This is a genomic window from Paenibacillus sp. USDA918EY, from assembly GCF_009870825.1.
GTDB lineage: Bacteria > Bacillota > Bacilli > Paenibacillales > Paenibacillaceae > Paenibacillus_AQ > Paenibacillus_AQ albilobatus.
The window spans coordinates 230,687-287,777 of record NZ_WTWY01000002.1; the positions used below are offsets into that span (position 1 = coordinate 230,687).

At 54.2% G+C, this 57,091-nt stretch carries 55 protein-coding genes, 1 tRNA gene, 2 pseudogenes and 1 riboswitch (2 of these 59 cut by a window edge); of the genes and pseudogenes, 24 read left to right on the forward strand and 34 right to left on the reverse strand.

Going from position 1 to position 57,091, the window contains the following annotated elements:
- Positions 1-87 carry the start of a xanthine phosphoribosyltransferase gene (locus GQY55_RS05320; protein WP_160038935.1) on the reverse strand. 483 nt of this gene lie to the left of the window's left edge, so the window shows 87 of its 570 coding nt (coding positions 1-87); it begins with the start codon at positions 85-87; its stop codon lies off the left edge, out of view.
- Between the two features lie 219 nt (positions 88-306).
- A riboswitch (purine riboswitch) is annotated at positions 307-406 on the reverse strand.
- Between the two features lie 189 nt (positions 407-595).
- Between GQY55_RS05320 and mscL the strand changes: the two genes are divergently transcribed.
- On the forward strand, positions 596-1,081 hold the full coding sequence (mscL, locus tag GQY55_RS05325) for a large-conductance mechanosensitive channel protein MscL (RefSeq protein ID WP_160038937.1): 486 nt from the start codon (positions 596-598) through the stop codon (positions 1,079-1,081).
- A 42-nt stretch (positions 1,082-1,123) separates the two neighbouring features.
- On the opposite strand, the gene GQY55_RS05330 is transcribed toward mscL, so the two are convergent.
- Positions 1,124-1,429, reverse strand: a complete 306-nt coding sequence (locus GQY55_RS05330; RefSeq protein WP_160038939.1) for a hypothetical protein — start codon at positions 1,427-1,429, stop codon at positions 1,124-1,126.
- Between the two features lie 75 nt (positions 1,430-1,504).
- Between GQY55_RS05330 and GQY55_RS05335 the strand changes: the two genes are divergently transcribed.
- Positions 1,505-2,155, forward strand: a complete 651-nt coding sequence (locus tag GQY55_RS05335) for an NUDIX hydrolase (protein ID WP_160038941.1) — start codon at positions 1,505-1,507, stop codon at positions 2,153-2,155.
- Positions 2,156-2,242: 87 nt separating this feature from the next.
- Here the strand turns inward: GQY55_RS05335 and GQY55_RS05340 are convergent, their stop codons facing one another.
- Positions 2,243-3,046, reverse strand: a complete 804-nt coding sequence (locus GQY55_RS05340) for a TrmB family transcriptional regulator (protein WP_160038943.1) — start codon at positions 3,044-3,046, stop codon at positions 2,243-2,245.
- 73 nt (positions 3,047-3,119) lie between these two features.
- Positions 3,120-3,920, reverse strand: coding sequence for a zinc ribbon domain-containing protein (locus GQY55_RS05345; protein ID WP_160038945.1), 801 nt, complete (start codon positions 3,918-3,920; stop codon positions 3,120-3,122).
- Positions 3,921-4,208: 288 nt separating this feature from the next.
- Between GQY55_RS05345 and GQY55_RS05350 the strand changes: the two genes are divergently transcribed.
- Positions 4,209-6,353, forward strand: a complete 2,145-nt coding sequence (locus GQY55_RS05350) for an ATP-dependent helicase (RefSeq protein WP_160038947.1) — start codon at positions 4,209-4,211, stop codon at positions 6,351-6,353.
- Positions 6,354-6,761: 408 nt separating this feature from the next.
- On the forward strand, positions 6,762-7,379 hold the full coding sequence (locus GQY55_RS05355) for a GTP pyrophosphokinase (RefSeq protein WP_160039803.1): 618 nt from the start codon (positions 6,762-6,764) through the stop codon (positions 7,377-7,379).
- Between the two features lie 104 nt (positions 7,380-7,483).
- On the opposite strand, the gene GQY55_RS05360 is transcribed toward GQY55_RS05355, so the two are convergent.
- The 7 genes from GQY55_RS05360 to GQY55_RS05390 all read right to left on the reverse strand — a co-directional run bounded on the left by GQY55_RS05360 (position 7,484) and on the right by GQY55_RS05390 (position 18,369).
- On the reverse strand, positions 7,484-8,314 hold the full coding sequence (locus tag GQY55_RS05360; protein WP_160038948.1) for a M15 family metallopeptidase: 831 nt from the start codon (positions 8,312-8,314) through the stop codon (positions 7,484-7,486).
- Between the two features lie 149 nt (positions 8,315-8,463).
- Entirely contained in the window at positions 8,464-9,204 is a 741-nt protein-coding gene (locus GQY55_RS05365) for a hypothetical protein (RefSeq protein WP_160038950.1), read from the reverse strand.
- A 36-nt stretch (positions 9,205-9,240) separates the two neighbouring features.
- Positions 9,241-12,324 (reverse strand): DEAD/DEAH box helicase, encoded by a 3,084-nt coding sequence (locus GQY55_RS05370; RefSeq protein ID WP_160038952.1) that lies wholly within the window; start codon positions 12,322-12,324, stop codon positions 9,241-9,243.
- Positions 12,325-12,574: 250 nt separating this feature from the next.
- A complete protein-coding gene (locus tag GQY55_RS05375; protein WP_160038954.1) occupies positions 12,575-15,025 on the reverse strand; it encodes a glycoside hydrolase family 31 protein in 2,451 nt (816 codons plus the stop codon).
- A gap of 165 nt (positions 15,026-15,190) precedes the next feature.
- On the reverse strand, positions 15,191-16,477 hold the full coding sequence (locus GQY55_RS05380) for an ABC transporter substrate-binding protein (protein WP_160038956.1): 1,287 nt from the start codon (positions 16,475-16,477) through the stop codon (positions 15,191-15,193).
- Positions 16,478-16,651: 174 nt separating this feature from the next.
- Positions 16,652-17,488, reverse strand: a complete 837-nt coding sequence (locus tag GQY55_RS05385; protein WP_160039805.1) for a carbohydrate ABC transporter permease — start codon at positions 17,486-17,488, stop codon at positions 16,652-16,654.
- Positions 17,488-18,369 carry a carbohydrate ABC transporter permease gene (locus GQY55_RS05390; RefSeq protein WP_160038958.1) on the reverse strand — a complete coding sequence of 294 codons (882 nt, stop codon included), beginning with the start codon at positions 18,367-18,369 and terminating at the stop codon, positions 17,488-17,490. Before GQY55_RS05390 ends, GQY55_RS05385 begins: the two co-directional genes overlap by 1 nt.
- A gap of 151 nt (positions 18,370-18,520) precedes the next feature.
- Between GQY55_RS05390 and GQY55_RS05395 the strand changes: the two genes are divergently transcribed.
- Together GQY55_RS05395 and GQY55_RS05400 are read left to right on the forward strand one after the other, a co-directional pair.
- Entirely contained in the window at positions 18,521-20,329 is a 1,809-nt protein-coding gene (locus tag GQY55_RS05395) for a cache domain-containing sensor histidine kinase (RefSeq protein WP_160039807.1), read from the forward strand.
- Positions 20,326-21,939, forward strand: a complete 1,614-nt coding sequence (locus tag GQY55_RS05400) for a response regulator (RefSeq protein WP_160038960.1) — start codon at positions 20,326-20,328, stop codon at positions 21,937-21,939. Before GQY55_RS05395 ends, GQY55_RS05400 begins: the two co-directional genes overlap by 4 nt.
- Positions 21,940-22,057: 118 nt before the next feature.
- On the opposite strand, the gene GQY55_RS05405 is transcribed toward GQY55_RS05400, so the two are convergent.
- Positions 22,058-22,747, reverse strand: coding sequence for an oxidoreductase (locus GQY55_RS05405; RefSeq protein WP_160039809.1), 690 nt, complete (start codon positions 22,745-22,747; stop codon positions 22,058-22,060).
- Positions 22,748-23,038: 291 nt separating this feature from the next.
- On the opposite strand from GQY55_RS05405, the gene GQY55_RS05410 reads away from it, so the two are divergent.
- The 7 genes from GQY55_RS05410 to GQY55_RS05440 all read left to right on the forward strand — a co-directional run bounded on the left by GQY55_RS05410 (position 23,039) and on the right by GQY55_RS05440 (position 29,486).
- Complete coding sequence (locus tag GQY55_RS05410) at positions 23,039-23,665, forward strand: TetR/AcrR family transcriptional regulator (RefSeq protein WP_160038962.1); 627 nt, start codon at positions 23,039-23,041, stop codon at positions 23,663-23,665.
- A 45-nt stretch (positions 23,666-23,710) separates the two neighbouring features.
- Positions 23,711-25,060, forward strand: coding sequence for an MATE family efflux transporter (locus tag GQY55_RS05415; protein WP_160038964.1), 1,350 nt, complete (start codon positions 23,711-23,713; stop codon positions 25,058-25,060).
- A 258-nt stretch (positions 25,061-25,318) separates the two neighbouring features.
- On the forward strand, positions 25,319-25,723 hold the full coding sequence (locus tag GQY55_RS05420) for a GntR family transcriptional regulator (protein WP_160038966.1): 405 nt from the start codon (positions 25,319-25,321) through the stop codon (positions 25,721-25,723).
- Complete coding sequence (locus tag GQY55_RS05425; protein WP_160038968.1) at positions 25,723-26,436, forward strand: ABC transporter ATP-binding protein; 714 nt, start codon at positions 25,723-25,725, stop codon at positions 26,434-26,436. The genes GQY55_RS05420 and GQY55_RS05425 overlap by 1 nt, the downstream gene beginning before the upstream one ends.
- A complete protein-coding gene (locus GQY55_RS05430) occupies positions 26,436-27,206 on the forward strand; it encodes a hypothetical protein (protein WP_160038970.1) in 771 nt (256 codons plus the stop codon). Before GQY55_RS05425 ends, GQY55_RS05430 begins: the two co-directional genes overlap by 1 nt.
- 11 nt (positions 27,207-27,217) lie before the next feature.
- Positions 27,218-28,192, forward strand: coding sequence for an ABC transporter ATP-binding protein (locus GQY55_RS05435; protein ID WP_306434060.1), 975 nt, complete (start codon positions 27,218-27,220; stop codon positions 28,190-28,192).
- Positions 28,193-28,343: 151 nt separating this feature from the next.
- Entirely contained in the window at positions 28,344-29,486 is a 1,143-nt protein-coding gene (locus GQY55_RS05440) for an ABC transporter permease (protein ID WP_160038972.1), read from the forward strand.
- A 98-nt stretch (positions 29,487-29,584) separates the two neighbouring features.
- Here GQY55_RS05440 and GQY55_RS05445 read toward each other — a convergent pair whose 3' ends face one another.
- From GQY55_RS05445 to GQY55_RS05455, 3 genes are all read right to left on the reverse strand, one after another.
- A complete protein-coding gene (locus tag GQY55_RS05445) occupies positions 29,585-29,887 on the reverse strand; it encodes a hypothetical protein (RefSeq protein ID WP_160038974.1) in 303 nt (100 codons plus the stop codon).
- A 180-nt stretch (positions 29,888-30,067) separates the two neighbouring features.
- Positions 30,068-31,606 carry an HD domain-containing phosphohydrolase gene (locus tag GQY55_RS05450; protein WP_160038976.1) on the reverse strand — a complete coding sequence of 513 codons (1,539 nt, stop codon included), beginning with the start codon at positions 31,604-31,606 and terminating at the stop codon, positions 30,068-30,070.
- 731 nt (positions 31,607-32,337) lie between these two features.
- Positions 32,338-33,327, reverse strand: coding sequence for a polysaccharide deacetylase family protein (locus tag GQY55_RS05455; RefSeq protein WP_160038978.1), 990 nt, complete (start codon positions 33,325-33,327; stop codon positions 32,338-32,340).
- 123 nt (positions 33,328-33,450) lie between these two features.
- Between GQY55_RS05455 and GQY55_RS05460 the strand changes: the two genes are divergently transcribed.
- Complete coding sequence (locus GQY55_RS05460) at positions 33,451-33,789, forward strand: L,D-transpeptidase (RefSeq protein ID WP_160038980.1); 339 nt, start codon at positions 33,451-33,453, stop codon at positions 33,787-33,789.
- A gap of 94 nt (positions 33,790-33,883) precedes the next feature.
- Here GQY55_RS05460 and GQY55_RS05465 read toward each other — a convergent pair whose 3' ends face one another.
- The 3 genes from GQY55_RS05465 to GQY55_RS31895 all read right to left on the reverse strand — a co-directional run bounded on the left by GQY55_RS05465 (position 33,884) and on the right by GQY55_RS31895 (position 35,055).
- Positions 33,884-34,252, reverse strand: a complete 369-nt coding sequence (locus tag GQY55_RS05465; protein ID WP_160038982.1) for a sensory rhodopsin transducer — start codon at positions 34,250-34,252, stop codon at positions 33,884-33,886.
- A gap of 127 nt (positions 34,253-34,379) precedes the next feature.
- Positions 34,380-34,688, reverse strand: a complete 309-nt coding sequence (locus GQY55_RS31890) for a hypothetical protein (protein ID WP_328803724.1) — start codon at positions 34,686-34,688, stop codon at positions 34,380-34,382.
- A gap of 13 nt (positions 34,689-34,701) precedes the next feature.
- The gene (locus GQY55_RS31895; RefSeq protein ID WP_328803725.1) at positions 34,702-35,055 is read right to left on the reverse strand and encodes a glycoside hydrolase family 73 protein; all 354 of its coding nucleotides are present in this window, start codon (positions 35,053-35,055) and stop codon (positions 34,702-34,704) included.
- A 306-nt stretch (positions 35,056-35,361) separates the two neighbouring features.
- Here GQY55_RS31895 and GQY55_RS05475 point away from each other — a divergent pair, with 306 nt between their 5' ends.
- Positions 35,362-35,916: a GNAT family N-acetyltransferase gene (locus GQY55_RS05475; RefSeq protein ID WP_160038984.1), complete on the forward strand. Its 555-nt coding sequence runs from the start codon at positions 35,362-35,364 to the stop codon at positions 35,914-35,916.
- 286 nt (positions 35,917-36,202) lie between these two features.
- Here the strand turns inward: GQY55_RS05475 and GQY55_RS05480 are convergent.
- From GQY55_RS05480 to GQY55_RS05500, 5 genes and pseudogenes are all read right to left on the reverse strand, one after another.
- Positions 36,203-36,475, reverse strand: a pseudogene (locus GQY55_RS05480) (SulP family inorganic anion transporter); the annotation flags it as partial.
- Between the two features lie 630 nt (positions 36,476-37,105).
- Positions 37,106-37,984 (reverse strand): hypothetical protein, encoded by an 879-nt coding sequence (locus tag GQY55_RS05485; protein ID WP_160038986.1) that lies wholly within the window; start codon positions 37,982-37,984, stop codon positions 37,106-37,108.
- A 145-nt stretch (positions 37,985-38,129) separates the two neighbouring features.
- Positions 38,130-38,414, reverse strand: coding sequence for a YolD-like family protein (locus GQY55_RS05490; protein ID WP_236575438.1), 285 nt, complete (start codon positions 38,412-38,414; stop codon positions 38,130-38,132).
- A gap of 112 nt (positions 38,415-38,526) precedes the next feature.
- Positions 38,527-38,675 (reverse strand): annotated as a pseudogene (locus tag GQY55_RS31235) (DUF523 domain-containing protein); the annotation flags it as partial.
- Between the two features lie 209 nt (positions 38,676-38,884).
- The gene (locus tag GQY55_RS05500) at positions 38,885-39,088 is read right to left on the reverse strand and encodes a hypothetical protein (RefSeq protein WP_160038990.1); all 204 of its coding nucleotides are present in this window, start codon (positions 39,086-39,088) and stop codon (positions 38,885-38,887) included.
- Between the two features lie 323 nt (positions 39,089-39,411).
- Between GQY55_RS05500 and GQY55_RS05505 the strand changes: the two genes are divergently transcribed.
- The gene (locus tag GQY55_RS05505) at positions 39,412-40,560 is read left to right on the forward strand and encodes a hypothetical protein (RefSeq protein ID WP_160038992.1); all 1,149 of its coding nucleotides are present in this window, start codon (positions 39,412-39,414) and stop codon (positions 40,558-40,560) included.
- A gap of 82 nt (positions 40,561-40,642) precedes the next feature.
- Here the strand turns inward: GQY55_RS05505 and atpF are convergent, their stop codons facing one another.
- Positions 40,643-41,083 (reverse strand): F0F1 ATP synthase subunit B, encoded by a 441-nt coding sequence (gene atpF, locus GQY55_RS05510; protein ID WP_160038994.1) that lies wholly within the window; start codon positions 41,081-41,083, stop codon positions 40,643-40,645.
- A 151-nt stretch (positions 41,084-41,234) separates the two neighbouring features.
- Entirely contained in the window at positions 41,235-41,474 is a 240-nt protein-coding gene (locus GQY55_RS05515) for a hypothetical protein (protein WP_160038996.1), read from the reverse strand.
- Positions 41,475-41,743: 269 nt separating this feature from the next.
- Between GQY55_RS05515 and GQY55_RS05520 the strand changes: the two genes are divergently transcribed.
- Positions 41,744-43,045, forward strand: coding sequence for an IS1380 family transposase (locus GQY55_RS05520; protein WP_160038997.1), 1,302 nt, complete (start codon positions 41,744-41,746; stop codon positions 43,043-43,045).
- Between the two features lie 752 nt (positions 43,046-43,797).
- On the opposite strand, the gene GQY55_RS05525 is transcribed toward GQY55_RS05520, so the two are convergent.
- Positions 43,798-43,881, reverse strand: coding sequence for a putative holin-like toxin (locus GQY55_RS05525; RefSeq protein ID WP_156124776.1), 84 nt, complete (start codon positions 43,879-43,881; stop codon positions 43,798-43,800).
- 192 nt (positions 43,882-44,073) lie between these two features.
- Positions 44,074-44,511 carry an Rrf2 family transcriptional regulator gene (locus GQY55_RS05530; protein WP_036715734.1) on the reverse strand — a complete coding sequence of 146 codons (438 nt, stop codon included), beginning with the start codon at positions 44,509-44,511 and terminating at the stop codon, positions 44,074-44,076.
- Positions 44,512-44,700: 189 nt separating this feature from the next.
- Between GQY55_RS05530 and GQY55_RS05535 the strand changes: the two genes are divergently transcribed.
- The 4 genes from GQY55_RS05535 to GQY55_RS05550 all read left to right on the forward strand — a co-directional run bounded on the left by GQY55_RS05535 (position 44,701) and on the right by GQY55_RS05550 (position 49,209).
- Positions 44,701-45,510 carry an alpha/beta fold hydrolase gene (locus GQY55_RS05535; protein ID WP_036715737.1) on the forward strand — a complete coding sequence of 270 codons (810 nt, stop codon included), beginning with the start codon at positions 44,701-44,703 and terminating at the stop codon, positions 45,508-45,510.
- Between the two features lie 171 nt (positions 45,511-45,681).
- Complete coding sequence (locus tag GQY55_RS05540; RefSeq protein ID WP_236575439.1) at positions 45,682-46,854, forward strand: IS4 family transposase; 1,173 nt, start codon at positions 45,682-45,684, stop codon at positions 46,852-46,854.
- A gap of 458 nt (positions 46,855-47,312) precedes the next feature.
- On the forward strand, positions 47,313-48,614 hold the full coding sequence (locus GQY55_RS05545; protein ID WP_160038999.1) for an IS1380 family transposase: 1,302 nt from the start codon (positions 47,313-47,315) through the stop codon (positions 48,612-48,614).
- A gap of 202 nt (positions 48,615-48,816) precedes the next feature.
- The gene (locus GQY55_RS05550; protein WP_160039000.1) at positions 48,817-49,209 is read left to right on the forward strand and encodes a YmaF family protein; all 393 of its coding nucleotides are present in this window, start codon (positions 48,817-48,819) and stop codon (positions 49,207-49,209) included.
- 99 nt (positions 49,210-49,308) lie between these two features.
- Here the strand turns inward: GQY55_RS05550 and GQY55_RS31240 are convergent, their stop codons facing one another.
- The 3 genes from GQY55_RS31240 to GQY55_RS05560 form a co-directional block, all read right to left on the reverse strand.
- Positions 49,309-49,425: a YjcZ family sporulation protein gene (locus tag GQY55_RS31240; RefSeq protein ID WP_212977366.1), complete on the reverse strand. Its 117-nt coding sequence runs from the start codon at positions 49,423-49,425 to the stop codon at positions 49,309-49,311.
- 411 nt (positions 49,426-49,836) lie between these two features.
- Positions 49,837-49,908 (reverse strand) — tRNA-Thr (locus tag GQY55_RS05555).
- 97 nt (positions 49,909-50,005) lie between these two features.
- Positions 50,006-50,308: an MTH1187 family thiamine-binding protein gene (locus tag GQY55_RS05560; RefSeq protein WP_160039001.1), complete on the reverse strand. Its 303-nt coding sequence runs from the start codon at positions 50,306-50,308 to the stop codon at positions 50,006-50,008.
- Between the two features lie 504 nt (positions 50,309-50,812).
- Between GQY55_RS05560 and serS the strand changes: the two genes are divergently transcribed.
- Together serS and GQY55_RS05570 are read left to right on the forward strand one after the other, a co-directional pair.
- Positions 50,813-52,126: a serine--tRNA ligase gene (serS, locus tag GQY55_RS05565; RefSeq protein WP_160039002.1), complete on the forward strand. Its 1,314-nt coding sequence runs from the start codon at positions 50,813-50,815 to the stop codon at positions 52,124-52,126.
- 228 nt (positions 52,127-52,354) lie between these two features.
- Positions 52,355-52,876, forward strand: coding sequence for a DUF1572 family protein (locus GQY55_RS05570; protein ID WP_160039003.1), 522 nt, complete (start codon positions 52,355-52,357; stop codon positions 52,874-52,876).
- A 105-nt stretch (positions 52,877-52,981) separates the two neighbouring features.
- On the opposite strand, the gene GQY55_RS05575 is transcribed toward GQY55_RS05570, so the two are convergent.
- Entirely contained in the window at positions 52,982-53,149 is a 168-nt protein-coding gene (locus tag GQY55_RS05575) for a hypothetical protein (protein WP_160039004.1), read from the reverse strand.
- Between the two features lie 300 nt (positions 53,150-53,449).
- Here GQY55_RS05575 and GQY55_RS05580 point away from each other — a divergent pair, with 300 nt between their 5' ends.
- The gene (locus tag GQY55_RS05580; RefSeq protein WP_160039006.1) at positions 53,450-53,923 is read left to right on the forward strand and encodes a hypothetical protein; all 474 of its coding nucleotides are present in this window, start codon (positions 53,450-53,452) and stop codon (positions 53,921-53,923) included.
- A 26-nt stretch (positions 53,924-53,949) separates the two neighbouring features.
- Here GQY55_RS05580 and GQY55_RS05585 read toward each other — a convergent pair whose 3' ends face one another.
- The 3 genes from GQY55_RS05585 to GQY55_RS05595 form a co-directional block, all read right to left on the reverse strand.
- Positions 53,950-55,572: an NAD(P)H-hydrate dehydratase gene (locus tag GQY55_RS05585; protein ID WP_160039008.1), complete on the reverse strand. Its 1,623-nt coding sequence runs from the start codon at positions 55,570-55,572 to the stop codon at positions 53,950-53,952.
- A 169-nt stretch (positions 55,573-55,741) separates the two neighbouring features.
- The gene (locus GQY55_RS05590) at positions 55,742-56,374 is read right to left on the reverse strand and encodes an NAD(P)-dependent oxidoreductase (protein ID WP_160039813.1); all 633 of its coding nucleotides are present in this window, start codon (positions 56,372-56,374) and stop codon (positions 55,742-55,744) included.
- 189 nt (positions 56,375-56,563) lie between these two features.
- Positions 56,564-57,091, reverse strand: partial view of an FAD-dependent oxidoreductase gene (locus tag GQY55_RS05595; RefSeq protein ID WP_160039010.1) — the end only. Its footprint extends 1,155 nt past the window's final position; only the last 528 of its 1,683 coding nucleotides appear in the window; its start codon lies off the right edge, out of view; the stop codon is at positions 56,564-56,566.

Here is a 57,091-nt window from a genome sequence, read left to right on the forward strand (position 1 = left end):
TTGGTGGTTCAGGAACGAATCGACCTTGAGCACTTGATTGCTGAGCACGATCCCCTCATTTAATACTTTTTCCTTCAACAGCTGCATTGTTTTTCTCCCTCCAAATTTCTTAAAGCCTTTTGCAAATACGTCAACGGACGCTCCATGCGGATCGGCCGGGCGTGTCGGCAATCAGGCGAATTTTGCAAAATTCCGACGTTTAAATGACGAAAAAAGCCCGCCTCTTCCGGAAACTGCCATGTCCTGGCAGAACGCGAAACTGTGCGGACTTACGGTAAACAAACGAAAAGACGCCGGACGTTAGCCCGGACCGCTTGTTATTCCCGTAGTCCGATCATTCCGGTGATCGGGTAGAGACATGCAGGCCCATTCCTGCACATATACGAGAAACCTGTGAAAACAGTAAAAATATAGACAATGCATGAAGTATACCGCAAAACCGGGCCAAAAAGAAAGAGGTATTTGATGGAGGACGCGAAAAAACGCAAAAAAACGGCCGATTCTGCTGATTTCGCCGCAAATCTCGTTTATACTTTAGAGGCATGTTCCATACTGAAAGAGTAGATAGATTCGAAGAATCGGGAGGGGAAACGCATTGAAAGGCTTTATAAAAGAATTCAAGGAGTTTGCGGTTCGCGGCAACGTGGTTGACCTCGCGGTCGGCGTCATCATCGGCGGAGCTTTCGGCAAAATCGTCACGTCGATCGTCAACGATATCGTTATGCCGCCGATCGGGCTACTTTTGGGGGGCGTAAATTTCGGCGAACTGATCATTCCGCTGAAGCCAAACCTAACGCTGAACGGAAAACCCATACACACGCTGGCTGAAGCCAAAACAATCGGCGCGCCGGTCATCGCGATCGGCCAGTTCATCAACGTCGTGCTCGATTTCCTGATCGTGGCTTTTTGTATTTTCTTGCTCGTTAAAGGCATCAACTGGCTGAAACGGGAGAAAAAAGAGCAGGAGGAGCCGGAAAAAACGACGAAGGAATGCCCGTATTGCTTATCCGAGATTCCTTTGGCCGCCACCCGCTGCGGGCACTGCACTTCGGTTCTCGACGCCGAGCCGGAGCGCGGGTAGAGCCGTTCCTTCGGCGCCGCCGAATTTTAAAAAACCGCCGGCTTACAGGCCGAGCGGTCTTTGCGGCATCAGCGTGGTGATGACCTTTTTCAAATCCCGGTCTTCGGTATATTTGGCTTCCCCGGTGTCCAGCTCGATGACCCGAATGTGGTCGAACTTCTGGCCGGCCGCCGTGGGCGTAAACAGCAGTTTGTCGGGATCCGCCAGCGCCACGTGGTAATTCATGTCCTTAAACATGTCGATCAGCTGCCCGGTATCCGGCTTTTTGCCTTTGTCGACGAAAAGCAGCCCGCGCAGCCGCTTGGTTTCCTGGCCGCACTTGACTTCAAAACGGACGATGCATTCCATGTCGTTCTCTCCTTTTTTATGCTATCAATGTCATACGTTGATCCACTTATCAGAACCCGGAGGTGGTTTCCAACCATGAGCCAGGAATTATTCGATATTTATGACGAACAGGACCGCAAGATCGGTACCGCGCCCCGGGATGAAGTGCATGCCAAGGGTTATCTTCATCATTCCTTCCACTGCTGGATCGTCAGGGATACGCCGGAAGGGCGCTTCATTTTGTTTCAAAAGCGGCAAAACACCAAGGATACCTTTCCGGGCTGCTTCGACATTACGGCAGCAGGTCATCTTTCCGCGGGGGAAACCGTCGAAGATGCCGTCCGCGAAGTCGAGGAGGAGCTCGGCATTCCCGTCCGGATGGACCAGCTGACCTCCCTCGGGACGATCGATCATTTCGCGACGGGCACGGCCGGCGGCAAGTCGTTCATCGACCGGGAAAAATGCTTCGTTTACGCGCTTCTGCTCAATGTGCCGCTGACCGCGTACCGTTTGCAGGAAGAGGAGGTTGCGGGTCTGTACGAAACCCGGCTGGACGACGCCATTGCGCTGTTCGAAGGCAAAAAGGACTCCATCACTGCTGCAGGCATTGCATCATCCCGCGAAGGGCAATCCGCTCCGGAGATGGTCGCCGCTACGTTAAGCATACATCAATTCGTGCCGCATAAATATGACGATTATCTCCATGTGTTCAAAAAATTAAAAAATCTGCAGCCTCACGCCACCTAAGCGAGCTGCAAACGATGAAGCAAAAGGGCGCCGGGCGGCGTCCTTTTGCTTTTACCTGAATCTATGAACTTCAAGAACGTTTTTCTGTTAGGCGTCCTTCGGATTTTCCGGCCCGACGTATTTGTCGTAAATCCGCTCATACCGCGGACCGTAACGTTCCGACAGCTCTTCGCCGATATCCTGCTCCAGCTCGTAGAGCACCATTTCCTGCGTAAAATGATTCAGCAGCAGCTCCACCATCACCGGATGCTCCGTGACCAGCCCTTGCGTCGTGCTGTCCTCCCCCCGCATGCCCAGCATGCACCAGCGGCGGTCGATGACGAACGAGAACCGGCGCCCCGGCGCGGCCCCGTCCTTCCGCTGCCCGAACGGCATCCATGGAAGGGGGCGGTTGGCCGTCTCCTCGCTCATGCAGGACCAGAGCAGCTTCACGCCGCGTCCTTCAGCTTCCTCCAGGCCGTTCCTGACAAGCGCCGCTTCTTCGCGCCAGACGTCGACGACGATTTCGTGCTCGGCCCGCTCCATCTCGCGATTCAGCATTTCCAGCACATTCCGGTCGCCCTCCACGCTGTAAAACGGTTGTTGATCCGATTCCACCCGCGGCATTCTCGTCTCGATAAAAGCAAGCGACTCCTTGACCTGTCCGGAGATCATCCGCGTCAGCTCTTCGGGCTTCAGCATACTGTAGCGGACCGGCTCCCCGGCGCTTCGGCGCAAAAATCCATGCTGCGCAAGGCGCTGCAGGGCGGCGTATACGTTGGATCTGGAAACGCCGAGCCCTTTTGCCACCTCGTAACCTGAGGAAGGGCCTTTGCCGGCCAACTCCACCATAATTTTTGCTTCCATTTCGGTGAAGTTCAAATTCCGCAGATGCTGTAGCAATTGTTCCATTCTTCTGTCCTCCCAAGCTGCCAAACCCTTACTTTAGTCATTGAATGATTTATATGGTTAACTTTAACCTGCGTTAAATTTGTTCCGCGCCGCAGCGTGGGCACCATTTCGAGCCCTTCGGCAGATCGGCACGGCAAATTTGGCATTTGACCGTATCGCGCTGGGATTGGCCCGCCCCTGCTTCGGCGCTTCCGTCATTGTTTTCTTTCCAGAAGCGAATCCGCTGGTCCAGCTCCATCTGGCGTTCCCGCTCCCGCTCCAGTTCCTCCGCTTGACGGCGTTCCCGCTCATCCGCAAAGATCTCTTCGTCTTCCGGCTCTCTCCAGTCCTTGCCTCCCGGAAAATCGTACAGACGCTCCGACGCAGCGCCGACCTCTTCCCTGTCGAACGCCAGCTCGAATTCAACGTCATCCTCTTCCTTGACGATCGGCTCCCTGTAAATTTTGGTTTCGCCGTAATCTTCGTCTTCGAACGAGGCCGTCTGCGGTTTGCGGCTTTCGCCGCGCGCTTCCACAGGCGCTTCTCCCTTCAGGCTTCTGCCGCAGGCCGGGCAGAAATTGGCATCGAGCGCCACCGTACGGCCGCATTTGCACAGCTTTTCGTTTTTCAGTTCCGCCACCCGGGCCCGAAGCTGTTCGATCTCCTCCTGCAACTCGTCGCAGGCTTTGCAATGCTTAAGCATCTCTTTTTCCGCCAGCGTCATGTCCTCTTCGCTGTAGCCTTCATAAAAAACGCGCCCCATTTCGATAAAATGAAGCTCCATATCTTTTTCGATATCGGCAATTTGGCTGTTCAGCTTACTGATTTCAACCGCTCCCTGGGCCTTTTCCGTCGCACGGTTTGCCCCATCCTTAAGCCTCTGCAAAATTTTCATTGATTTCTCCTCCAGTTTCCAAGTGATCATCCCATGTATTTTAATAGTCGTTTTTATAAATCGCAAAAACCCATTCAACAAAAAAACCTTATGCTACAAAGATACCATGCCTCGCCTATGCTGTGAAATGTACGAAAAGACTCTTCTTTCGCCTTCTCTGCCCGCCGCCGCTCGGGTTATAATGGACTGCATGCGGTTAGGGTGTTTATATCATACCAAATTTATTGTGACACTGCTAAATAAAGCAACCGATGACTCATATTTTTCAGACATAAGGAGGATGCAGCCATGGTAAACACGCAGCTGGCGCCGACAGGCGTTCCAGCCCAAGTGCCGGCATCAGCCGCGCCTCCGCAGGCCAATCCCGCACCTACGCGGACCAGCCGGGAGCTGGTCAAAAATCATGAACCGGATGCCTTCTTCTTCCGCGAGCTGGAGAATAACGGCATCCTGCTGAATGCTCCGCAGATCCAAGCGGTCCGGCACGGCGAAGGCCCGATGCTGATTCTGGCCGGTGCAGGCTGCGGCAAAACGACCGTGCTCGCGGCGCGCACCGCTTATCTGCTTGCGGTTCGCCGCATCCCGGCCTCCGGCATTTTGCTCGTGACGTTCACGAGCAAGGCTGCGAGCGAAATCAAGCAGCGCATCGCCCGGATGCCGGGCGTCAGTCCCGCCGCCGCCCATGCGGTCGAGGCCCGCACGTTTCATTCGTTCGCGCTCCTGATGCTGCGCCGGAACGGATACAAGCAGCAAATCCTGGGCGAATTCGGGACGCAGCACACGATCATGAAAATGATTCTGCGCAGGCTCGACCCCTCGCAAACCTACCAGCCGGAAACGCTGCTTGCCGCTTTGTCCGCATGGAAGATGCAGGGCAAAAGCGCGGACGAGCTTCCGGATCATACGGACGACGAGGCCGCCGTCAGGAAGATTTTGCTGGCCTATGAAGCCTGGAAGCAGGAGAGGAGCTTATGGGATTTCGACGACATCCTGCTGCAGTTTCGGCGGCGATTGGATGACCGCCTGTTTCTGAAGCGGCTGCAGAACCGGTATGCCTGGCTCATGGTCGACGAGTTCCAGGATACGAACGCCATCCAATACGAGCTGGTGCAATATCTTGCCGCAGCGCATCGCAACCTGGCCGTGGTCGGCGATGACGACCAGACCATCTATACGTTTAACGGGGCACGGCAAGAATCTATCTTGGAATTCGACAAGCTGTATCCCGAAAGCAAAATCGTGACGCTCGACATCAATTACCGGAGCGACAGCCGGATTTTGGGACTCGGCGGCGCGATCGTCCGCCATAACCGGATGCGCCGTCCCAAAGAGCTGAAAGCGGCCGGCCCCTCCGGGCGGATGCCGCAATATATCCAGCCGTCGCATCCCGAAGAGGAGGCTGCATGGGTTGTCGATCATATCACGCAGCAGGTGCGAAACGGAAACGCCGCTTACAGGGACATCGCCATTTTGCACCGGACCGCGGGCAGCAGCCGTTCCGTTCTCGAGCAGCTGCTCATGCGCGGCATCCCGTTCGTTCAGTATGGCAGCCAAGCCGTCTTTTACGACCAGCCTTTGATCAAACCGCTGATGGATCATTTGCGGCTCAGCTTGAACCCGCGCAGAATGGAGTCTTTGCCGGGCGCGCTCGGTCCGCTTTATGTGCCGAAAGAAGAAGGGCATGCCTTCATCCTGGCGCAGGAACGGGAAACCCGGAAGAAATACCCTCTCATCCATTTAACCCGTTGGAGCCGGCTTCAGCCGTTTCAGCAGGCCGCCGTCAAAGAGAGGATCAAGCTGATCAAATCGCTCAAAGCGATGAAGCCGGCCTACGCGCTGCAGGAGATGCGCCGACTGTTTTACGATAAATACGTGCAGACGGGCGATCCTCTTGTATATACGCAATATAGGGACATGGTTCTCGATTCGCTGGAGGAACTCGAAAGCGCCGCGGCGCGTTTCGATACGGTCGAACGGTTTGTCGCCTATGCGGACGAGCTTTCCCTGCGCCATGCGCAAATGGAGGCGCTCAAGGACAAAAACGAAGGCGACGCCGTTCAGCTGATGACCATCCACCGGGCAAAAGGGCTTGAGTTTCCGTACGTCTACCTGATCGGAGCAAGCGAAGGCATTCTCCCGCACAGCACGGCTTTAAAAGAAAAGCCGCCGGAGGAAATGAAAGCCGCCCGTCCCGATGAGGCCGAGGAACAAATCTATGAAGCCGCCCTCGAAGAGGAGCGGAGGCTCGCTTACGTCGCCGTGACGCGGGCCAAAGAGCGGCTATATATCAGCTCCCCGGCGTATTACCATAGCAAGCCTGCCGCCCCTTCGCGCTTTTTGCTGGAGGCTTATGGCATCAAACACAGCCGTTCCAAAGAATCGCCTGCCGCTTCTTCGCGCCCTGCCTCCGCTTCCAAGCAGCGGACCCGGTAAGGCATCCTTGAACGGCATACTTATGTACCACGGTTGAGACAAAATTTATATCATTGGGCCCAGGCGCTCTAATGAAATCTCGGCTTTAAAAAAGACCCTTAAGCTCCCTTGCGATCGGGAATGCTTAAGGGTTTCATTTTGTAAATTGCAAAACAAGCCAATTTTTTTACCAAAAGGACATATGACTCTTTTGCCATGGATCCCACTTTTCAGGTAAAATAAGAAGTGTGGAACCGGAAATTCATCCGGTCGAGCAGTACACAAAAAAAGCAGATATAGGAGAACCGACCATTGAAAGAAGAATCGAATCATCAGCTTGCAGTGGGCTCTGTCACCCTGAAGGATTTGGAAAAGCTTGATATCGAGAACAATTTGCTGAACCAGTTCAATGAATGGAAAAGGCTTCCGATGCTTTATAAGCTTGCCCTGGAGGAGCTCCAGAATAAAATCAAACTCATCAAGACGGAGCTGAAGCTTCAAGACGGCTACAGCCCCATTGAGCATATTAAGGTCCGGATCAAGGAACCCAAAAGCATTATCAATAAGCTGGAGCGCAAGGGCATCGATTTTACGCTGAACAATATTTTGACCCACATCCATGATATTGCCGGCATGCGGATCGTTTGCGCTTTTGTACAAGATATTTATCGTCTGCTGGACCATTTTGCCCACCGGGACGATATCCGCATCATCGAGATCAAGGATTACATCGCCAATCCAAAACCTAACGGCTACCAGAGCCTCCATGTCATCGTCGAAGTCCCGCTCATTTTGTTCGAAGGCACGCGCTGGATGAAGGTCGAAATCCAAATGCGCACGCTTGCGATGGATTTCTGGGCCAGCATGGAGCATATCATTTTCTACAAATACGACAAACAAGTGCCAAAACATGTGGTCAGCGAATTGAAGGAAGCCGCCGTGGCCGCCGACAAGCTGGACCATCAAATGCTCCGCTTGCGCGACGAAATCCTGGCTTCCGCCGGAGAGTATTATCCGCAGGAATTGCAGGAGGTTCAGGAGGAGTAGGGCGCATTGCCGAATGCTCATTGGAAAAAAGGACGGATCAGGCCTTAAAGCCTGTCCGTCCTTTTTTAAGATATGAGAAAACTTCCGCTAAGCAAATCCTTTTCTTACAACTTAATATTCGCCTCGTCAAAATACTCTTCCAGCGTCATGCCGCTTTGCGCCACATCTTTTGCGAGATCCGCGCCGATATAGCGGATGTGCCACGGTTCGTACACGTAACCGGTAATGTCGTCGCGTCCTTTCGGATACCGGACTACGAAGCCGTAGTCGGGCGCATGCTCGGCAAGCCATTTTCCTTCCCGGGAATCGCCGAAGTTCTCTTCCAGATCATTGTTGACGCTCGGGCTGGATACGTCGATCGACAAGCCGGTCTGATGCTCGCTTGTTCCGGGGACGGCGCTTACGCTCGAAGCGTAGGCTTCGCCTTTGGTCCGAACGTTGTTTTCGTAAATGGCCTTTTGCCGCTTGTAGGAACGGTACCCCGATACCGCGCGCAGCTCGATGCCGTCCTCTTTCGCCCCGGCAAACAGATTCTCGAGGGCTTCCGCCGCTTCCTTGCGCAAATGGCGTTTCTCGTGCGGTCCGTCAAAGGAAAACGGAACGTTCGGTTCCACGAGATCCGTCGGCTCATACCCGTCCGGCAAGCTTCGCTGCTTGTTGACAATTACCGTCATCGCCTCCGGATTCGTGACCACTTCTTTTCCGTCCACTTCCTTAATCGTCGTCTGCAGCGAGCTCTCGCTGCGCTTCAGCATGACGGGATCTGCCGGAACCTGGTTCTCCTTGTCGCTGTTGCCCGCTCCTTTCAGGGCTTGTCCCTGTTCGCCGCCGGACCCGCCCGTCTTCTGGCAGCCGCTCAGCGCGGCCGTCGAAAGCGCAAGCGCGGTCACCAGCAGGCAAGTCCACAATCCCTTTTTCCACGTATGCTTGCTCATGTCCATTCTCCTAACTCTGCCTCACCAGTTCATTTATGTCCATTGTACTTGATTCTTGTCGATGCGGCAAAAGAAGTCGAATTATGCTGCAAATGGCCATGGGGCTTAGTTGTAGTAACTCGGCAAGCAGGCGGGCAACCCTTTTGGCTTCATCGGGCCGAATCCTTGATGAGGCTTAAGCGCTCCCGCGCTTTTTCGGCCGTTTCGGTCGTGATCCGGCGGACGATCTGCTCCGCGTTTTTCACCCCCGGCAGCAGCGCCGCCCAATCGTCGATCTGCAGCTCTCCCGTAGGTTCGGCCTGCAAACGAACCTTCACATCATGGTATTCCGCGCCCGGCTCATGAAGCTTCCCCTGTTCCGCGGCCTCCGCCAGCCATTCCCCTGCCGACGGGCCGGCTTTCCCTTTTTCCTCCAGCTTGCCTAAAGCTTCGCTGTCGTCGGACTCGGCAGCCGGCGGCACCCGCTCGGCCCAATCCCGGAAAACGTCGTTCAGCAGCCGCTCCTTTGGCAGCCCAAGCAGGGTCAAGCGGAGCATGGGTTCATCCTGAAATTTCCGCTCCGCTTCTTCCCAGACCGCACGGACATGCCCGCATCCGTTCTTGCCGCAGCCGCATTCCGCCCGGTCCCAATCCGGCGCATACCGGGACTTGACGTCCTCCTCAAGCCATAAAGGGGGCCGGCTTCTCAGCAGAGCGTACAGCTCATAGGGATGTCCGGACAGCTCCTTCACAATATCCGCGGCTTCCTCCGCGGAAAACGGCGCAAACGGGATATGCGCCTCGAAGGGTTCGCCCTTTTCGGGCGTTCCCGGAGTCACTGCCGGTGCGATTTTCGCATGAATCCAGCCGGGTACAATATTCAGCTCGAACGGTTTTATGTTTTGGTTCATCGTACCCCTCCCGGTTGCTTTTTGGTACTTTGCGGGTTACATCCAGTCTTCTCCCTGAAGCGTAATCAGTTCCCGAAGCTCGCTGTCGGACATTTCGGTCAGCCACGTTTCCCCGGAGCCGACGACCTGCTCGGACAACGCCTTTTTATGTTCGATCAGCTCATCGATCCGTTCCTCCAGCGTGCCTTGGCAGATCAGCTTGTGCACCTGGACGTTTTTCTGCTGGCCGATGCGGAACACGCGGTCCGTCGCCTGGTTTTCCACCGCGGGATTCCACCATCGGTCGTAATGCAGCACGTGGTTGGCGCGGGTCAGGTTCAGGCCGACGCCTCCGGCTTTAAGCGAAAGCACGAAAAACGGCGAACCCTTCCCGTTCTGAAACGCTTCTACCATTTGATCCCGCTCCTGCTTGGAGACCCCCCCGTGCAAAAAGGACGGCTTGACGCCGTAGCGCTGTTCCAGGCGCGATACGATCAAGTGCCCCATCTCCACGTATTGCGTAAAGATCAAAGCCGCCTCCCCGGACTCCTGAATCTGGTCGAGGAGCTCGAGGAGCCGCTCCATTTTTCCCGAGGACTCGCCTTTTGCGCCTTTTTCTTCCTTTCCGAGCAGCTGCGGCGAATCGCAAATCTGCTTCAGCTTGGTCAGCGAGGACAGCACAAGCCCTTTGCGCGCGATGCCGGTTTCTTCCCCGATTCTCTCCATCACCTGCTCGACGACCGCCCGGTACATGACGCCCTGAACCGGCGTAAGTGCGCAATACGACTTGATCTCCAGCTTCTCAGGCAGATCCTTGCGAATATCCGGGTCGCTCTTGAGGCGCCGCAGCATGAAAGGGGCTACGAGCTTGTGCAGCTCCTGCAGCTTGGCCGCTCCCGCCTCGCTTGCCGTATAACGCTGCCGGAACGAAGACGCGGAACCGAGATACCCCGGATTCAAAAAGTGAAAAATCGACCACAACTCGCCAAGCCGGTTCTCCACCGGCGTGCCCGTCATGGCGATCCGGTGGGGGGCCGACAGCTTCATGACGCTCTGGGCTTGCTTGGTGCGATGGTTTTTAATATATTGCGCTTCGTCCAAAACGACGGAAGCCCATGCCATCGCGGCCAGGTCGGCTCCGTCCCTCCCCGCCAGATGATAGGTGGTCAGGACAAGGTCGTGTTTGGCCGCTTCCTCCAGAAACGGTTCGCCATGCAGCCGCCGGTTGCCGTGATGGATGTACAGGTTCAGGTCCGGCGCAAACCGCTGCAGCTCGCGCTGCCAGTTGCCGAGCAGCGAAGTCGGGCATATGATCAGGACCGGGTTCATGTCCTTCCGGTGCTGCTCCAGCAAGCAGGTAATCACCTGTATGGTTTTGCCGAGGCCCATATCATCCGCAAGGCACACGCCAAAGCCCATATCCCTCATGGCGGACAGCCATTGAAATCCCCGCTCCTGATACGGACGGAGCACGCCGTGAAGCGAGGCCGGCACCGGCCTTGCCGGTACCTTGCGCGGGCCGTCTTCTCCCAGCAAGGACTCCAGGTATCCCGTCGTTTCCAGCCCAAGGACCGGGATGCCCTTCCATAAACGTTCCCCGCCTTCCTCCGCCGATAAATGGAGCCATTCCGACAGATCCATTTCGCCTTCGTCATGTTTTTTCAAATACCGCAGCACTTGGCGGATTTCCTTCAGGTCAAGCTCGATCCATTCCCCGCGGAATTTGACGTAAGGCAGGGCCGCTTCAGAGAGCTCGGCCAGCTCCTCGCGCGAGAGGGTCAAGCCGTCAAGCGCCGCTTCAACGCGGAAAGAGACCAGCTGCTCCATGCCGATCACGGGAAGGCCCGGTTTCGTATCGTCGGATTGCATTTTCAAAGTCAGTCCGACCCGCCTCCGCCCCTTGCGGCTCCATTTGGACGGCATTTGCACGGTCATGCCCGCCTCGTTCAGCCGGGGCACCGAATGGCGCACAAAGGCCACCATCTCTTCGCTCGACAGCTCCATTCCCTGAGGCGCGGGCTCGCAAAGCGCTTGCGCCAGCTCGGGAGACAGCGCGGCCGCTTCTCCGAGAAGGTTCAGCATCTGCTCCTGCACGTTCTCGTATATTTTTCCCCGCCGGTGAATATGGCGTTCACGGTATCCCCAAATCGCCGCCACCGGCAGCCAGGCGCCGAACTCGTCCTGGAATTCCGCCCAAAAGGTGACTTTCCACCGTTCCTGTTCCTCCGTATGGTTCGGGGTCAAACGAAACCCGAGCTGCAGCCGGCCGTGTCGGGAACGCTCCTCATCCTGCGGGCCCTCGGGGATCGATGTGCAGCCCACCGCGGCCACTTCCTCGCCCAAGGCCGTCACTTCCTCCGTCGTTCCCTGAACGGAAATCGTCCGGCTCGCCGTCAGCAGACTGTTCCACCAAAGCTCCGCCAGCGGCGACGTGCCGCGGCGGTAATCGGCCTGGTGCCGCGACAGCTTTCCTTCCTCCGTCCGCACAACCTCCTGCACGCTCGCGTGGATCATGGCGCTGAGAAAAGAATGCAGCACCGCCGCCCCCGCCTCATGTTTCGTCAGCGGTTCGCTTCCAAGAAGCGCGGGCACGCCCAATCCGACCGGCGGCATCGCGCCGGCCAGCTGCCTGAAGCGTTCAACGTCATCCGGATCGCTCAGCTTCGGCTTCCAGGTGCCCGTCAGCGCAAGCACGCCCGCGCGCCGCCGGGAGCCTCCCGCGGATACCTCGGCCGTTCCCGGCGCGATTTGGCCGCGAAGCATCAGCTCCAGCGCAAAACGCGCCGCCTTGACCCAGTATCCCATCTCCGCTCCCGGCTGAAGGCCAAGGCGCGCGCAGGCGGATTCGTCCCATCCGAGCAGCATGTGAAAGGCGTCCGCCGGCGTCAGGGCAAGCCCTTCCAGCGTTCTCCCCATCAGCTGCCGCCGCTCCCCGCGCCGGGCCGTGCGCTGCGAAGCCGAAGGCGAAGGATACCGCAGCTCAGCCAGCCGCAGCACCGCCTGCTTGAAAGGCTTCGCCCCGTCCGAAAGCTGAAGCGATTTGACGACTTTGCTCCAAGCGTCGACCCTCGGCTCGGACATTTCTCCCGAAAAACAAAAAAACACGTCACCTAGCCATACGCCATATAGCGGTTGATTCATGGTTGTCTCCTGTCGTTCCTTGATTAGACATAATATCTTCATCTTATACGAAAACGGCCGAATTTAAAAACCTCAATCGCATTTTCATCGCTCAAAATAGCATTCGGGGAGCGCTGCGACAGATCGGGGCCCCGGATTTCCCGCGGCTTCGCCTGAACCCCGAACGGGCCCCTTCCGGATCGCATAAAAAGCCGAAGCCCGCTCCCCGGTTCATTCCCGGCGAAACAGGCTTCGGCCTTGCGCTGCTCTATTATTTTGCGGTTTCGATGGTCCAGCTTGCCCCGGCCGATCGGTCGGCCGTTTGAATGATCAGGCCGCCGTTGCCGTCCACATGCCAGCCTTCCGCGCCTTCCTGCAGCTGCTCCGCAGAAACGGACGCAAGTCCCGTCACTTCTTTCACAGCAAAGTCCGGGCGGTGAAGCTTAAACCGCAGCAGGCTCCGGTTCGCCTCGTATTTTCTATGCGCATAGGCATACGACAGCCCGAGGCCTCCCTCTTTGCCTTCAAGGCACACGTTCAAACGGGAGTAGGTTTGGTCACGGTAATCATAAGTGGCGCCGTCATCCTCGTATAAGCTGTACTCCGCTTTGAATCCGGTCCGGGCTGCGGCCCCGTAAATGTGGAACGTCACGTTCCCGTTCGTCTGGTCGTCCGCATGCTGGGTCAGCGCCCCTTCGGGAACGACGGACCCGGCTTTGACGTACATCGGCATCGTCTCGAGCGGGCAGGAGGCGAGAATATAACGTCCCCCTTCCAGCTTTTCGCCCGTCCAGTAATCAAACCATGCTCCTTCGGGTAAATAAACGGCACGGTGATCCGTATCCGGGCGGTACACCGGCGCGATCAGCACCGAATCGCCGAGCAGGAACTGGTCGCAAAGATTCGTCACATTCGGGTCGTGCGGATATTCCAGCACGAGCGGACGAATGACCGGCATGCCCGTCATCGAAGCTTCCTGGAACAGGTTGTAAATATGCGGCAGCCAGCGGTAACGGAGACCGATGTACTTCCGGATGATCTCTTCCGTCTCGGTGCCGAACGCCCAAGGCTCCTGACGGAGCGTATCGATCGCGGAATGGTTGCGGAAATACGGGAAAAACGCGCCCATCTGCGTCCACCGCACAAGCAGCTGTCCCGACGTATGGTGGGCGAAGCCGCCGATATCGGGCCCGGCGAAAGGCAAACCCGACAATCCCATGTTCAGCACCATCGGCATCGCAAGCGCCATATGCTCCCAGAAGCTGCGGTTATCCCCCGTCCACACCGCCGCGTAACGCTGAATGCCCGCGTATCCCGCACGGGTCAGGACGAACGGCCGCCGGTTGTCCAGCTGCCGCTTCAGCCCCTCCGCCGTCGCCTTCGACATGAGCAAACCGTACAAATTATGCAGCTCCTCATGCGTCTTCATATCGCCGTTGTTCCGGTGGATGACGTCGAGGTCCATCGTTTTGCTTTCATTAAATACAGCCGGTTCGTTCATGTCGTTCCAAATGCCTTCAATCCCGTTCTCCGTGTAAAAGGAATGCAGATCGCCCCACCACTTCGACGTCCGGTCGTCGGTGAAATCCGGGAACGCGCTCGTTCCGGGCCATACCTCGTCAAAGTAAATGCCGCCTTCGAGCCTGGTGCAGAAATGCTCCTGCTGCACGCCTTCCCGGTACACGGGGTATGTCGGATCCTTTTTCACGCCGGGATCGACGATCGGCACGATGCGGATGCCCATATCGCGCAGCTCCTTCATCATCGCCCGAGGATCCGGAAAACGGACCGGGTCGAACGTAAATACCCGATACCCGTCCATATAATGGATATCCAAATAAATGACGTCGCACGGGATGTTTTTATCGCGGAAGGTGCGCGCGAGCTCCAGTACCTCTTCCTGATCCATGTAACTGTAACGGGACTGATGATACCCAAGCGCCCATTTCGGCGGCAGCTCGATGCGCCCGGTCAGCGACGTGTAGCGCGTCACGACGTCTTTCACCGACGGGCCGGCGATGAAATACAAATCATAGTCCCCGGTGCTGCAGCCCATCGCAAACGATTCGGCATGCGTCCTCATATCCACTTCGGTCCGGCCCGGGTTGTCGAGGAAGAGGCCGTAGCTCGTTCCGCCGCTCATATGGATCACGAACGGAATCGACTGGTACAACGCCTCGATTTCCGGCACGTGGGGCGCGTAAACGTCCGTGTTCCAGTTCGTGTAACGTTCGCCGCGTTTGTCGAGGAAGCTCGATTTCTCCCCGAGCCCGTAAAAATGCGAATCCTGCGGCATATCGTAAAGCGCGTGCACGCCGCTGCGCGGGTGGAAGGCAAGGCTTTTCTGATGGCAGAGAACCTTGCCCTCCTTGTCGCGGACCGTAAGCGCAAACGTGGATTTGTCGACCTCAAGCGCGATCAGGGAAGAACGAAGGACCACCCGGTCGCCGGTTTCCTCCAGCTCGATGCCGCTTTCGCTTTTTTGCCGGAATGCGGGATCGATGGCCACCGTCGCGGATAAGTCCGGCTCGCCTTTTCTGAAAAATTTGATGCGGAATATGCCCTCCGCCGGGAACAATACGGCCGCGCCGCCGCGCTCCCCCCGCAAAACAAACGTATCCCCGCGCCGCTCGGTTTTTTGAAACCTGCCTACGTCCTTCCACTGCTCGCCATTTCCCGCCGCTCCGTATTTGTCCGGGCGGATCGCTTCGCTTCCTTCCATTGCTCTCGCTCCTTCTTCTTGTTGCGGGATTTTGCGTTCATCCGGTTGCCCTGATTACGCGCACAACCCATTTTTTCATATCCCATACCCAATCCTTGATGGAAAGAGGCTCCTTCGAATGATCAAAGGGAGCCTCCGTTTACCGGCCAAAGCCGCTGCATTTCTTTATTTCTTCAGGTTATCCCAAGTTTTTTGGAAGTCCGCAAGGAGCTGGTCTTTATCCGATTTGCCTGCAATATAGCTTTGCATGCTCGAACCGAATTCATTCCATGCGCCTTCCGGGAATCTGGCGAACTGCCAGCTCAGCACCTTGTTTTCCTTGCTGTATTTCAGCACTTCCGCGCCCAGCGCGCCGAGATCCTGTTCCGTGGCGTTGATGCTCTTGAACGCCGGAATGAACTTAAATTCTTTGGTGATGTAGTTTTTGCCTTGATCGGACGTCACGAGCCAGTTCAAAAATTCCTTCGCGTCGTCTTTCACCTTGGAATTTTTGTTGACGACCCAGTTGTTCGGCACGCCGACGAGCAGCTTGTCGTTTTCTTCCGCGTTATCGCTGATCGGCATCGGCAGGAGGCCGATGCTCATGTTCGGCGTAATGCCGTCGATTTGCACCTGCGTCCAGTTGCCCTGCTGCGTCATGGCGGCCTGGCCGTTCGCGAACATGGTCATTTCCGTGTTGTAATCGGTTGTCAGCGGGTTTTTGTTGCCGTATTTCAGCGTCAGGTCAAACAGCTTCATCAGCCCGTCCATTTCCGGGTTGCCCGCGAACTTGGCCGTGCCTTTGTTCAGTCCGTCGATGTACGCGCCGGGATCCTTCTGATGGGAGAACGCCACGTTCAGCGTATGCTGCCCCAAAATCCAGCCTTCCTGGTATCCGTTGACGAACGGCGTGATGCCGGCGTCCTGCAGTTTTTTGGCGGCTGCGTCCAGCTCGGTCAGCGTCTTCGGAATTTCCGTGATGCCCGCTTTTTTGAACAGATCCTTGTTGTAAACGAAGCCGTAGCCTTCCAGGTTCATCGGCATGCCGTAAATTTTGCCGTCTTTTGTAATTTGGTCCTTGGACACGTCCACCATGTCGCTGACCCATTTTTCATTCGAAAGGTCCTCAAGCTTGTCCGACCAAGTGTTCAAATCGGTGTACCCGCCGACGTTAAAAATGTCGGGCTCTTCGCCTGAAGCGAATTTCGCCTTCAACGCCGCGCCGTAATCGGAGCCGCCGCCGACCGTTTGGATATCCAGCTTGATGCCCGGATGGCTTGCCTCGTAATCGGCCTTCAACTTATTGAGCGCTTCCGCGATTTCCACTTTGAACTGGAAAATATGAATCGTTTTTGTGCCGCCTTGTCCTTCGCTGCCGCCACTCGCCGTTTTGTCTGTTTTCGAGCCGCAGCCCGCCAGCACGACGGAAAGCGCGAGCATCGAAGCGAGCGTGATTTTGGAACGTTTTTTCATGAATGAATCCTCCCTTTTCAATTTCCGATGTCAAACGGGAATCATATCCAAAAGCTTGTTTTGTAACCGTTTACTTCTCCATTATAGAGTCGGGCAAAACCGATGAGCACTTACGATATTGACGAAACAGGGGGAACGGATTGACCTGTCCGGTTCGCCCCGTTCCAGCCCGCATCAGCCTTTGACCGCGCCCTGCGTAATGCCTTCGACGATATATTTTTGCATCGCCAGGAAAAATACGATGACCGGCAAGATGCCGAGCACGAGCGCCGGCAGCGCCAGATCCCACTGCTTCGTGAACTGGCCGAAAAACGCAAACGTGGCGATCGGTATCGTCCGCAGGTCCGCGCTTTGCAGCACCAGGGACGGAAGCAGATAGTCGTTCCAGATCCACAGCGTATTTAAAATGATAACCGTAACGAACATCGGTTTCAAAAGCGGAAGCACGATCCGGAAAAAAGTGCCGTAAGTATTGGTCCCATCCACCCGCGCGGCCTCCTCGATTTCCAGCGGTATCGATTTGACGAACCCGTGGAACAGGAATACGCTAAGCGGCACGCCGAAACCCAGGTAGCTCACGATCAATCCCGGTATGCTGTTCATCAAGCTAAGCGAGCTCATCACTTTCACGAGCGGAATCATGATCGACTGGAACGGGATGACCATCGCCGCGACGAAAACGGCGAACAAAAACCGGTTGAAACGGCTGTTGTGGCGAACCATCCGGTACGCCGCCATCGCGCTGAACAACGCGAGCAGCGCGTTGCTGAATACGGTGACGATCAGCGAGTTTTTGAAGGCCGACGGAAAATTCGTCATGTCCCACGCCTTGCTGTAGTTGTGCCATTCGAAGCTTTTCGGCCAGCTGGCGGCATTGGTCAGCAGATCGCCGAACGTTTTGACCGAGTTCACGAACAGGAAGTAGAACGGAATCAGAAAGAGCAGCGCGATGACAACCATGACGATTTCGGTCGCGAGCGTCCCGAAGCGGTATTTTTTGGATACTTCCATCACGATTCAACCTCCTTCGATTTCGTCAATTTCACCTGCAAACTCGTAATGACCGCCACGACAACGAAGAAAATGATCGCTTTGGCGGTGCCCAGCCCGTAACGGTTGTTCTGGAACGCCTCGTTGTAAATGTTCAGCGCCACCGATTCGGTCGAGCGGAACGGCCCGCCTTTCGTGAGGGACAGGTTCAAGTCGAACATTTTGAACGACCAGGAGATCGCCAGGAACAAACAAACGGTAACGGCCGGCATGACAAGCGGCATAATGACCGTTTTCAAAATTTGCAGCCTGCTCGCCCCGTCGATTTCAGCCGCTTCGATAATGTCCTTCGGAATGTTGTTGATCGACGAAATGTAGATGACCATCAAATAACCCGCGGTTTGCCAAACGAACACGATCACGATGCCCCAAAACGCGGTCGTCGCGTCGCCGAGCCAAGGCAGGTTGAAGAAATGCCAGCCGGTGGCATCGCCCACCGCGGAAAACCCTTTGACGAAAATGAACTGCCAAATAAATCCGAGCAGCAGGCCGCCGATCACGTTCGGCATAAAAAAGACGGTGCGCAGCACGTTGCGCGTCTTTAGCGGCTTCGTCAGGAAATACGCCAGGAAAAATCCGAGCAAATTAGTTAAAATAATGCCGATGACCGTAAAACGGACCGTAAACCAGAAAGCCTTCCCAAAATCGGGATCTTTCGTTAATATTTGTTTGAAATTGTCGATGCCGACCCAAGCGACCTCGCCGGATACCCCATTCCAGCTCGTAAAGGAATAATAGAGGCCCAGCAGGAACGGAATCACAATAATGACGGTAAAAAAGAGCGTGGATGGCCCCACGAACACCAGCTGCTGAAACAGCCCGGACGTTTTTTTGCGATTCATCCCGATTCTCCCCTTTTCGAAGTACTCTAACTATCTGTAGGTCAAGTATGAAGGAATGCGTTTACAAAAAACACGGAGGATCGTGAACCGTTAGGGGGAAAATATTGATATGCCGAAAACAGGCCATTACGTCAAAGAAGGGGATAAACCGATCAAGTTCCGCAGCATCCGCTCGCGGCTGATCCAGTTCATGCTTCTGGCCACGACGATCCCGCTCCTGCTGTCCATCAGCATCACGTACATCCATACGAAGGAGACCATCAAGGAGCAAGCGCTGGAAGAAAACCGGCATTTGATTTTCCAGGGAAAAACGAATGTAAGCAATTATTTGGACAATATCAACAAAGCATCGCTCGTGGTGTACAACGACGCCAATTTTTTGCGGAACCTGCGCAAAATCCCGGATGATTACCGGGCCGTCGCCGAGGTGTTTACGCTGCTGCAAAACATTCAAAACACGGTCGGCGGCATCGAGCGGATCTACCTGCATGCTTCGCAATCCAACCAGTCGACGCTCGTGACGCCGGCCACGTTTCCGAAAAGGGAGTTTCGTCCCGTGCCTTATGTCAGCACCGTGCCTTACGAAAAATTCACGACCGCGATCGAGCCGACCCATAACAGCCATGACTATGGGTTTCCCCCGTCGCCGACCTCGTATACGAAACGCAAGGTGTTTACCTTCCACCGGACCATCACCAACATCCCTTCGGAAAAGGTGCTGGGCGTGCTGGCCATCGACGTCAGGCTCGATTCGGTTGCGGCCATTTGCGAGCAGCTGTTTAATAAAAAGAACGAGCAGCTTGTCATCGTCGACCGGGACGGAAACGTCATATATTCGGGCAGGGACGAACAGATCGGCCAAAAGCTGCAGGATCAAGCCGTGCTTGACCATATCCGCCAAAACGACAGCGGCTACTTTGAAATGAACGGCGCGATGCACGTATACGAGAAGCTGCAGACGCCTTACACCGACTGGACGATCGTCAAGCGGATCCCGAACGCCACGCTGTATGAACGGGCTACCCAGCTGACCAAAATCAATACGGCGATCGCCGTCATCGCCCTGCTGGTGATCATCTTCGGAACGCTGTTCATCTCGGTGCGCATCACCGAGCCGATCAAACGTTTGACCAGCTATATGAACCGGATCCAATCCGGCCAGCTGAACGTCGACATCGATTGGAACAGCCGCGACGAAACGGGCATCATGTTTTCCAGGTTCAGGCAGATGATGGATACGATCAACAATCTCATTTTGCGCGAATACAAGCTGGAGCTGGCGAATAAGACCAATCAGCTCAAAGCGCTGCAGGCGCAGATCAACCCCCATTTTCTGTACAACACGCTGCAGTCGATCGGTACGCTGGCGCTTCATCATAACGTGCCCCGGATTTATGCCCTGCTCTCCTCGCTCGCGAAAATCATGCGGTACAGCATGAACAAGGGCGACGCGCTGGTGACGCTTCGGGAAGAAGCCGAGCACGCGAGGTTGTACCTCGATTTGCAAAAGGAGCGGTTCGGCGACCAGCTGGAATTTTCGATCCGCCTTGAGCCGGACACGCTGGGGGTGCCGATGCCGAAAATGATTTTGCAGCCGCTCGTCGAGAACTTTTTCAAACACGGGATGGACAACCTGAAAGACGGGCGTGGCCGTGTTGACATTATGAGCCGGATGAACCCGGACGGCGTATTGACGATTGTAATCGAAAATAACGGGGAATCGATTCCGCCGGACTTGCTGAAGCGGCTCGCCTCCGAGCTTGAACGGCAGCAAAGCGGAGCACAGGCCGAATGGAGCGAGGAGTACGGGATCGGGCTTCACAACGTAACGATGCGCCTGCAGTTGTACAACGAGCACGGATCGGAACTCCATATCGAAAACATCGAGCCGCAAGGCGTCCGGATCACTGCGCAAATACACACCAAAGCGACACAGACGAAGGAGAATGAGGAATCATGAAGGTTTTGATTGCGGATGACGAAAAGCATGTGAGGGATGCGATAAAAATGCTGGCCGATTGGGACAGGCACGGCGTCACCGCCATCCTTGAGGCTTCCGACGGACAATCGGCTGTAGAGATCATCACAGAGGAATCCCCCGAAATCGTCATGACCGATATGCGCATGCCGCGAATGGACGGAACAAAGCTGCTGGAATGGATCAAGGAGAACCGCCCCTCCGTTAAAGCGGTCGTCATCAGCGGATACGACGATTTCGAGCTGGTGCGTCATACGATCCGGAGCGGCGGCCTGGATTATATCCTCAAGCCCGTCGATCCGGATGCGCTGAACGACGCGCTCGGCAAGGCGGTGGAGGCTGCGCGCGCCGAAGCGCTTCAGAGCCGTCTCAGCACGCGTCAAAACATGGAGCTTAACCGCATGCGGCCGCATTACGCGGACAAGCTGCTGACCGACCTCATCGGCGGCCATGGCGGCAAAGAGGACCTTGTACGCCAGCTGCGGGACGAATTCGGCCTTCCGGGCGACGCAGCCTTCTGCCGCGCGGCCGTCATCAGCACGGCCCAATTGGATCAGGAGGTATTGAACAAGTTCGCGCAGATGCCTGAGCTGCTGTACTTTACGCTGATCAACATCTGCAACGAGGTGCTGCTATCCGGACAAAAAGGCATCGCTTTTCACCATTTGGGACGCCCCGAGGAAATCGTCCTTCTTCTATGGGACGAGACGATGCCCCTGCAATCCGTGCTGGAGGACATCCGCAAAGGCATCGACCTGACGCTGCGCCGCCAGGTGCATATCGGCGCCGGAACGCGCCTGCCCTTTCCTCAAGGTGCTGCCCAGTCCTACCAGGAGGCCCGCCAGGCGCTGTGGCAGCGGAACGCCGCCGACGCGTCGGGCTGGCTGCATGCCGGGGTGCCTCAGCCCCCAAAACCGTTGCGGCTTGGCGCGCACGAGGAGAGTTTTCGGCTGGCGGCGCTCAGCGGCAGCGCGGAAAAAATCGGCGCCGCGGTGGACGCCTGGATGAACCAGGTCCGGGAACTGGGTGCGGTAACGCCGGAGCAGCTTGCGCAGTGGAATGCCGAATGGGACTGGATGCTGAAGCAGTGGATGGACCAAAATTCGGATCAAACCCCGAACGGCGCGGAAAAGGATGTGCTGCTCGAGCTGCCGCGGTCGCTCCCGCTCGATCCGCAAGGAAGGCTCTCCTTCCCCCTTTGGAAAAACCAATACGAAGGCCGGCTGACGGCGGCCAGCCGCATCCTGACACAGCAGCACTCCCGGGAGAACCACATCATCCACGATATCGCCGCATATCTGGAGAACCATTACGCCGAGGATATATCGCTGCAGGATATGGCCGCCCGTTTTTTTCTGAGCCGCGAATACATTTCGAGACGCTTCAAGCAGGAATTCGGCGTCAACATCTCGGATTTCCTGGCGGGCGTGCGCATCGAAAAGGCGAAGCTGCTGCTGCTCAATCCGCAGCTGCGCATTGCCCAAATCGCCGAAATGGTCGGATACCAGGACGAAAAATATTTCAGCAAAGTATTCAAAAAGCAGGAAGGCCGCACCCCCAACGAATACCGGAAGGAGCAAGCGCTGCGCTGAGCCTCACCTCCTTTTTAAACGGCCTTTTTCACCAACAAAAATAAGCGTCCTTCAGATCTTTCGAACGATCTTGGGACGCTTGTCTATTTTATGCCGTCGGACCCTGCGGCCGAAGGTTTCAAACGTTTACGTACCCTTCTTCTGCCTCCATGCCAAGCACGCGAATGACGTCGTTCGGGTAAACATGTACGCCGGCCGTACCGGTTAAAGCGATGCTTACCATGGCGCGCGCAAGGGTTTTTGCCGGCATCGCCCGATATTTGGCCGCCCGGCCCCGCAAAAGCGGATCCAGGCTTCTCATGACCCAGGCCCCCGCCGCTTCGCCGAAGCGGAATTCTCCCCGGTCCCCGAGCAGCAGCGACGGACGAAACAGATGCACGCCCGGGATTCCCACGGAGCAAACGGCCTTTTCGGCCTCCCCTTTGACGCGGTTGTAAAAGATTTTGGAATTGGGATCGGCCCCCATGGCGGTGACGGCCAGAAACTGCCCGACGCCCTGCCGTTTGGCTATTTTCGCAGCCCGCAGCGGATACTCCAGGTCCACCTTGCGGAACTTCGTCTGCGACCCCGCTTTCCGGATCGTCGTGCCAAGGCAGCAAAACACATCCCTGACCCCTTGGAACCGTTCCGCATGGTCCTCCAATTGTTCAAAGTCGATGACCGATTCGTGCAGCTTCGGATGCCGAACCCCCAGCGGCCGCCTCGTCAATACGCCAACGGATTCATAGGCTTCGCTGCGAAGCAGCTCTCCGAGCAATTCCCCGCCCACAAGTCCCGTGGCGCCAAGCACCAATGCCTGCAATCCGATCTTCCCCACCCCGCTTTCATGGATTTATTTGACCTCATTCTACCCGTTTCGTGCACCCGGTTTCAACAGGTTTCGTTCCCCAAACCGGCCGTTTTCCCCGTAATCCAACCTCGCCCGGCCGTTTTCGGCAAACCCGTGTTTTATGCATGCGCTCTCCTCCGCTTCTCGCCGTCTTCTGCCGCAAAACAACGATTTGAAATACCCGTGAAAAGCGAATATACTGATAAAGAAATATTTTAGAATGAACGTTCAGTATAAGTTATGGATTGTAGGAAAGGTGAAATGAGGCCCATGAACAAAAAACAGCTTTCAAGTCAGCAGACGAAACAGAAAATCGCCGACGCCGCCCGCGCCTTGTTCGGGCTAAAAGGTTACGCCTCCACTTCCATCGAGGACATCGTTTCCGCCACGCAAATCAGCAAGGGCAATATGTATTACCATTTCAAAAACAAGGAAGGGCTGCTGCTCTACCTGCTCGACGAATGGAACCGGGAATGGGCCGAGCAGTTTCAGGCAAAAAAGGCCCGTTACCATACCGTCAAGGAGCAGATGATCGCGCTGGTCGAGCATTTTCTGCAGGACGGGTTTCAGCATCCGCTCACCAAGGCGATGAACGAATTTTACGCTACCGAGCTGATTACGTCGCCCAACCAGGATCGAATCGAAGAGATGATGCGGGAGTATCTTCGCAATTACGAGGAACTGCTGGAGGAAGGCATGCGGACGGGCGAGTTCAAGCCGGACGACGCTCGCATGCTCAGCATCATTCTTGAAGGCATGCTAGCCGGCATGGAGTTTTCTACGAACAAAATGTCTTTTGAACAAGCGCGTGCGCTTTACCTGAAAGCGATGCATGTTTTTCTGTACGGCATCACCGGGCTGACCGAGCCGCCGGCTGCGGAGAAGGCAAACGGCTAATTCATTTCATAAAAAGTGAACCTGCTTAAATTAATGGAGGAACCAATGAGTCAAGAAAAAAACCTGCTGCCTGCGCTGGAGACAGACCCCGTAGGCAAAGTTTTCGTACGCTACCTTATTCCGTCCCTTGTCGGCATGCTCATGATGTCGATCAACGTTGTCGCCGACGGCATTTTCGTCGGTCACCGTCTCGGCGCGCTGGCGCTGGCCGGCATCAACATCGCGTCCCCGGTGTTTTCCGTATTTTTCGCCATGTCGCTGTGGCTCGGGATCGGCGGCGCAACCTTGTTTTCCCAAGCCAACGGCGCGAAAAACATCAAGCAAGCGCAGCGGATTTTCACCCACTCGCTTATCCTCATTTTCGTTCTGACGATGCTGGTCGCCGTCACCGCCTATCTGCTGCGCGTTCCTTTGGCTTATGCGCTCGGGGCCAACGGGGATACGCTCCCCCATGCCGTCGAATATATGACGGTGCTGCTCACTTACGGCTTTATCATTACGATCCAAAATGCATTCAGCCTGTTCGTCCGCAATGACGGCAACCCGAACCTGTCCATGATCTCGATGGTCGTTTCGGCGGTCCTCAACATCATTTTGAACTATATATTTTTGTACATGCTTGATATGAGCGTCAAAGGTTCGGCGCTGGCAACCGTCCTCGCCACGCTCGTTGGGGCGCTGGTGCTGTTCGTCCATTTTTTGCGCAAGGACCGGACGCTTTCCTTCGCCAAGCCGTTTTTTTCGCTGAAGCTGGCCGTCCGGACGCTGACGATCGGTTTTCCAAGCTTTATTTCCGAGGTCGGGCTATCCGTGTTTACGATCGGGTACAACGTAGCGATGGTGCGATGGGCCGGAACGGCGGGCGTCGCCGCCTTTTCGGTGCTCAATTACGCGCACAGCGTCATGCTGATGCTGTTCCTCGGCATGGGTTCGGCGATTCAGCCGCTGATCAGCTACTACCGCGGCGCCAAGCTGCGCCAACGCGAAGTGCAGACCGTCCGGATCGCCGTCGCTACGGCCTTCGTCTCCGGCATCGCCGTCTTTCTTCTCGGCCTCGCGTCCGCGGGCGGCATCGTCTCGCTGTTCGGCGATTTCTCCGAAGAGGTCCGCTCGCTGGCGATCAACGGCATCCGGCTCTTTTTTATCGGATATATGTTTATGGGCGTCAATTTCGTCATGATGACCTTTTTCCAAGCGTCCGAACAGGTCAAAGCGGCGGTATGGATCACGTTATCAAGGGAAATTATTCTGATGGTCATTTTCCTGCTGGTGCTGCCTCATCTGCTCGGAACGAACGGTGTATGGCTTTCCATCCCGCTGTCCGAATGCGTCGTGGCGGTTTCGATTTTCATTTATGTTCAATATTTGCAAAGATCGAAGCAAACGGCGGTATAAAAAATGCCCTTATCGACGTACTTTCACGGAAAACAGACCGCGTGTAGCGGAAATTTTCATTGCGGAATCCTTTAAAATAAAACGCGCGAAACACGCGCCGCGCCTGCTTTCTCCCATTTATGGAGAGGGCAGGTTTTTTGTTTTGGAAAACATTGCGGTTCAAAAAAATGATGTTCCGCCTATTGTATTAAGTGTATTAAGTGATATAATACACTTAAATCACTAATCGTACTTTTTTGTACGGCGGGAGGAACCTCTATGGAAGAACAGCAGGTTGGCTCGCTGCATTTTCAGATCGATTTCAGTCAACCTTTATATGAACAGATACTGGATCAAGCCAGAAGCGCAATTGCAAAAGGAGAGATCGCTTTGGGAGATAAAATGCCATCGGTAAGGGAACTGGCGCAGGAGCTGCGCATCAATCCGAACACCGTCATGCGGGCCTATCAGGAACTGGAGCGTGACGGATTGACGGAAAAACGGCGGGGTCAAGGCACGTTTGTGACCTCCTCCGCGGAGAACGTGGCCACCTTCCGGACGGCCTTGGCCGCCAAATACATCGACAGCTTTATGGAGCAAATGGAAAGCCTCGGGCTTTCATGGGAAGACATCGAAACATACATCCGCCGGAAAAAAGAAGCGGGAACGGGAGGGATCGGTTGATGACGGCAAACATCGTGGAATGCCATCAGGTTACGAAACGCTACGGCAATAAAACGGCGCTCAACCGGCTTGACCTCGCAATTCCCGCGGGACGGATCACAGGCATCCTCGGCCCGAACGGCTGCGGAAAGTCGACGTTTTTCCGGACGCTGTCCGGTTTGGTCAGACCGGATGAGGGACGGATCGAGGTACTCGGGAAAAAGCCGGGCTGGCAAATGAACGGCAGCATCGCCTATCTTCCGGACCGCGCCAGATGGTATCCGAGCCATACCGCAAGGCAGGCGCTTGAATGGGGAAAGTCCTTTCTTCCCGGCTTCTCGATGGAACGGGCGATCCGGTTGGCCGGCGACATGGACATCGACCTCGATATGCGCGTCGGCGGCATGAGCCGCGGCCAGGAAGCGCGAATCATGCTGATTCTGTGTCTTGCGCGCGAGGTGGACCTTGTGGTGCTTGACGAGCCGTTTACAGGCATCGACGTCATTTCCAGGGAAGCGATCGTCGCAAGCCTGATCGATTATTTTGAAGAAAGCGAGCAGTCTATCCTGATCAGCACCCATGACATTCAGGAAGTGGAAGGCCTCTTCGATTACACGGTGATGCTGAAGGCGGGCCAAGCGATCTGGTCCGGCAATACCGAGGATTTGAGAGCGGAATACGGCTCTTTGAAGGATGTTTTCCGCAAACTGTACGCGAAGGAGTGGAACGATTAATGTTTTCGGCAGTTTTCCGTGATCTGGTTCGCCATGAGTTCAAAAGCAAAGGACGCTGGAAGAGGCAAAACCGAATCGGCATTCCCCGGACATGGTGGTTGGTTTACTTTTTATGCATCTTTACCGTCGTCATCGGCACGCTCACCTATTTTTCCGTTCGAAAGGACCTCGAGTTAAACGCCCTTTGGACCGTTACTTTAGGTCTTCCCTATATCGCGTTTTTTCTCGGATTCGGATCGGTCAAAAACGAATGGAGCAACGATACCTACGGTTGGTGGCTGACGATCCCCCAGCCGCGCACGCGGCTGGTTGCCGCCAAATGGCTGGGCATCTGGCTGAAGGTATTGGCAGGGCTTTTAACGTTATATGTGGTCGTATCCGTGTACGTCATGATCCTCTCGTTTACCGTTTCCCATTATTCGTTCGCAACGACCCGGACGTTTATGGAAACCGGCTTTAACTGGCTGTCGCTGATTGTCGCGATCAGTCCGCTGATCATCGCGGTCGGCATGCTGATGGGCGTTCTTCAAAACACCGTCATCCGCCCTTTGGCGCCGATTCTATGGGTCGTGTTCATGGCGGGGCTTGGCCTAATGTATTCCATGACGGACAAGGTCTTCCCCGAAGAGGGTTTTCCCCAGGAATACAGCCTCTCCCTTTGGTCCTCCTATCCGCTTGAGCTTCCGCTCATCGTGGCGCTGGACTGGGTGCTCGCCTTCGCGGTGCTTCGGCTTACGGCATTTTTGATTGAAAAGAAACTCGATTTATAGGGGGAACACGTATGGTTCAAGTAACGATCAATTCACCGCAAACGGCTGAGACTGCTGCTTCTAACAATGGATACATGCTGGAGGTCAAAGGGCTTCGAAAAGCGTACGCGAAAAAGCAGGCGCTCGAAAACGTCACCTTTTCGCTGAAACCGGGCACCTCGTTCGGCTTCCTCGGGCCCAATGGCGCAGGCAAATCGACGACCATGAAAATATTGACCGGCATCGTCAAGGCCGACAGCGGCACGGCAAAGCTGTTCGGCAAAGACGCGGCCAGCGAAACCGACGCCGTCGCGAAATACATCGGCTATGTTCCGCAGGACATTACGCTGTACGAAAAGCTGAGCGCATATCAGAATCTGGAATTTTTCGGGGAAGCCTACGGGGTCAAAGGCAAGGAGCTGAAGCATCGGATTCATGAGGTGCTTGCCAGAACCGGGCTGCTGGAACGGGCAAACGAGGCCGTCAGCACCTTCTCCGGCGGCATGAAAAGAAGGATCAACATTGCCGCCGCCCTGCTGCACCGTCCAAAGCTGCTCATTCTCGACGAACCGACGGTGGGGATCGACCCGCAGTCGCGCAACCATATTTTCGAGATGATCCGCGAGCTGAACGCCGAAGGCGTGACCATCATCTATTCCACGCATTACATGGAAGAAGTCGAAGCCCTCTGCGACGAAATTGCGATTATGGACCAGGGATCGATCAAAGCGATGGGACCGCTGGGCACACTGCTCGAGCAGTACGGCCAGAAGGCCATTTACCTGGAAGTTCCCGGTTTGGCCGAACCGCCCCGGGATTCCAACATTACCGTCTCCCGCAAAGAAGGTTCGGGGTGGCTGCTGGAAACGGAACAGCCTTCGGCCCTGATGCAGCATCTTTTGCGCGAAGCCTCGCAGCAGGCATGGGACGTCAAGCAGCTGGAAATCGTCCGCCCTTCGCTCGAAAGCGTGTTTTTGAAGGTCACCGGTACGGCGCTCCGCGATTAAATCGACAAGAAAAACGTCTATCGACTTACTTTCATAGAAGACAGACCGCGCTTAGCGGAAATTTCCCTTGAGATATAAGGAAGCCATCGCTTCGAAACTTATACTTTCTTATATCTTCAAGAACCTATTCGAAGCAAAGGAGATTCAAACGATGAGATCGATGATGATCAAAGAGCTGCGGCTCATTGGCAAAGATAAAAAAAGCTTCTTTTTCCTTCTCTTGATGCCCATTATTTTTATCGTGATGTTCGGGTCGGTGTTCAATCAAGGCGACGGCGGCGCTTCCGTCTCGCTGCGAACGGTCGACCAGGACCAGAGCGCCGCATCCAAAGCGCTGATAAGCCAAATGAAAGGCATCATGGATGTGCAGCAGCTTCCCGCGGACGACTTGAACGGGCAGCTGGACAAAATCAAACAGGGGCAGTTCTCGGCCATGCTCGTGATTCCGAGCGGCTTCGAGCAAGCGATGAAATCGGGCCAAGCGGCCGACGTCAAGCTGTACCAAGACCCGTCCGCCCAGATGGAGGTCGCGCCGATCCAGGCGATTCTGAGCAGCATTTCCACCCAATACCGCGAGCAAAAGCTGACGGGCTTGCTGATCGCCAAAGGCGAGTCCAAAGCGCAGGCCGAAGCCGCCCTCGCGTCGCCGATCCGGATCGAAAACGTGGCAACGTCCTCCGACAAGTTTAGCATGATCGACCAAGTCGTGCCCGGCATGACCGTCATGTTCGTATTTTTTATCATGATTACGATGGCCCGCCGCTTTTTCGAGGAAAAGAAAACCGGTCTGCTGTCGCGCATCCGCACCACGCGCATCAAACCGCTTCATTATTTGCTTGGCATGTGGTTCCCGTTTGTTCTGACGGTCATCGCACAGTGCATCATTTTGTTCGCTTTCGGCCATTTCGTTTACGGGCTTGCGCTTGGCGACGTCGCCGCATTGTCGGTTATCGTCGTCTCCCTCAGCATCGCCGGCACGGGCATCGGCCTGGCGCTTTCCTTCCTCGTTCCCGGCGAAGGGGCGGCCATGGTCATCACGCAGGTCATTTCGATGGGCGGCGCCATGCTTGGCGGTTTGTGGGTCCCTTCCTATCTCCTGCCGAAAGCCGTGCAGACGGTCGGACATTTCCTGCCGCAATTTTGGGCGCAGCATTCGCTGCAGGATATCATCGCCCACGGCGCGCATCTCGGCGACGTATGGGGCGCCGCCCTCATCCTGCTCACGTTCGGCCTTGCCGGGCTCACCGTGGCCCTGCTCAGACTTCCCGGATTTCTCCGGTCCGCGGCCAACTGACGCTAACCACCGGCCTACGCCGTGACGCACAACAACAAAGGGATGTTCTGCCTTTCGGCAGAGCATCCCTTTGCGCATATCCAATCCTGCATATCCAATTATGCAACGGCTATGATCGTTATAGAAACGAACGCAAACCCGAGCAGCACCGCCGTCATTGCCGCAGACAGCTTCTTTTTCTCCGCGGGACGGTAAAATCTGCGCAGAGCAAATATGTTCCGGTGCAACACGTAAAGAACGGCCAAATTCGCGGCGAGAAGCAGCATCATCTGGATCGGCGCCAGCTCCTTTCCGTCCGTCAGCGGCCTTTCGACGGCGCCTAAAACAAATAGTCCCATGACCAGAAACACGACGCTTCGCAATGCCTCGAGCGTCCAAAAAGCGGCTTTTCCAATGCCCATATCGTCCGCCTCCGCCTTGATTTATTCTAGACTCATACCGCTTGGTCCCGTTCATGGACCGCAAGCGGCACCCTACCGAATTTACAATATCAGTCCCATACTTGTTTACATTTTACCAAAGGAACAGATCCTTCCACAACCCCAAAAAACGCCTGCCGTATTCGGCAGACGTTTTCCGGATCAAGCTCCCCGTTTGGGAATGGAGGGCAGCTGTTTGCGCATATGGTCTACAAACGCTTTGGCAAACACCGGGTCCCACTGGCTTCCCCGGCCTTCGTCCAAAATGGAGAGGGCGATCGACGGCGCCATCCCCCTGCGGTATGGACGGTCGGAGGTCATCGCGTCATAGGCATCGGCCACGGCAATGATCCTTCCAAGCACCGGAATCTCCTCTCCGGCAAGCCTATCCGGATACCCCTTCCCGTCGTAGCGTTCATGATGCGAACGGACCCCCGGAAGCAGCGGCGCCATCACTTCCTTCGGTTCGATCTGAAGCAGGATATTTTCGCCGAGGGCCGGGTGGGCTTTAATCTGATCGAATTCTTCCTCGGTCAGCCGCCCTTCCTTCAGCAGCACGGTATCGCGAATGCCGATTTTGCCGATGTCGTGCAGCAGCGCGGACTTTCGGATAATGGCCAGCTCCTCGGGAGACATGCCGCACAGCCGTCCGATCTGCTCCGAATATTCGGCGACGCGCAGCGAATGTCCGGCGGTATACGGATCGCGCGCATCCAGCGCGACCGCGAGCGTGACGAAATAGCTGTCCAGCATCACCCGGCTTTCCTCTTCCCGCATTTGCAAGGCGCCGACCATCATGTTGAAGCCGGTGACCAGCTTGGAAAACTCGTCGGAATAGACGTTTTGAACCTTCGTCAGCCGGCCTTCCTTAATATCGTTCATCGCATCGTACAACTGGGAGATCGGCCGTTCAATATCTTGCGTAATCAGCCTCGCCCCCATATAAACGAAAGCCGCGTCGATAAGCAGGATCATTCCGGCCCAGCCCCAATAATTTTGAAACATGTCGACTTCCAGCCGATGCAGCCGGATATGCGCGGCAATGCTGAACAGCAGCAGCGGCAGGGTACCGATCAGCATGCCGCTCACCAGAAATTTGGGGCGGATCGGCAGCAGGACATGGTCATCGGCATCCAGTTCCACCCGAAACCTTTGTTCGGCCAGCGTTTTGATCTCGAGCAAAAGCGGGCGAATCGCGGCCGTCGTCAAGAAAAAATCCAGCATCGCGTGCATGCCCGCCACCAGCAGCGCCCCCATGGCAGCCACCAATACGTAGAAATCGGGAAATGACAACAGGCCCTCATGCAGCATCCATACCGTGAGAGCCAGCGCCGGAATGGAGAAGCTCAGCTGATGCGGCACCAGAATACGGAATACGGACAATAACGGCAGCCGGTGCGTACGGACGTATGCCTTCCGAAGCACCTCAAGATCCGCTTCCGGGGCAAGCCCCTGCCGGACCGGCCGGATATGGCGAGCGAAAACGATCCATTCGGCAACGCCCATGCAAGCAAGCGAAACGAGCAAAATGAACGCAAGACGCTGATATTCATCCGGAGTCATGTCCACCTGCGTAGGAACGATCGCGGTGCCGACGACGAGAACCGTTAACAGCAAGCCGATCATGTAATTGCGCAGCAGTTTTCCCAGAAACGACCGGTACACCTTCCTCGCCTTCGGACAAGAATAATCGGTATTCATACAGCAAAGCCTTCCTTATTCAAAATTCATAAAAATAACGACTAGTCCAATACTACTATCATTATCGGCCGAAAGAATGAAATATGTGACAATAATCTCAACAAACCTTTCCCTTTCCGTAACTTTTTGTGACAACGGCAAAAAAAGCCCCGCCGAAGCGGAGCAAAGACGCATGTTTATGACTTTCTTTATAGCTTTCCTTGAAGTGACTTCCCGTTCAGGCTGGAATATGCCCGGATTCCGTCTTTCCCCTGCTCCGTTACGGTGCCCTCCCGTCCGGAATCCGTTGCCCGATCATCGCCCGGATAAGTCGCTTTTCAAAAAGGTTGCAAAATCTTGGTTTTCATGGTATAATTCGAAAATGTACAATTTCATTTAACCCCAATTGTTCCTCGCAACAAAGAATAACTCTTCGGATCCGCGAATCCTTCCATCGGATCATCGAAGCATTAAATTCCTATTTTGAATGACCCAAACGAAGTAAGAGTTTAAGACAAGACGCATTCTGATTCACGCTGGCGCGGTCATCGGAGCCGCAAGGACAAAAGAGAGGTAGGGCTTTTGTTGTTTTGGAAAGGTCATTATTCTGTTTACCGACAAGACTAAAGGAACCGGCTGCAGTCTGGCTTTTTCGGACTGTCAGGGGTTAAATAGATGGCGTCATGCTGCGCCAGACAACACATAGAACCCCCGGGAGCTGCTCACCGCAGCCCTTCGGGGGTTCGTCCATTTCATATGTTGTAGCCTTTGATCGGCGTTTTGATCGGAGCGCCCCGCTTCATGTATTCCAGAAGGGCGATCGGATTGTTGTCCATGCCCCCCGCGTTGACGCGGTACCCGATATATTGGCCGGGGCTGTTGATTCCCGTCTTGACGGAAAACGTCACCTGAATGCCTAGCTTATGGCAGATGTCGATCACCGGTTTCGAATATCCGCCATACGGAAACGCCAAAATGTTTCGCGTATTTCCGAGTTTCTCCCGCAAAATTTGATCGGACAAGGCCAAATCCCGCGTGACTCTCCGAACGTAATCTTCGTTCGTCTCCACCCGGCGCAGCGTCTTGTTGTCCTCCGGACCCATCAGCATCGGTTCGGCCCGATCCTTGTTTTTGCCGGTCATACGAATATAACCGTAAGCATGGGAATCGTAGGTATGGCTGTAAAAATCGATGAATCCCGTCCGATGCATGGCCTGCACCTGCTGCCAATTCAGCTTGGGAAGCCCGGGATGCTTCGGGTTGCCTATGGTCGCGACGATCAGGAAATTGGTAGCGGGCGCGTGATATTCCTCCAAAATCGGATACACGTATTTGTAAAACGTCTCATAACCGTCGTCAAACGTCAAAAGCACCGCATTATTCGGTACGGGACGCCGCTTCGTAATAAAATCCGCATACTGCTCCATCGTGATCCAGTGGAAGCCGTTGGCTTTCATCGCGTCGAGCTGCTGTTTGAAAACGGCCGTATCCAGGCTTTTGGCGTTGGTCGGATGGGGCTGTACGTCATGGTACATCAGGACGATGACTTTATTTTTGTAATATATGGCATTTGGCGTCGGCCGGGTGGAAAAGAATCCGTGTACGCGCGCCCCTCCTGCCTCCCCTTTTACATGGGTTCGTGCAGGGTGGTAAACATAAGGCCCCTCCCGCCAAAGAAACAACGATGCGATCAACAACAAGATGCCGAAAGTGCCGTATGAGAGCATTTTTTTTCGATGCATGACTTCCTTGAACTCCTTTATAACGATTCATGGGCAAAATCGTCCGATTTCCGAATATTTCGCGTTGTCGGGAGGTGCATTCCCTGTATTATAAACATACTCTGAAAACAAGGAGTGATGCAAATGCCGGATTATCGGATCATCGTCGACCTTTCGGATCGCACGCTTTATCTTTTGGACGGAGACCAAGTCGTCAAATCCTACCCCGTGGGCATCGGCAAAATGGTAACCAGCACCCCCACGGGCGAATTTACGATCATCAACAAGCAGCTTCATCCCGGCGGGCCGTTCGGCGCTTTATGGATGGGCCTTTCCAAACCCCATTACGGCATACACGGAACCAACAACCCCTCTTCGATCGGGCACGAGGTGTCTCACGGCTGCATTCGGATGTACAACGAGGACGTGCTTGATCTATCGTCTTACGTGCCGGTCGGCACCCGCGTGACGATCCGGCCGTAGCAGGCCCGGAACCGGAGCTTGAGGGCTCCGCGACAACAAAACCCTGCAGGAAACGGGCGTTTCTCAGCAGGGTTTCATTTTCGCTTCTTATGGACTACTCTTTTACCGGAAATGCCATGACGCTCATCAGCGCGTTTTCCGCCTGCGTGGAATCCAGCCTGCTGTACTGCACGTACACCGGGCCGCTGCTAACGACTTCCATCGCATATGGAACGCCTTTCGGAATGAAACGTCCTTCCGCCTGCAGCGACGCGGTCCGAATATGCTTCGTGCGCCGGCCTTCAACCGTCGTCTTCATTCCCAACAAGGGCTCCCGGTCCTCAAAAAAAGCGTTGACGGTGACCGTGACTTCTTCCCCGTTCAAATTAAGCACGCATATCGATTCATGGCTCTCCAACTGCCCGCTGCTATCCGGCGGAATGTATCCGTCCGGGATGATCCACTGCAATTCGCCATTGGACATGATCGGTTCCTCCGCTTCCATTACATATTGAACATGCAAAGACAGTCGTTCCCCTTCGTCGCTTTACACATTCTGCGAATCAAACCGGTTTCCCTTCCCTTTCCGTAAAAAAAGCTTCGGCAAGTCGTCATTTCGTGCTTCCCGAGTCTTTCGGTCCATTGACCAGAATCCCTTTTTCATGCCGGTATTGGATCACGAGCTGGCGCCAAAAATCGTAACTCCCCTTCTCGTCGGATATATAAGGCTTGTAAAAGTCGTAGGCTTCCTGCGCCCAAACCGGACAAGGCATACTCAGCAGACTTTCCTGCCGCTTGATCCAAGCCGCCTGTTGGGCAACCGTCGCCTGCAGCGCCTCGAAGGCCGCTTTTTCTTCATTGGTCATCGGCTCAGCTTCCTTTCCCTTGGCATCATATGGGTACAAACCGTACTTGTCCATGATTTGAACCAGTTTATCCGCATATTGCGGATCGGTTGCATAGCCGGCCTTCGCCACCGGCCGGGCCGTTGGCGATCAGCCGGGAATGGTCCTGTATGGACTCCTCCCAGTTGTGGTACATGCGGAAATAGGCGAAAATTTGCGTCCAAGCGCCCCTGACATATTCCGAGGTCTGCATGCGGATGCTTCCTGCCGGCCCTTCACCTTTGATTCCGAACAAGTTATTCGCTTGCGCGGCCAAGCGGCTTTCCCCCCACGAGGACTCAAGCGCCGCCTGAGCGATCGTCAGGGAAGCCGGGACCCCCGTCTTCGATTGGTCCGCAACCGCGAGCGGAGCGATTTTGGCGATGAAATTTTCCTGTTTCACCTAAAGGCACCCCCTTTCCGCAATGGACGAGCATAAAGCGCAACAGTCCTTATACCATTCCATGCCAAGCGGCTCCGGTCTGCCTGTACGGCCATCCCTGTCGGGAATCTTGAGCAAGCCCGTTTTCCGTATTCGGGAGGAGCACCCGAATACGGCAGCGGCACGGAACACGCCGTGATCCAACCATCGGGCGACACTTGCACAAGCCTGCAAACTTTTTTAAGATTAACAGAAACCATAACCTTGAAATATGGAAGTCCGGGGTATACATGATCATCATATGGCTTTGGAAGGGGAAAACATGATATGAACGATTCGAAATGCCAAATCATCCGTGAAGAAGTCCTGCCGGGAATCTTTGCCGCCCAGGCCCGTCCCGAAGACAAAATGGCGGTCAACAGCCTGATGGTGCAGGCCGCGGCCTGGCTGCAAAGCAAAGGCTCAAAGCAGTGGCATGAGCTGCTTGCCGGGGAAGACCGCCACGGAGTCGCCGAGGCGGTCGACCGCGGCGACGTGTTTATTTTCAAACAGGGCGACGCCCTTGCGGGCATGGTGATTCTTCAGCAGCATTCGAGCGCATGGGATCGTGCGCTATGGGGCAACGAAGGACATGAATCCGCGGTTTATTTGCACCGCCTTTGCATTGACCGCGCTTTTGCGGGGCGGCAGCTCGGAAGCGCCATTTTGAACTGGGCCGTAAACGGCATCCGTTTCCCGCATAAGGACCGGATCCGTTTGGACTGCATCGCATCGGTGCCCGCGTTGAACAGACTGTATAGCGGAGCGGGCTTCGAATCCCGGGGCTCCGCTCCGGATGCGCCGTTTAATCTCTATGAAAAGCAGGTCCCCTCGGAAGCCTGACGTTCAAAGTCTCCGAAACGAAATGAATCCCACAGATTGGCCCCGCTTCGAAGGCGGTCCAGGTTTTTGCAGGGAACTTCGGAAATGATGCATTGTTATCGATAAAAAAAGGCGGCATCCGCAATGGAAGCCGCCTTTCCCGTTATTCACTCAGTAGCCGGACGAATCCAGCGTACGCCCGATTTTGTCCAGCATAATCCGGCTTTCTTCATTCAACCCTTGAACGGTAACCCGTTTGCCAAGAGCAGCGTATTTGTCGACCACTTTGGAAAGGGCGTTTGCCGCCGAGCGGCACCTTATGCAGCGTACGCAAGGAGTTCCAATCGAACGTGCCGACCGACACCATGATCATCCCGCCCACGAGTGCCGCCATCGGAATTACCTTGACCACGCTGCCCAGCGCAATAATGAGGAACAGCAGAAAGTTGCCCGCAACCAGGGTCGAAAGGCGGGACCGTCCGCCGGATTTCACGTTGATGACGGTCTGTCCGATCATCGCGCAGCCGGCCATCCCGCCGAAAAACCCCGAAACAATATTGGCAAGGCCCTGCCCTTTAATTCCTCCTATCTATTTTTTTAAAGCAAGCATCCGAACATGTCCAAAGTCTAGTTAAAAATAATAGCTCCCCACTCTCAGATTCGCCCAGGTCCGATTTTCACTGGTCAACATTATAAACATAAAATAGAGCGGTCCCAAAACGCCATGTAAACGGTCCAAATCCTTATTTTCTCTCCAGTAATGCCGAATGCTCCATATTATTAGCGATTTCTTACGGCAATAAATGAGCGTTTTACCTGCTGTTTCTATCACGAAACATCTCACAGCTTCTGAATAGTATATTACTAGAAACGAGGATGTTCCTTGCATCTTCGTTTCCCGCCAACCCTCATGCTTCACCCATCACTCCCCTTACTTGGCAAAAAGCCTGCGGCCCCCGCTCATCCGCAGGCTTTTTGCATGGGTGCATCTCGCAAACAAGCGATTCAATATGAAAATAGAGTGCGCTGCTATTTAATGTTTGCAGGAGAAGCGGCGACTTAGCGATGACGGAATCGGCATGCGCATTGACTGCACGCGCTAAGGCTGCCTGGCATGAACTAAGCCTCATAGCCGAAAAAAGCCACCCCCGTACCGTTTAAAGGTACGGGGGTGGCTCCCCGGTGAAGATATCACAACACGTTTGCTGTTTTACTCTACGTTTATGGGTCCGACGGAAGTCGACAGGGTGATCGGCGGACCTCCTCCGTTGATCTCGTGTTCGCCGTTCGAGACGCCGGACAATGCCCCAAGCTCGCTTTCCGCCTTCAGCGTGTATTTCATCGAATCGGCAAAGGCGGCGCGGATGCTCCCGACATCGGTCCGGGCCGTCAGGCCTCCGCCTTCCTCGATCCCGTTCAACCGAAGCTCCACGCTTCCGGCATTGGACCCGATATCAGACGTTCCCGCGATCCGGCCCTCCTTCACGACAATATTCCCCACGTCGCTATGGATCCGGTAGGTTCCCCGAAAGCCGTCCACGCTTATTTCCCCGACGTCGCTCGCGACGTCGATTCCCGCAACCGTTGCAGGAAGCTCGATATCATAATCGATGATGAAATCGGAATACCCGTATTTGGAGTCGGCCCAGTCCCATAGATTTCGGCCGGTGTCTTCTTTGGAGCTTGTGATGAGCTCCAGCTGGCCGTCCTTTGGAATCAAGGACGTGACTGCTTGTTCGCTCAAGTTCCGGTAAGAAGATCGCTCCTTCAAAAACCAAATGGTCGTCTTTACCTTTACGGCGTCTCCGTCTCCAGCCGCAAGGCGGATGTTTCCGACCCGGTGGTCGATATGCAATACCGTATCGGCGCGAGCTTCCCCTTCGGCGGAAAGCTCAACCGGTTCGCCCTCCCGCTTTAATCGTTCCGCGGCGCCGGCCGCGGCATTTCCCACCGAATCTCCTGCGGCTGCCGCCACTTCCTGGATGTCCTTCTTGACCGTTTGCGCGGCTTCGTGAACGGTGTCGCAGCCCGCCAAAAGCAGAACGGACACCATCGCCGCAGCAATGGCCCATCGGTATGATCTCTTCATTAAATAGGTCCCCTTCCGATTCCCGCTGGTTATTTCTGGTACCCATTATACGGGGTGGAGGGACAACGCGCGCCGAGCCAAAGACGGGTCTTCTCCTGGACTTTGGTCGGGGCGCGATGCTTGTATCGGAGGGTTCGCCCGGATGTCAAATATGTACGGCCCGGATATCCTCGAATCGGATCCACTGCCAGTCATCTTCCTCGCGGAGTTTGATTTCCTTCAAATAGGTATTGATGACGGTCACGAAACCGCGCAGCCGTCGGGTTCCATTCGGCGTATCGACCGTCAGACCGATTTTGACATGCTCTTCGAGCGAGCGTGCAAGCTCGCGTTCCACCCCGGCCCAGTCCGTTATTTCCCGTTGCGAGCCGAGCGCCTCCCTGGAATCCGGTTCCGGGGCCATCACTGCGGATCGATGCGGTTTATCCATCATTAATCATCTCCCGTTTATCAATCAAGAACAAGTGTTCCCATTATAACTTAAATGATTCCCTTTTGGCAATGCCAAATGCCTCCCCTAGGATGGGTTATCCGTTTCTCCGATGGAGTGCCGCATAAGCGCCTTTAATGTACATATCGCTGACGTCCCGTCCGGATTTTTCGATGACCCGGGCTTGTCCGTCAAGACGTCGGCGCCCGTTCCGTTATATCTCACTTTCATTCCTGCCAGACAGGAGCTGACTGCGATCATTCCAATCACCTCATACCGATTATTATACAGGAAGCAGAATCCCCATGTCGCCGCCCAACGTTTTATTCCTGAGCAATGAACCCGAATCCAAGAGACGGATCACGGCAAACAAAAAAAGCGAAGTCCGCCTTTTTGCGAACCTCGCCTTCATATGTTGATCTTATCGCGTTTTCCGGCATTCTCTCAAATCATCGGCAAACACCAACCCCTTAGGGGAGCGTCTTTTCGCTTTTCCTTTCAAACCCCGGCTCGAACACGCTGAAAAAAGAAATGCTCGAGGTTTGCACGTGATGTTCGTTCAGCACCACCCACTCCTCGCTTTTCAGCCTGGCAATAATCCCCGGAATGTCGCCTGAAATAATGTTTAATGACTCCCCGCCTACAAAATGAATCGTAATGCTGCTTTCGCTCAAAATGTTTCCACCTCCAGAAATTGACTGCCCTATCATGGAAGTATTCCCCATTCCTTCTCTTCTTATATACACGGGTTGGAGGATAAAGAATCCGGCACATGCAATCACCCAAAATTTATTGAAACCAACCCTTCCACATTTCGTAAAAATAGTCAAAAAGAATGACGAAAATGCTTGAATTATATCATTAGTCCGATGACACTTATGATCTTCAAGCCCCAGCCAAACAAGGAGGTGACGGAAAACCGGCAGCAAAAAGCTCGATACATGACGAATAAAGCCAATCTCCCAGCCGATGGGTCGACAAAAAGGATGAAAACAAGTTGAAAAAGTCGATCGTATTACTGCTCTCCCTAGCTCTCGTATTGTCCGCCTGCGGCTCCAAGGAAAAAGAAAAAGCGCCGGCCGAAGAGACGAAGACAACCGCTACCCAGGAGGCTCCAAAGGAAACACCGAAGGAACCGGAGGAACAAAAGATGGCCACCGCCGAAACCGAGGAATTTGCCTTTTCGTACCCGGCTTCATGGCAAGCCTTCGATTTGTCCCAGCTTAACCAGCCCGCGATCAAAGCGGCTTATGTAGATCCCGCCCCGAAGGTGGCTTTTGCGGATAACGTGAACGTTGCCGCCGACAATTCCAAGCTGACGGCCAAAGAAAACGCGGATCAAGTCGTTGCCCAATATGAAAGCGGCGCGCTGGCAGCTTCCATAAAAGATTTCAAAAAAATCAGCTATACGGATGCTGCCAATAAAGGCGGGATTTTGGTCGGCGAATATACGAATGCGCAGTCCGGTGTGCCGGTCGTTTTGACGCAATACATCGTCCCTACGGGCAACTCTACCTATACGATGACCATTTCTTACGGGAAGGAGTCTTATGATAACGGCGGGAAAGAAGCCGTCCAAAAGATGATCGATTCCTTTAAATTAAGCAGCAAAGCATTTGCCGCTAACGGGACGGAGAAAACATCCGTCCAAGAGACGACCGCCAAAACGCCTTCAGGGCAAACGCAAATGGCCGATGTGATGGTACAGATCATTCCATCGGTGACGGATAACGCCGGCGAAATGACCGAAAAGACTTATAACTACATCGTAAGCCATAAAGACCTGTTCCCGGCCGTGACGGCAGACAGCAAAAAGGCGGCCAAAGCATCGGTCGATGCAAGCATCACGTCCCGCCATCTGTTCAAAAACATTACCCCGTATCTGGATAAAATGGTGCAGGTAAGCGGACAGGTCATCGACATCGAAGAGGAGGAAACGGAAATCGGAACGATCGCCATCATCCATGTCGGGGATGAAAACGACAACTCCATTGTCGGCTTGTACATGAATGCCACGGGAGATATTTTGGAAGGCGACGAAGTTACTATGGTCGGACTCCCAACCTCCCTTTTCTCTTTTGACAATGTCGGCGGCGGCACAACCAACGCCATTTTGATGAGCGTATCCACTGTACAGAAAAAATAAGCGGCTCCCTAACTCAAAAAAAACGCAGAACGAGGAAGGATCAACCCTCCTCGGCCTGCGTTTTTTCGCGTATTTTATACCGTTAATGAATCCGTTCCGGAATAAGTTTTTTTACGATGCGGCTCGAAAGATCCTGCGTTTCGCCTTGAATGGCTTCCATGGCTTTCCGCTTTTCCGCTTCCAGTTCGGCCAATGCCTCTTCCACATGGCGGTTCGACTCTTCTTTCGCCTCTTTGATGACCTGCTCCGCCTGCGCCATGCTTTCACGGATCGTGTGCCGAACAGCGTCATTGGCATTTTCAACCGCAGCCTGCAAAACGGCTTTTCTTTCCGCCTCAAGCCTTTGCATTTCCTCCCGAAGCCGATCCGCCGAATCAAGCTGCTCTTTTGTCCGGGCTTCCCTTTGCTCCATCACCCGATACAGCGGCCCGAACGCATACTTGCTCAACAACAGGTACAAAATCAAAAACGCAATGAAGGCCATCACAGCCGATGGTAAAGATGTAACGCTGAAAAAATTCATCGCTTCCGCTCCTTTTGCCGCCGAGTTCTCATCTCTTGAACATACAAGCTGCGCGACGTGATGCGGTTCGTCTAGAGACTTCTCTAACATACCATAAGAGGCCAAATGATAGGGAAAGGATCGATTGTGTAAATTTGTAATTTTTGTGAATTTATTCGCGGGGCATGTTTCCGTTTTTTATATACCCGATAACAAAAGTCAACAACACCGCAGAAAGATATGTGGCCCGAATGGCGATAGGAACACGTACCGACACACTTAGGATCAAAAAAATAAAAACAAAGCCGACTTCTTCCCTGAAGAACCGCGAGAACGTCTTTGCAGCCATCCGATATATCATGATTCCTACATATAACAGCATCGAGGCCGTATAAGCGATCATGGTCAACATTGAAACATCTCCTCCATATCCCCTTCAAATGGATTCGCTTCCCTTTGATTCCCGTGAACAAAAAATCATGTGCATATTGGAACAAGCCATCCACATAAGTTAACTTAGGCATTTCAAGTTGTTACCAATCCGGTTAAAAGTGGTTTTTATCTAAAATTATCCTGAATTTCGAAAGTACTGCACATTAAAAACATAAAAAGGGCTCCAAATCTTTGGTAGAATGGTGTTTGTCCAGGACAACATCACCCAAAGAGAGGAGCACCTTTTAGGTGAAGTCTACCACACCGGTCAGCAAAATCAAGAGCGAATTTTCGCTGCAGAACGCCACGAGTTTCGGCGGCGTCAAAATCTTTTTGGCCTATCTCGAAAAAATCAAGCTCGCCGAGGCCATGCAGCGCCTTTCCGGCGGCAAAGCGCACAACGCCATTTTTCCTGTTCATCGCATCCTGCTCTATCTAATGGTTGGCTGGATGCTGGGCTGCGGGCGTATTTTTCATTTCCGCAAGTTACAGCACGATGTGTTGCTTTGTCGTTTTCTGGGAGGCCGCTGCCCGCATCACAGTCTGTTGTACAAGGAATTGATCCGGCTTGGTCGTTTCTGTCCCTCTCTGGTTAACGAACTGCGGAGGCTGAATCAAGAGATCATTCGACCCTGCTTGCCACCTGAGCTGATTCTCGATCTGGATTCCACGGTAGAGACCGTGTATGGCGATCAGTCCGGCGCGGCCAAAGGCACAAATCCACACAAGCCCGGGCGTAAGAGCTATCATCCCCTGCTTGCCTTTGAAGGCCAGAGCCGACTAAACTTGAACGCCGTGCTTCGAACGGGCAATACGCACTCTTCCACCGATGCGGCCGACTTCCTGCGGCAAACCTTTAGACTGCTCGACGAACACAAAGTGAAGTACGCAAGGTTCGACAAAGGCTTTGGCGGTGAAGATTTTTACAGCTTGTGGGAGCAGCACCACATCGGCTATGTCGGCAAGCTGAAATGGACCCAGCGGCTGGCCAAGGAAGTTGGGGCTTGTCGTTACTGGACGCGATATGTCGACGAAGAGTGGATCATCGAAGGTATTTGCTTGATCTACCAAGCGACCTCCTGGAAAAAGCCCCGTCGCGTAGCGGTCATTCGTAAGACGCAAGTCTGCGAAGACGGTCAAGGCCGCATCGTATTCGACGAGGACTGGCAGTATGAAGCGATTGTAACCAACCTGGAGTGGGAACCAATTGACCTATGGCGCTTTTACAACCAGCGTTGCTGCATGGAAAATTACATCAAAGAGGCGAAAGACGGTTTTTCCATGGACCGGATTGCGACCAGTGATTTTGAAGCGAATGAAGTCGATCTGCTGATCAAGTTGCTGGCCTACAATTTGTTCGAACGCTTTAAGCGCGATTGTTGCGAACCGATGCATCAGGGTTATACGATTGCAAGATTCCGACTGGAGTTCTTTCATTGCGCGGCGACGCTTGTTCGGCATAGTCGCGCGGTCGTGCTCAAGCTGATCAAGGATTTCGACGGTCGTCATGCATGGAAACGAATCGAAGCCAAAGTGGTTCAATTGGAGTGACGGCTTCCAACATTTCACATGGAAAACAACAATGCCCCTTTTCTGGAGAGGGGGGAGTTATCCCCATGTGGATATTGGTTTCAAAATTTCGCTGGTCCCACTCCCACTTATTCACAGTTGTTGATCCGCTCCTGGATGATCGCCACCGCATTCTTATGCGCTTTCGAAATTCAGGTTTACTATATCTGTATTTAATTGATGCAGTTTATCTGTTAAACCCATAAAAAAACCCCTATTGTTGGGACATAGGCATGTACCCAACGCAAGGAGATCCTTTTAAAGAGCAGAGGTACGATTTTGACTGACCAGGCACAAGCTCCGTCCGTAGTAACCGGCATGCTGAACCTCCTGCGTGCCGGTTCCTTTTGCCGACGGCATTGACCGAGATCACTTTAAACTACTGAAAAAACGCCTTCTTATCGGCTTCATTTGCGCTCACGATTGCCTTCCTGGCGTCCGATAGAACTTCCGCTATCATTTCCCTTGTCATACGTTGGAACTCCCATGAGCATTGCAACAATAAGCCGCCAAAGTTCGCGGCTAAATCGCTACCGCTGTGTTAGTTGACCGCATATAAATAGAAATAAACTAATAATTTGGTGCCCCTTGTGGTATACTTGATTCAAGAAATGCTTACAATGCAAAAGGAGCGTGCAGCGAACACGACTCCCGATGTAATAGCCGCTTTTAAGGGCGGTAAGCTTGGTGTAGGTTAAGCAGCAAAATAGACCGCTACCTTTGCCCGGGGCGGTCTATTTCTTTTTCAGGTAGGCAAGCAGCGCCAGAATAAACATTCCGAACAGGAACATTAATTGCAACGCTTGAAATACCTCCATGGCATCACCTCCCTTCCGGGAGACTAGCCGACCGCCCTTGCAAGCCTATTCTATTGCCCTTCAATTATAGCATATCGACAATCGACATAATAGCGAAAGGATCGCCTGTTCGGCGGACACGGATCGCGCAGCCGTGTCAGTCTGGGGGTGAAACATAATAGGGTGAGAGCTCAAAACCGTCACAATCCTCCTTCATGGATTGCCTCCCTGGACTATGCCGCTCTTGACTAGCTGATCAATCGTAATGCTCGATAATTCGTTCTCCATAGTCGCTTGTACTTTAGAGTAAACTCCATCCAGCAAATGCGGTATTTTGCTTCCTACCGGACAAGTCGGATTCGTATCTTGATGAATGATAAACAAATCTTGATTATTCTCTAAGGTTGCTCGATACACATCCAATAACGTGATTTGATTTGCCTGCTTGACAAGGGTAATAGCTGCATTTGTTCCGAGAGTAGATGTAATAAGCCCCGCTTTAGTAAGCTTTTGCATGATTCTTCTAATAACCGCCGAATTAGCGTTCACACTCATCGCAAGTAATTCGGAAGTGGTTCGATCATTTTTATTAAATTCAAGAAAACATAAAATATGAACGGCCACCGAGAACTGTTGGCTTCTATTTGCCATTGGCGAGTTCCTCCTTACTTAAAAATGACAAGTGTATGCAGTTAAACATATTTTTTAGTGTATTGATATTGGACAAGTAAATCAAATTTATAATAAAAAGGGACGGAAAAACTTGACATAAATTATTGGAATCGTTACATTATAAAAGTAACAGTAACTGTTACTAATACTAATCGAGGAGTGGTTTAAATGCAATATCGTGTTAACGGGGTAGAACTTCACGTTGAACAGAACGGACAAGGAGACCTCTCTCTTGTGTTTTTGCATTATTATGGCGGATCATTACGAACTTGGGGTAAAATTACTGATGTTCTGAAGGAAGAATATCACTGCATAGCTTATGACCAGCGCGGATGGGGGGATTCGGAAAAGTCGGCCGCTTCTTACACCATTAAGGATTTGGCTGATGATGCACAAGCGCTTATTCGGGAGCTCGGATTGAAACGCTATGTGATCATTGGTCATTCAATGGGCGGTAAAGCGGCACAGCTACTGGCTTCACGTCAGCCTGACGGACTGGAGGCATTGATTTTGGTTGCGCCATCCCCACCGACCCCTCAAGATATGCCTCAAGAAATGAGAAAGGCGATGGTTCAATTTTATGATAATCGTGAAGGTGCGGAAATTGCATTAAGCAATATTGCCTTACTTCCTCTTGAACAGAATGTACGTGAGATGGTGCTCGAAGATATGCAAAAAAGTGCGCCTATGGCTCGTGCGGCATGGCCTGAAATTGCAATGCTCGAAGATATATCTGCTGAAGTGATGCACATCGAAGTCCCTACGCTGGTGTTAGCCGGGGAATCTGATCCGGTAGATCGCTTGGAAACACTTTACAGTGAACTGCTGCCGCGCATACCTCAGGCAGAGCTGCGCGTCATTTCCCGAACAGGCCACCTTTCTCCTTTAGAAGTGCCTGATCAAATCAGTGCGGAAATCTCGAATTTTTTGGCCAAGCTTGAAATGAGTGGACTAAATCGGTCAAAAGATGCCCGTTAGCCTTTGAGGCGGAATGCGCAAGCATCTATCCCTCGGCAGTCTAGATAGTGGGCGTGCCAATCGGGGCCGGCGCATGATTGAAATGGTCAAACTTCAGTATCTTTAAGATCGCCACGGCGAGCCATGGGTACTATACCAACTCATACCGTGTTCCGTCAATGCTTTCATTGGTTGAATGTTCATTATCATGATCTGTTCAGCGATCGATATGCCAAAAAGCTGCACATCGGCAACACCATCTTGTTGTTTCTGGAGGCTACGATGAATGGGCGTAGGTCGGTCGAGGAGATCGCAACCAACCTCCGTTCGAAAAAGTGGCTCCAACAAGCTGTTCAGTTGGAATCCATCCATCCCAGTTCGCTCAATCGTAAACTGCAAACCGTTCCGTTAGACGTGCTGAAAGTCATTTACGCCGCGCTGGTTCAGCAGATTGCGTCGCACTATGCACTCAAGTCGGGTGTCGGCAACTTGGGCAAGTTACGAGCCATCGACTCCACCGAGATTTCACTGCCCAAAGTCCATGGGGAGTGGGCGTACGTCTCTAAGAGCCAGAACGCAGTCAAGATGCATGCGTCCCTGCTCATTGCCGCTGACCACCATGTGTGCGCCGATCGCATTGTACTTTCCACCGCCGAAATCGCCGATCTAAACACGGAAGTGGTTTTAGCGCTTGTAGGAGATCCGACGGAGACGCTGATCATGGATCGTGGCTATATCAACTACGCTCATTTTCTCGCATGGGTAAAGGCTGGCCAACCGTTTGTGGCGCGATTGCGGGCTGACAACAAGTGCCGTATCCTGCATAAGAGAGAGGTTGAAGCCGATTCGCCGATCTGCTTGGATGCGGATGTTGAGATGGTGGATTCGAATAGTGGCGAAGCGTTTAACGTGCGATTGGTGGAATACGAGGCGGTTGACAGCAGGACGAAGAAGAGGATCCGGATCCGCGTCATCACCACACGCTTCGATTTGACGGCGAAGGAAATCAGTGAAATCTACCGTTGTCGGTGGAAAGTGGAGTTGTTCTTCAAGTGGCTGAAACAGCATGTGAAATTGGAGAAGCTTTACAGCTTCAAGCCTGCAGCAGTGTGGAACCAGATCTACCTTTCCCTCATCGCGCATGCGTTGTGCGAGTTGATCCGGCTGACCGAACAACCGAAGGGTTCATGTTGGCGACTGCTACGATACTTGAATGCCTATGCCGGAGAGACGGTAGAAGACTTGATGACCGCGTTGGAGCGTACCCCGAGCAGGACCAGTCGAGGACGACGGAAGAAGCGAAAACGCGGGCGCCCGCGAAAGCATCCGAAGAAGCTGAAGCAGGCGCAAATCATAATTAAATAAGTTTAGGGAAATTAACATTAATTAGAAGTTGTTGACATGCCTATAGCTCCTTTACTGAGCCGTTGCCGTTTTTGGTCGTTCGCGTGTGAGATGAATTTCTGAATTTACAGAGAACTCTTTCAAGGCAACCCCAAAGCTGCATTGCCTCGTCAGAAAAGCAGCATTAGCCTCCGTTTCTCAACCGCTGCCGTAACATGGAAGCTTCTTTGCAAGAGTAGTGGACTAACCCCTCCCTTCCATCAGCAAAGAGGGGTTAGCTTTTGACCCAGTTCAATATTTTGCCATTTCCAAATCTTTTATTAAAGAAATGACACTCACTTTTCCATCTTTTATCACGAACGAGAGTTGATCCTGAATTTCGAAAGTATCGCTTCTTGAAAATATGAGAAGGGCTCCGAATCTTTGGTAGAATGGTGTTTACTTGGAACACTACACCCAAAGAGAGGAGCACCTTATAGGTGAAGTCTACCACAACGATCAGCAAAATTAAAACAGAATTTTCACTACAAAACGCAACGAGCTGCGGCGGCATCAAAATCTTCCTGGCCTTTCTCGAAAAAATCAAACTGCCGGAGGCGATGTGCAGCCTCTCCGGCGGCAAAGCGCGCAACTCCCTCTTCCCCGTTTACCGTATTCTGCTCTATCTCATCGTTGGCTGGATGCTTGGCTGCGAACGGATTTTTCATTTCCGTCGTTTGCAAAGCGACGTGCTGCTGAGGCGCTTTCTCGGCGGCCGCTGCCCGCATCACAGTCTGTTGTACAAGGAATTGATCCGGCTTGGTCGTTTCTGTCCCTCTCTGGTTAACGAACTGCGGAGGCTGAATCAAGAGATCATTCGACCCTGCTTGCCACCTGAGCTGATTCTCGATCTGGATTCCACGGTAGAGACCGTGTATGGCGATCAGTCCGGCGCGGCCAAAGGCACAAATCCACACAAGCCCGGGCGTAAGAGCTATCATCCCCTGCTTGCCTTTGAAGGCCAGAGCCGACTAAACTTGAACGCCGTGCTTCGAACGGGCAATACGCACTCTTCCACCGATGCGGCCGACTTCCTGCGGCAAACCTTTAGACTGCTCGACGAACACAAAGTGAAGTACGCAAGGTTCGACAAAGGCTTTGGCGGTGAAGATTTTTACAGCTTGTGGGAGCAGCACCACATCGGCTATGTCGGCAAGCTGAAATGGACCCAGCGGCTGGCCAAGGAAGTTGGGGCTTGTCGTTACTGGACGCGATATGTCGACGAAGAGTGGATCATCGAAGGTATTTGCTTGATCTACCAAGCGACCTCCTGGAACAAGGCGCGTCGTGTAGCGATCATCCGTAAGGCGCAAGTGTTCGAGGAGGGCCAAGGCCGCATTGTATTCGATTCGGACTGGCAGTACGAAGCCATGGTGACTAATCTGGAATGGGAACCGATCGATTTGTGGCGATTCTACAATCAGCGCTGCTGCATGGAAAATTACATTAAGGAAGCCAAGAACGGGTTTTCCATCGATCGCATTGCGACAGGTGATTTCAAAGCCAATGGTCTGGATCTGCTGATCAAGCTGCTGGCCTACAATTTGTTCGAGCGCTTCAAACGTGACTGCTGTGAGCCAGTCCATCAAGGCTATACGATTGCCCGGTTCCGTCTGGAATTCTTTTATTGCGCCGCAACGCTCATTCGGCATGGTCGCTCTATCCTACTCAAGCTTGCGAGGGACTTTCCCAGCCGTTATGTCTGGAAACGAATCGAGGTTCGAGTGGCGCAGTTAGAATAATGATAAGCAAAATTTTACATGGAAATCAGGACTGCCTCTTCATTGGGGAGGGGGAAAGACCATCTGCCGCAAGCTTCCGTCTCCACTAAAACATGGGAAACTCCCACCTTTTCACTTCTTAAGTCGCCATTGCTTTAGCATCTTGCATTGATCTTATGCACTTTCGAAATTCAGGATTATATACCATGGAGGATTAATGTGTATGGAAATACCGATCACAGGATTTATGATCCATTCGAATGACCCGGGCTCGGAGCATGATCACAGCCTGTTTATTACCTCATGGGATGGAAGACCGGTCAAAATGCATGTTCATCCCTTTTCAGGGCAGACTTCCGTCGATGTCGGGCATTTTCACCGCTATGCAGGAAAAACGGAGCCTGCTCCAAGCGGCGTTCCCCATGTTCATAATTATTATGTAGAAACCACAGTTGACGACCAACACGCGCATTTAATCAAAGGAACGACAGGCCCCGCGATTCCTTTGCCTAACGGAGGGCATTATCACTACTTCGAAGGTTTCACGACGGTAAACGGAAGAATTCCGCATTCGCACAGATATAGCGGGAACACAGGCAATGAAGAAGGATACTGATAGAAATACCTAAAAAGTTTATAAGATTTCTATGCACCTGCTCAAAATAATGAAGACCCTATGGTATATATACCACAGGGTCTTCAGGCTGTTATTTACTTAGAAAAAGAACGATTTCGTTATGATGACCAGCAAAATGAAGAGAACCAAGATTGCTGCCATGTTAGTGCCCATACCACCATAACCGTAACCTACTCCTCCAACAGCTTCGCTCATCCCACACTACCTCCTTGATTTAGAATACATTATATCTTATGTATGAATCGGTAGCTGGTAAGGGACAATTTGGTAAATTTGAATAAAAGGTGGTAGGCCGTTGTTCATTTTCTAATAGTTATGAATTTTAAAAGGCCCCGCCTACGCTTCGTTGTAGGAAAGGCCTTTTAAGGATCCGGAGGTTTTATAAATGAGTGGATTTGTTGTACTCACACTCATACTATGCCATTGTTTTTAATTGGCTATAAAAATAGTTCAATGACACTGGAGCTTAAATCATAGGGCGAATCCAAAGTTTTAATGCGATCGATCGAGTAAGGGCTTGAGAAATGGTAGAAGATCGGTATATACAACAAAAAAGACGCGGCTCCCGAAATTCGGAATCCCGCGCCCTATAAGGCTTCATAAGGATGCTGGTGAAGGGAATTGAACCCCCGACCTACGCATTACGAGTGCGTTGCTCTACCCCTGAGCTACACCAGCTTAACAAGTTGTCTGATTCAAAGAATCAAACGACACAAAAAATATTATACAGCTTTTTCAGGAAAATGCAACAGTTTTCTAAGAAAAAGTCACGGCACTATTGCAGCTTCGCCCGCACCGATTGAAGTTTCTGCTCGCTCGAGGAAGGTTTGTCGCGCCGGTCGTCGATTTTCACCGATGTCGAAACCCGCTGCGCTCCGGAAAGGAAAGGCGCTTCATGCAGTGCCGCAATGGCCTTCCACACGTCCTCCAGCTGCCCTTCGATAATCGTGCTCATCGACGTCAATTGATAGCTGATTCCCTGCTGGTTCGCCAGCACCTTTTGCATTTCCGCCACGTAAGCGCTCAGGCTGGTGGTGGCCGTTCCGATCGGAATGACCGTCACTTCCGCTATCGCCATTCGTTTTTCCTCCCCATCCTTTACTTGATCGCGTCTCTCCCTTATTGTATCCAACTCGGGAAAAGATAGCAAAAGCGAAAAAAGCGGCCATAAAATTCAATAGCCTTTCTTTGACGGAAAACGAATCAGCCTCTTGCAAACGAAAAAATCCTTCCCAAGCCGTTTCGGCCTGCAGCCAAGGTTGCCCTCTGCTCCAAAAAGCATTGGATGTATATTGCGCGGGGAAAAAGATTACGTTATACTTAGCGACAAGAATCGAACATCAGACATTATGCCGATGACCAGCATCCAACTGTGAGGCGTTTTCGACCGGGGCAGGGGTCTCTCCCGCCCTCTAAGTTAACCGGCTTTCCGTCCGTTACCGCGGAACCAAAGGGGATCGGCCCCTGCCGCTTTGAAGAAGCGCCATGCCGGTCAATTTGGGTGGCACCGCGAGCATGCGCTCCTCGTCCCAAAGGATGAGGGCGCTTTTTTGCATTTTCGGACAAAGGAGCTGTATGAACGATGTTAAGCATGCAATTTATTCGCGAAAATCAGGAGCGGGTGCAACAAACGGCGGCAAACAAAAACATCCCTTTCCGGGTGGAAGATTTGCTCGCCTGGGATGCGAAGCGAAAGGAACTGCTTCAGCAAACGGAAGCGATCCGCACACGGCGAAACCAGGTAAGCAAAGACGTCGCACCCCTGATGAAGCAGGGAAAACGCGAAGCCGCCGAGCCGCTGATGGCACAGGTAAAGGAAATGAACGAAAAGCTGGCCGACCTTGAAGCCGAGCTGCAGAAAGCCGAAACCCGGGTATCGGAGCTGCTTCTGCTCGTTCCGAATATCGTGTCGGAAGACACGCCCGTCGGCAGGGACGACGGCGACAACGTCGAAATCCGCCGCATCGGGGAACCGACCGCATTCAGTTTCGAGCCGCTGGATCATGTCGCTTTGGGCGAAATGCATGGGCTGTTCGACATTCCGCGCGGCGTTAAAACCGCCGGCACGCGCAGCTATTATTTGAAAGGCGCCGGGCTTTACCTTCACCTCGCCGTGCAGCGGCTGGCGCTCGACTTTTTGGCGGCGCGCGGATTTACGCCAATGGACGTCCCGGTCATGGTCCGGCCGGAGGCTTTGGTCCGGACCGGGTTCTTCCCGACCGGCCAGGATCAGACCTATGAAATCACGGACGAAGGAAAATACCTCGTCGGCACGTCGGAGGTATCGCTGGTGTCGTATTACGGCGACGAAATCGTCGACGTCGAAGAGCCGATCCGGCTGGCAGGCATGTCGGCCTGCTACCGGCGCGAGGTCGGCTCGGCGGGCCGGGACGTGAGGGGGCTGTACCGGGTCCATCAGTTCGCCAAAGTCGAACAGGTCGTCCTCTGCAAAAACGATCCCGACGTATCGGAGGCGGTTTTGCAGGAAATCACCGGCCACGCGGAGGCCATCCTGCGGCTGCTGGAACTTCCATATCGCGTCATGGCCGTATGCACCGGCGATATGTCGCAAAAAACCTATAAACAATACGATATCGAAACCTGGATGCCAAGCCGCGGGGCTTACGGCGAAACGCATTCGTCGTCGAACCTGCTGGACTTTCAGGCGCGCCGTTCGAACATCCGTTACCGCGACGAAGACGGCAGCCTCCGCTTCTGCCATACGTTGAACAACACCGCCGTGGCATCGCCGCGAATTTTGATCCCGGTCCTGGAAAATCATCAGCAGGCGGACGGCAGCATATATATCCCTCAAGCGCTCCGGCCGTATATGGGCGGCATGGAACGGCTGATCCCGCCGCAAGAAGCAAAGGAATATATGGGCACAGGTGAATAAATCAATCTCCATGGCACGCTGCTGCGCGAAGGATGCAGTTCATTTTCGGATTACGCAAAAGGTGGAGAGCGTCTGCCCGGGGCCGAAAACGTCGGCATGCGAACATAAACCGCAAGCGGCGCTTCCTTTTATTTGCAGCGCCCATCTTATAGAAATATACTGGTTGTACAAAATGTCAGGCATCATGAGGGATTCGCCTAAGTGGATAATCAATTGGAGGTGTTTTGAATGGAAAATCCTACGCAAGCGCAGGATACGGGAACCCTTTATCTTCAGGTCGCGATCGGAAGATTCAAAGAGCTTAAACAATCGGCCGAAAAAGCCGTAGCCCAAATCGCGGACGATGCCAAGCTGAACTGGACGCCGGGCGAAGAATCCAACAGCATCGCCATCATCGTCAAGCATGTCAGCGGCAACATGATCTCGCGCTGGACGGACTTCCTGACAACGGACGGCGAAAAAGAATGGCGTGAACGGGATGAGGAATTCGAAGGCACGATTGCGTCCAAGGAAGATCTCCTCTCCGTATGGAACCGGGGCTGGGACGTATTTTTGCAGGCGTTATCGGAACTGAAAAGCGAAGACCTGCTGAAGACGGTTTATATCCGGCAGCAGCCCCACTCGGTCCTTGAAGCCATCGAACGCCAGATGTCCCATTATTCCTACCATATCGGCCAAATCATATACATTGCCAAAATGATTCAAGGCGATGATTGGCAGACGCTCACCATACCGAAGCGAAAGAAATGATCATGAGGCATCCTTTCGGCCCCATTTCGCGGGCATTGGTCTCACAAGTTTGAATGTTCCCATAAAGCAGCCTTCCGTACCGGGTTTCACGGGAGGCTGTCTTCTTTACATGCCGCGGTTTAATTCCCGACGTTTTTCGGCTCTTTTTCGGGCATCCAGCTCCCGGCGCTGGTTGATCAGAATGACGCCAAGCATGGCGATAACAAGACTTAAGCCTGCGATCAGCACGATTTCCATAAAACCGCCCGATAGAACATATACCGCAAAAAGCACCAGCCCCGCCCCCATAAAAAAGAGGCGCCAATCACGAACTTCTCCATCGTTTCACTCCTTATGAAACAGCTTATTCCGAAGCTTTCTATGCCTGCAAAACAAGCCAAAAAGCAGATGCCTCGCAGAATAAATACATACTCAGGCCGTAACCCGATCCTGAAGTATTCATTTTTCTCTGCTCCATGCAAATAAAAATGATGAGCCGAAACGTCATGTAACCTTTCCCGCAGCCGATGACTATGCTGTACCATGAGGATTTGCGGATCCTGCAAGGATGACTATGGGCAAGGAGCGAACCGAATGATGAAACCGGATTATTCCTATATCCATGCCCGGCTGAAGTCGGGAAAATATACGATGAACAAGCTGGCTTCCGCGGGATTGACCCTGCTTATGCTGACGCTCATTTCCCGGGTGCTTCCCGTCCCGGAAACGCCCTGGTACGCAGCCGATCCCGACACGGCCATTTCGCCCGAAATCTGGGTGTACAGCTACGCGATGCTGATCTCCATCGCTTCCGATGCAGTGCTGGCTCTGCTCCCGCCGCTGAATGGATTAAAACAGGCCGCCTTGTACGCGGCCGCCGCTTATGCCTCCTTTTACTGCCTGTTCGCCAAAATGCCCGAATTTGACGGGTATCGGGAAATTGCGGCGGCGGCCGGCGTTTGCACGGTGCTTGTTTTTTTCCTGGGGAAGCGGATTTTCTCCGACCGCTCCCTGCTTACGCCCTTTTTTGCGCTTGTCGTTCCGCTTGTCTGCCTGTTTCTGATGTGATTTGAAACGGCTTTCGCAGCAAGCGGTCACAGCGCCTCGATCAAGTCTCCCGCGATCAGGGAGGACGGATGGCCGCGGAGAACGGCTGCGGCTTCCCCTGCAAGACCATGCAGGAAAACCCCGTAAGCGGCAGCCTGAACGCCGCTTAATCCTTGGGCCAACAGGCCGGCGATGATACCTGTCAGCACGTCGCCCGCGCCTGCCGTCGCCATGCCCGGATGGCCCGTCGTATTCACGTACGCAGTGCCGTCCGGAGCGGCGATGACCGTTCGCGCGCCCTTAAGCACCAGCGTTACCCGATGGGCCGCCGCATAACGGGCTGCGGCCCCGATCCGGTCCCGCTGGATTTCCTTCGCGGACAAGCCGGTCAGCCGGGCCATTTCTCCCGGATGCGGCGTCAGCACCGTATCCGCCTTCCTTGCCCGCCAGGATGGGAATTCCGCGCAGTCCGCCAGCATATTCAGCGCGTCGCCGTCCACGACGAGCGGACATTCGGACTGCTCCCAAATATGCCGCAGCCAGCGCCCGTCGCCGTCAAACCGCCCCAGTCCCGGGCCGACGGCCAGCACGCTGCGGCTTGCGGCAAGCTGAAGCACCGCCTCGGCGGAAGCCTCGTCCCAGTCCCCGGAGCCGGCGGGGGCCAGCATGATTTCCGGCGCTGCGCCGGCCATATGCGGCAGCAGCGTCGCGGGCAGCGCCCAGGTAACGAGGCCGCTGCCCGCGCGCAGAGCGGCCCGGCTGCACAGCAGGCCCGCGCCGCTCATGCGCGGGCTGCCGGCCGCCACAAGCACGTGGCCGTATGTGCCTTTGTGGCCGTCCGGCGAGCGGCGGCGCGCCGTGTCTACGCGCAAGCGGCCGCGCAGCACCGCTTCGGTCAGCAGGAAGGCGCCCCCTTCCAGCTGACCGCACAGCTCCGAGGGGATGCCGATGGAGCGCACCACCACCTCCCCGGCCGCTTCCGCGCCGGGGTACTGCGTCAAGCCTCGCTTCAGGAACGCGAGGCAAACCGTCAGCCGCGCCGCGATGCACGGCCGGCTTACTTCCCCCGTGTCGGCGTTCAGCCCGCTGGGGATGTCCGCCGACACGATCGGTTTGCCGCTGGCATTCGCCGCGGCAATCATGTCCGCGTACGCGCCCCGCGGCTCGCCATGGGCGCCGGTCCCGAGCAGGGCATCGACGATGCCCGTGCATCCGGCATAGTCCACGGCGTCGCGCCCGTGGACAAGCAAGGGGATGCCAATGGCCGCGGCGGCGTCCCGCTGCAGGGCGGCATCCCCTTGCAGTTGTTCCGGCGGCAGGGCATACGCCACCGTCACGCGGATGCCCGCCTCGCGCAAATATCGCGCGGCCACGAGGCCGTCGCCGCCGTTGTTGCCTTTGCCGGCGAGAATCAGCCAATGCTCGCGCTCCGGCCGTTCCAGCGCTAAAGCCGCATCGCCCCGGATGCGTCCCGCGTTCCCCGCCGCATCGCCGAAGCCGGCTGCCCCATGTCCATCCGTTTGGGCTTGCCGGCGTTCGCGGCACAGGCGAACCACTTCCTCCGCGATCGCTTTGCCCGCGTTTTCCATCAGCGCCGTGGAAGGAATTCCGACCTCTTCGATCGTGCGTCGGTCCAGCTCCCACATCTGGGCTGAAGTCACGATATGCATGTTGGCATTACCTCCTTTAACGGCGTCCGCAAAGCGGCATCATTACGATGCGTAGAGGATTCGGCGGACACCGGTCTCTCAATCTCATCATTCGCTTGCTAATCTTGAACAAACATCCATCCAAGAGTAAGACTCCCGGTATGGTGAAGCTTTATACGACGGCTTCAGCTTAATACGCGACCGTAAACCGGGAACGGACGAAATAAGGATCCTCCAGTTCGTCCACGAGCGCCGCGGCCAAATCGGCGATCGTAATCCGGCTGCTGCCCGCCTCATCCGTAATCAGCCGGTCGATGCCGATTCGGAAGTTCCCGCTGCGCGGGCCTTCCTCCAGCACCGCTGCGGGGCTGAGGTACGTCCAGTCGAGATCGGACCCGCTGTAAATGCCGTAAGCGTCGGCATGCGCTTTCGCCAAGAAATACAGCTCCTCCGGGAACGTCGGCGTATCCATCAGCCGCACGCCGTCATCAGTGATCAGGCTGCCTGCTCCGCCTACCACCAGCAGCCGTTTCGTCCCCGACCGACGTACGCCTTCGACCAAGGAACGCGCCGCCTCCAGCATTTCCTCCTCGTCGCCTGCTTGCGGACCGTAAGCGCTGATGACCGCTTCGCGCCCCTTGCAGTGCTCCGCAACCGAATCCGGGTCCAATAGATCCCCGATGACGGGATGCAGACGCTCATGCTCCATTTGCAAACGCGAAACGTCGCGTACGACGGCCGTCACGTCATGTTCGCGGTTCAGCGCCTCCTTCAGCAAAGCCTGCCCGATTTTGCCGGTAGCTCCGAATATCGTTATATTCATGGGATGAATGGTTTCTGTCATGAAGTAATCTCCTTCGTTTCGATTTGCTTTGTTTGGTTTAGAGCGGCACGGCGGACCCAGTCTGCCCGCCATACGCGCTACTCCTATATTACCCTCAAATGGCCGATCATGCCCATGGGTCTTTAAAATAAAAGCGCGGCGGTTCATCCCGCCGCGCCTTTCTTTATATTAAGAATGCACCGGCTCCAGTTCTTCGGCAGGCATGACGGCCGCCCTCAGTTCCAGCTCCAGCTCCTCCGCGTAGTCCCGCACCCGTTCTTCGCTGTAACCGAGACGCTCTGCCATGAATCGAATGACGGGTTCCTTCCACTGCCGCACCCAGGCGATGTCGAAAAACACGGCTCCGGTCCGCCGGATGAAAAAATCCACCGGTTTCGCCACCATCTCCTCTTCGATCCCGTACTTGAGCATCGCCTCCACCTCCGCGGATAACCCATGGTCCGTTCCGTTCTTTGCCCTAGATTGAACCCGGTCAAACACGGCCGGAACATTCGAGCCGTAGCGGATGGCAAGGCGTTTGGCGGTTTCCTTCGAGAGCCCGGCGCGCTCGCCCCTTTCCGTCATTTGCCGGACAAAATCGGGAAAACGGTGCGAGCCGCCCACATCGCCGCCGGAAATAGGCTGCCTCCGCGTCGCGCACGGGGCGAACGGTCCGTATCCTTCGGCCTGAAGCTTCCCGGCGAGAAGATCCGTGAT

Excerpts from the sequence above, each read along its gene's own strand:
- GQY55_RS05330 (WP_160038939.1), bottom strand. The coding sequence starts at position 1,429 with ATGGAATGCATCGTCCGTTTTGAAGTCAAGTGCGGCCAGGAAACCAAG.
- GQY55_RS05335 (WP_160038941.1), top strand. The coding sequence starts at position 1,505 with ATGAGCCAGGAATTATTCGATATTTATGACGAACAGGACCGCAAGATC.
- GQY55_RS05340 (WP_160038943.1), bottom strand. The coding sequence starts at position 3,046 with ATGGAACAATTGCTACAGCATCTGCGGAATTTGAACTTCACCGAAATG.
- GQY55_RS05345 (WP_160038945.1), bottom strand. The coding sequence starts at position 3,920 with ATGAAAATTTTGCAGAGGCTTAAGGATGGGGCAAACCGTGCGACGGAA.
- GQY55_RS05350 (WP_160038947.1), top strand. The coding sequence starts at position 4,209 with ATGGTAAACACGCAGCTGGCGCCGACAGGCGTTCCAGCCCAAGTGCCG.
- GQY55_RS05355 (WP_160039803.1), top strand. The coding sequence starts at position 6,762 with ATGCTTTATAAGCTTGCCCTGGAGGAGCTCCAGAATAAAATCAAACTC.
- GQY55_RS05360 (WP_160038948.1), bottom strand. The coding sequence starts at position 8,314 with ATGAGCAAGCATACGTGGAAAAAGGGATTGTGGACTTGCCTGCTGGTG.
- GQY55_RS05365 (WP_160038950.1), bottom strand. The coding sequence starts at position 9,204 with ATGAACCAAAACATAAAACCGTTCGAGCTGAATATTGTACCCGGCTGG.
- GQY55_RS05370 (WP_160038952.1), bottom strand. The coding sequence starts at position 12,324 with ATGAATCAACCGCTATATGGCGTATGGCTAGGTGACGTGTTTTTTTGT.
- GQY55_RS05375 (WP_160038954.1), bottom strand. The coding sequence starts at position 15,025 with ATGGAAGGAAGCGAAGCGATCCGCCCGGACAAATACGGAGCGGCGGGA.
- GQY55_RS05380 (WP_160038956.1), bottom strand. The coding sequence starts at position 16,477 with ATGAAAAAACGTTCCAAAATCACGCTCGCTTCGATGCTCGCGCTTTCC.
- GQY55_RS05385 (WP_160039805.1), bottom strand. The coding sequence starts at position 17,488 with ATGGAAGTATCCAAAAAATACCGCTTCGGGACGCTCGCGACCGAAATC.
- GQY55_RS05390 (WP_160038958.1), bottom strand. The coding sequence starts at position 18,369 with ATGAATCGCAAAAAAACGTCCGGGCTGTTTCAGCAGCTGGTGTTCGTG.
- GQY55_RS05400 (WP_160038960.1), top strand. The coding sequence starts at position 20,326 with ATGAAGGTTTTGATTGCGGATGACGAAAAGCATGTGAGGGATGCGATA.
- GQY55_RS05410 (WP_160038962.1), top strand. The coding sequence starts at position 23,039 with ATGAACAAAAAACAGCTTTCAAGTCAGCAGACGAAACAGAAAATCGCC.
- GQY55_RS05415 (WP_160038964.1), top strand. The coding sequence starts at position 23,711 with ATGAGTCAAGAAAAAAACCTGCTGCCTGCGCTGGAGACAGACCCCGTA.
- GQY55_RS05420 (WP_160038966.1), top strand. The coding sequence starts at position 25,319 with ATGGAAGAACAGCAGGTTGGCTCGCTGCATTTTCAGATCGATTTCAGT.
- GQY55_RS05425 (WP_160038968.1), top strand. The coding sequence starts at position 25,723 with ATGACGGCAAACATCGTGGAATGCCATCAGGTTACGAAACGCTACGGC.
- GQY55_RS05430 (WP_160038970.1), top strand. The coding sequence starts at position 26,436 with ATGTTTTCGGCAGTTTTCCGTGATCTGGTTCGCCATGAGTTCAAAAGC.
- GQY55_RS05435 (WP_306434060.1), top strand. The coding sequence starts at position 27,218 with ATGGTTCAAGTAACGATCAATTCACCGCAAACGGCTGAGACTGCTGCT.
- GQY55_RS05440 (WP_160038972.1), top strand. The coding sequence starts at position 28,344 with ATGAGATCGATGATGATCAAAGAGCTGCGGCTCATTGGCAAAGATAAA.
- GQY55_RS05445 (WP_160038974.1), bottom strand. The coding sequence starts at position 29,887 with ATGGGCATTGGAAAAGCCGCTTTTTGGACGCTCGAGGCATTGCGAAGC.
- GQY55_RS05450 (WP_160038976.1), bottom strand. The coding sequence starts at position 31,606 with ATGAATACCGATTATTCTTGTCCGAAGGCGAGGAAGGTGTACCGGTCG.
- GQY55_RS05455 (WP_160038978.1), bottom strand. The coding sequence starts at position 33,327 with ATGCATCGAAAAAAAATGCTCTCATACGGCACTTTCGGCATCTTGTTG.
- GQY55_RS05460 (WP_160038980.1), top strand. The coding sequence starts at position 33,451 with ATGCCGGATTATCGGATCATCGTCGACCTTTCGGATCGCACGCTTTAT.
- GQY55_RS05465 (WP_160038982.1), bottom strand. The coding sequence starts at position 34,252 with ATGTCCAATGGCGAATTGCAGTGGATCATCCCGGACGGATACATTCCG.
- GQY55_RS31890 (WP_328803724.1), bottom strand. The coding sequence starts at position 34,688 with ATGGACAAGTACGGTTTGTACCCATATGATGCCAAGGGAAAGGAAGCT.
- GQY55_RS05475 (WP_160038984.1), top strand. The coding sequence starts at position 35,362 with ATGAACGATTCGAAATGCCAAATCATCCGTGAAGAAGTCCTGCCGGGA.
- GQY55_RS05485 (WP_160038986.1), bottom strand. The coding sequence starts at position 37,984 with ATGAAGAGATCATACCGATGGGCCATTGCTGCGGCGATGGTGTCCGTT.
- GQY55_RS05490 (WP_236575438.1), bottom strand. The coding sequence starts at position 38,414 with ATGGATAAACCGCATCGATCCGCAGTGATGGCCCCGGAACCGGATTCC.
- atpF (WP_160038994.1), bottom strand. The coding sequence starts at position 41,083 with ATGAATTTTTTCAGCGTTACATCTTTACCATCGGCTGTGATGGCCTTC.
- GQY55_RS05515 (WP_160038996.1), bottom strand. The coding sequence starts at position 41,474 with ATGTTGACCATGATCGCTTATACGGCCTCGATGCTGTTATATGTAGGA.
- GQY55_RS05525 (WP_156124776.1), bottom strand. The coding sequence starts at position 43,881 with ATGGAGGTATTTCAAGCGTTGCAATTAATGTTCCTGTTCGGAATGTTT.
- GQY55_RS05530 (WP_036715734.1), bottom strand. The coding sequence starts at position 44,511 with ATGGCAAATAGAAGCCAACAGTTCTCGGTGGCCGTTCATATTTTATGT.
- GQY55_RS05535 (WP_036715737.1), top strand. The coding sequence starts at position 44,701 with ATGCAATATCGTGTTAACGGGGTAGAACTTCACGTTGAACAGAACGGA.
- GQY55_RS05550 (WP_160039000.1), top strand. The coding sequence starts at position 48,817 with ATGGAAATACCGATCACAGGATTTATGATCCATTCGAATGACCCGGGC.
- GQY55_RS31240 (WP_212977366.1), bottom strand. The coding sequence starts at position 49,425 with ATGAGCGAAGCTGTTGGAGGAGTAGGTTACGGTTATGGTGGTATGGGC.
- GQY55_RS05560 (WP_160039001.1), bottom strand. The coding sequence starts at position 50,308 with ATGGCGATAGCGGAAGTGACGGTCATTCCGATCGGAACGGCCACCACC.
- serS (WP_160039002.1), top strand. The coding sequence starts at position 50,813 with ATGTTAAGCATGCAATTTATTCGCGAAAATCAGGAGCGGGTGCAACAA.
- GQY55_RS05570 (WP_160039003.1), top strand. The coding sequence starts at position 52,355 with ATGGAAAATCCTACGCAAGCGCAGGATACGGGAACCCTTTATCTTCAG.
- GQY55_RS05580 (WP_160039006.1), top strand. The coding sequence starts at position 53,450 with ATGATGAAACCGGATTATTCCTATATCCATGCCCGGCTGAAGTCGGGA.
- GQY55_RS05585 (WP_160039008.1), bottom strand. The coding sequence starts at position 55,572 with ATGCATATCGTGACTTCAGCCCAGATGTGGGAGCTGGACCGACGCACG.
- GQY55_RS05590 (WP_160039813.1), bottom strand. The coding sequence starts at position 56,374 with ATGAATATAACGATATTCGGAGCTACCGGCAAAATCGGGCAGGCTTTG.